We start from the raw sequence: 57,007 nt of genomic DNA on the forward strand, positions 1-57,007 counted from the left end.
CTGCTGCTCGAACTGCTGGGTTTCGACGAGGCCGTGCGTGGGGCACGCCTCGTCGTCACCGGCGAGGGCTGCCTGGACGCGCAGACGCTCCACGGCAAGGCCCCCGCCGGAGTCGCCGCGGCGGCTGCTCGGGCGGGGGTTCGGGTGGCCGCCGTGGCGGGTCGGCTGGAGCTGTCCGAGCCCGAGTGGCGGGCGGCCGGCTTCACCGCCGCGATCGCGCTCACCGACCTGGCCGAGCAGCCGGGGGACAGCATGACCAGGGCCGGTGAGCTGGCCGAGGTGGCGGGGGAGCGGCTGGCCGAAGCGCTTCTGCCGGTCTGATCCCTCGTACGTTCCTCCATTGACGTTTTGTTGAAGGCGGGCCTAGGCTCCCGGCAATCCTTCGCTTCCCTCCCACTCCGACCACCCCGCGAGCGCCTCCCCAGGCCGCGTGGCCCGGTGTGCCCCTGCCTACCCCCATCCCCCAGTTCCAGGTTTCGGAGGTCCCCATGTCGTTCAGCCAGCCAGCGGTGATCCGCTCCCGCCGGGCCGTGCTGCCCGCCGGTGAGCGCCCCGCGGACGTGCTGATCCGGGACGGGAGGATCGAGCAGGTCGCCGCCCACGGATCGCTGGTGGTCGGTGACAGCGAGCTGGTCGACCTCGGCGACACCGCCCTGCTGCCCGGCCTGGTCGACACCCACGTGCACGTCAACGAGCCGGGCCGCACCGAGTGGGAGGGCTTCGCCACCGCCACCCGGGCCGCCGCGGCCGGCGGCGTCACCACGATCATCGACATGCCGCTCAACTCGATCCCGCCCACCACCACGGTCGACGGGCTGGCCGTCAAGCGGAAGACCGCCGAGGGCCAGGCCTGGGTCGACCTCGGCTTCTGGGGCGGGGCCGTCCCCGGCAACGTCGCCGACCTCGAACCCCTGCACCGGGCAGGCGTGTTCGGCTTCAAGAGCTTCCTCGCCCCGTCCGGCGTCGACGAGTTCCCGCACGTCGAGGCCGCCGACCTGGAGGCCGCCCTGGCCGAGCAGGCCCGGATCGGGGCACTGGCGATCATCCACGCCGAGGACCCGGCCGTGCTGGCCGCCGCACCGCAGCAACCCGGCGTCCACTACCGGGACTTCCTGGCCTCCCGCCCCTCCGGCGCGGAGACCGCGGCGGTCGCCCACCTGCTGCACACGGCCCGGCGCACCGGCGCCCGGGTGCACATCCTGCACGTCTCCTCGGCGGCCGTGCTGCCGCTGCTGCGCCAGGCGCGCGAGGACGGCGTGCGGGTGACCGCGGAGACCTGCCCGCACTACCTCACCCTCGCGGCCGAGCAGGTGCCGGACGGCGACACCGCCTTCAAGTGCTGTCCACCGATCCGCGACGAGGCCAACCGGGACGCGCTCTGGGAGGCCCTGGCGAACGGCGAGTTCATCGCCGTCGTCTCCGACCACTCGCCGTCCACCCCCGACCTCAAGCTGCTGCCCGAGTACGGCGGCAGCGGCGACTTCGCGGCCGCCTGGGGCGGCATCGCCTCGCTGCAGCTGGGCCTGCCGGCCATCTGGACCGAGGCCCGCCGTCGCGGCCACACCCTGGCCGACGTGGTGCGCTGGATGTCCGCCGGACCGGCCGAACTGGTCGGCCTCACCGGCACCAAGGGCGCCATCGCGGCGGGCTGCGACGCCGACCTGGTCGCCTTCGACCCCGACGGCGAATTCGCCGTCCACGCCGGTGAGTTGCACCACCGCAACCCGGTGACCCCGTACGCGGGACGGACGTTGACCGGCGCCGTCCGGACCACCTGGCTGCGCGGCCGCGCGGTGGACACCGGCGCCGAGCCCTTCGGTCGGCAGCTCACCCGGCCGGCCAACTCCCTTACCGACACCGCCTTCTGAGGAGAGTCAGTGACCACAGCCGACACCCCGAGCGCTCCCTTCACCGAGCTGGTCAACCTGGCCTCCCGACTGCTCGGCGCGGGCGTCGTCGCCACCAATGAGGACACCTTCGCGGACGCCGAGAACCTGCTGGTGGCCAAGCCGGCCGAGTTCCGCCCGCACACCTTCGGCCACAAGGGCCAGATCATGGACGGCTGGGAGTCCAAGCGCCGCCGCGGCGTCTCCGCCGAGCAGCCGCACCCCACCGACCAGGACCACGACTGGACGATCGTGCGGCTCGGCGTCGGCGGCGTGATCCGCGGCGTGATCGTCGACACCGCCCACTTCACCGGCAACTACCCGGAGAGCGCCTCGGTCGAGGCCGCCTCCGTCCCCGGGCACCCCTCGCCCGCGGAACTGCAGGACGCCGAGTGGACCGTCATCGTGCCGCGCACCCCGCTCCGGGGCGACACCGCGCACGAGTTCGCCGTCCAGGACGACGCCCGCTACACCCACGTGCGGCTCAGCATCTTCCCGGACGGCGGCGTCGCCCGGCTGCGGGTGCACGGCGAGGTGCTGCCCGACCCGCGCGAACTGGACGGCCTCACCTTCGACCTGGCCGCCCAGGAGTACGGCGGCGTGGCTGAGGCGGCGTCCGACCGCTACTTCTCCTCCCCGCACAACCTGAACGCTCCCGGTCGCGCCTCCGTCATGGGCGAGGGCTGGGAGACCCGGCGTCGGCGCGACAAGGCCAACGACTGGGTGCAGATCGCCCTGGCCGGGGGCGGCGAGGTCCTGGCCGCCGAGGTGGACACCACCCACTTCGTCGCCAACGCCCCCGGCTGGGCCGACCTGATCGGCTTCGACGCCTCGACCGGGCAGGACCCGGGCGACGGCGAATGGTTCGAGATCCTGCCCCGCACCCGCCTGCAGCCCGACACCCGGCACCGCTTCCGGCTGGACGTCGGCCGCCCGGTGACCCACGTGCGGATCAACGTCTACCCGGACGGCGGGCTCGCCCGCCTCCGACTCACCGGCCGTCTCACCGAGGCCGGCCGCGCGGCCCTCGCGCTGCGCTGGTTCAACGCGATCCCGGCCGCCGAGGCCGCGGCCGCCCTCGCCGACGCCGGTCTGACCTCCGAGGAGGCCGCCGCGCTGGCCGCCGCCCGCCCGCTGGCGGACCCGGCCGCGGCCACCGCCGCCGTGGCAGGCCTCCAGCCGGCCGACGGCCCGGACGGCGAGCACTCCGCCCGCCGCCGCTCGGCGCTGTGGCGCCTGCTGGGCCTCTGACACCCCGCGCGCCCGCTCCACCTCTCCACGCACCGCCTTATCGACACCTGAAGGACCCTCCATGTCCAAGATCCTGACCACGGAGTCCGGCGCCCCGGTCGCCGACAACCAGAACTCGGCCTCGGCCGGCGAGTACGGCCCGCTGCTGCTCCAGGACCAGCACCTGCTGGAGAAGCTCGCCCGGTTCAACCGCGAGCGCATCCCGGAGCGCGTCGTGCACGCCCGCGGCTCCGGCGCGTACGGCTACTTCGAGGTCACCGACGAGGTGTCGAAGTACACCCGGGCGGCCTTCCTGTCCGAGGTCGGCAAGCGCACCGAGGTCTTCCTGCGCTTCTCCACCGTGGCCGGCAACCTGGGCGCCAGCGACGCGGTGCGCGACCCGCGCGGCTTCGCGCTGAAGTTCTACACCGAGGACGGCAACTACGACCTCGTCGGCAACAACACCCCGGTGTTCTTCATCAAGGACCCGATCAAGTTCCCCGACTTCATCCACTCGCAGAAGCGCGACCCGTACACCGGCGTGCAGGAGGCGGACAACGTCTGGGACTTCTGGGCCCACTCGCCGGCCTCGACCCACCAGATCACCTGGCTGTTCGGCGACCGCGGCATCCCGGCCTCCTACCGCCACATGAACGGCTACGGCTCGCACACCTACCAGTGGGTCAACGCCGAGGGCGAGGCCTACTGGGTGAAGTACCACTTCAAGACCAACCAGGGCATCCGCAGCCTGGACGGCGACCAGGCCGCCGAGGTGCTCGGCGCCGACGCCGACTCGCACCAGCGCGACCTCCACCAGGCCATCGAGCGCGGGGTGTTCCCGTCCTGGACCCTTTACGTCCAGCTGATGCCGGTCGCCGAGGCCGCGGACTACCGCTTCAACCCCTTCGACCTCACCAAGGTGTGGCCGCACGCCGACTACCCGCTGGTCAAGGTCGGCCGCCTGGTGCTCAACCGGAACCCGGAGAACGTCTTCGCCGACGTCGAGCAGTCCGCGTTCTCGCCGAACAACTTCGTGCCCGGCATCGGCCCGTCCCCGGACAAGATGCTCCAGGGCCGCCTGTTCGCCTACGCCGACGCCCAGCGCTACCGCCTCGGCGTCAACCACACCCAGCTGCCGGTGAACGCCCCGCGCGCCACCGAGGCCAGCAACTACGGGCGCGACGGCTACAACGCGCTCAACGCGGCCGGCCGCGGCAAGAACTACGAGCCCAACTCGTACGACGGCCCGGCCCAGACCGACGACGCGCTCGCCGCGCCGCTCAAGCTCGACGGCCACACCGGCACCTACACCACGCCGGCCCACACCAAGGACGACGACTTCTTCCAGGCCGGCGAGCTCTACCGGCTGATGTCGGAGGGCGAGCGGACCCGCCTGATCAACAACATCGCGGGCTTCCTGTCGCAGGTCACCCGGGACGACGTGGTCGAGAAGAACCTCGCCCACTTCCACGCCGCCGACGAGGAGTACGGCGCCCGGCTTGAGGCCGCTGTCGCCAAGCTCCGTGCGGGCGACGAGGGCTGACGCTTCGAAGCCCATCCGCCGGACTACCTGTCCGCACCCTCACGGCCGCCGGGGCCCGCATCCCGGCGGCCGTACGACGGGCCTCTCCCCCCTGGGCAGTGGGGGAGGGGCCCGTCGGGCGTTCGGGGCGCACCGGCCGGCGCGGGCGCGCGGGTCGGTGCGCCCCTTCTACCAGGCGACCGGCCGTTGCTCCACGGAATGTTCACGGATATTTACGGACGGCAGTCGACCGAGCCCCGGGGTGGATAGGCTGGAGACTGCCCGCGGTCGCTCCGTGGGGGGACATCGGAAGGGGACGACATGTCGACACCAGCCCCGGGTCGTCACGCCGCGCTGGACCAGGGCCTGGCGGGCCCGTTCACCTCCCTGCAGCACGCCCTCAGACTGCTGGAGGCCGTCGACCGGCACCCCGACGGGACCACTCTGGTCGCCCTCGCGCGGGAGACCTCGCTGGGTCTGCCGACCGTCCGGCGGCTCGCGGAGATCCTCGAGATCGAGGGCTATCTCCAGTGCCAGGACGGCGGTTGGGTGCTCGGCGGCACCTTCGCCCTGCTCGGGCAGCACAACCGGGAACAGCTCGTCAAGGCCCGGCTGAACCGCAAACTCGCCGAACTCCGGGACGAGTTGGGTGCCGCGGTGTACTTCAGCCGTTACCACGACGGGGAGTTGACGGTCGAGGCGGTCTCGGCGGCCGACTACGCGCCCGCCGTGCAGGAGTGGGTGGACTTCCGCGCCACCGCGCACGCCAGCGCGATCGGCAAGTGCCTGCTCAGCCAGCTCGACGCGGACGGCCGGCGGGACCACCTCTCCCGGCACCCGGTCGCCCGGCTCACCTCCCGTACGGTCACCGACGCCGACCAGCTGATGCACCGGCTGGAGCGGCAGCCCGCCACGGTGCCGGTGCTGGACATCCAGGAGTACGCGCTCGGCACGGTCTGCGCGGCGGTGCCGATCACGGCGGGCAGCACGGTCGGCTGCCTGGCCACATCGATGCCGGTGGACAACATCCACAAGCTGAAGGCCGCCGCCGAGCTGCTGGCGGCCCGGGCGGCGCCGCTGATGCTGGCGATGGCGGTCTGAGGGCGTCGAGCCCGAGGGTTCCGAGGCCGAGGCCGCCCCCGACGGGCCCCGCCGGACGTGTCGCGTCCGGCGGGGCCCGGGTGTTTTCCGGGGGAGTGTTTCCGGGGCCCTCCTCCGGGCAGCACTTATTAGACTCGATGTCGATAAGAGTTGTCCAAACCCTTGTCGCGGTCGCTACCGGCGAGTACGTTTCCCGGAGTCGAGCCGCCGCCGCCAGGTCAGGAGGGCCTGCCATGCCCCGCCCCACCCCCGTCCCCGCCCTCGCCGCCCCCGCCGTGCGCGTCCACGAGAGCCTCGTCCTGGAGCCCCGGGACGTCCGCTTCGACTGGGCCCGGCTGCCGCTGCACTGGATCCCGGACGAGCCGATGGCCACCCACGTGATCAACGTGCTCCACCTGCTGCTGCCCGAGGGCGAGCGCTGGTTCGTCAAGGTGTTCAAGGAGGCGCTGCCGCTCATCCGGGACGAGCAGCTGCGCGAGGAGGTGCTCGGCTTCGTCGGGCAGGAGGCCATCCACGCCGAGGCCCACCAGGAGGTGCTCGACCACCTGCTCGGCCAGGGGCTCGACCCGCGCCCGTACGTCCGGCAGGTCTCCTGGCTCTTCCAGCGCGTCCTGGGCGACAAGCCCGGGCTGACGCCGGCCCAGCGGCGCGAGAACATCATCGAGCGGGTCGCCTTCGTCGCGGCGATCGAGCACTTCACCGCCTTCCTCGGCAACTGGGCGCTCAACTCCCCGGGCCTGGACCGGGCCAAGGCCGACCCGACGATGCTGGACCTGCTGCGCTGGCACGGCGCCGAGGAGGTCGAGCACCGCAGCGTCGCCTTCGACCTGATGGTCCACCTGGACCCGGGCTACCTGCGCCGGGTCCGCGGGATGGCACTGTCCGGGCCGCTGCTGGTGCACCTCTGGGTGCGCGGCGCCCGCTTCCTGCTCGCCGCCGACCCGACGCTGGAGGGGCGGCTCAAGCCGACCTGGCGGGAGGCGGGCCGGATCGCCAAGCGCGGACTGCTGCCCGACCCGGTCCGCTCCATCCGCTCCGGGCTGCGCTACCTGCGGCCGGGCTACCACCCGACCCAGGAAGGGTCCTCCAGCCAGGCGCTGGGCTATCTCGCCACCTCCCCGGCCGCCCGCGCGGCGGCCGCGCACGGCTGACAACTGACGGCTGACAGATTTCAGCGAACAGCTTTCAGCGAACGGACTTCAGCGAACAGCTTTCAGTGAACAGATTTCAGATGACGTTATCTGTTCGCTGAAATCTGACATCTGAAATCCGAAGCCTGAAACCCGCCAGCCGCCGCCCGCCCGCCAGCCGCCGCCCGCCCCCTCTCCCACGCCAAGGACCCCGCCGGATGGACCTGTTCGCCCCACCCCCCGACCTCTACGGCCGCCCCCGCGCCGACACCTTCATCCGCCGGCTCACCGCCTTCGGCGACCGCTACTCCCCGGCCCTCGGCGGCCCCCTGCTGCGCCGCAACCCGCGCCGCCCCCACAGCCGCCCCACCCCGCCGCTGCAGCTGGTCGTCGCCGCCCGTCGCCAACTCGCCGCCGACGTCATCGAATTGACCTTCGCCGACCCCTCCGGCGGCCCGCTGCCGCCCTGGCAGCCCGGCGCCCACCTGCGCTTCGCCCTGCCCTCCGGCCGCGAGCGCCACTACTCGCTCAGCGGCGACCCCGCCGACCGCCACCGCTACCGGATCGCCGTCCGGCGGCTGCCCGAGGGCGGCGGCGGATCCGTCGAGGTCCACGACACCCTGCACCCGGGCGCCCGCCTCACCGCCCGCCGCCCGCGCAACGGCTTCGCCTTCTGCGCCGAGCCCGCCGTCCTCCTGCTCGCCGGCGGCATCGGCATTACCCCACTCCTCCCGATGGCCCGCGAGGCGCAGCGCCACGGCCTTGACTGGCGCCTGGTCCACGTCGGCCGCAGCGCCGACACCCTCCCGTACGCGGACGAGCTGCGCGCCCTCGACCCGCACCGCGTCGTGCTTCGCACCGACGACGAGCACGGCGGCGTCCCCACCGGTGCCGAGCTGCTCGCCCACGCCCCGCGCGGCGCCGCCGTCTACTGCTGCGGCCCCGCCCCGATGCTCGCCGCCGTCCAGCGGGCCCTGGACGGATCCCCCGCCGCCGCCCTGCACTTCGAACGCTTCGGTGCCGCCCCGATCACCGACGGCGAGCCCTTCGCCGTCCGGCTCGGCACCGACGGTCCGACCCTGGACGTCCCCGCCGACCGCTCCGCCCTGGACGTGCTGCGCGAGGCCCGCCCGGACCTCCCGTACTCGTGCCACCAGGGCTTCTGCGGCACCTGCGAGGTGCGCCTGCTCGCCGGCCGGCCCGACCACCGGGACCGCCGCCTCACCCCCGAGCAGCGCGCCGCCGGCGCCCTGCTGCCCTGCGTCTCCCGCGCCGCCGAGGGTGAGACCCTCGTGCTCGACGTCTAGAAGGAGCCCCCCGATGCCCCCGACGGCGAATGCGATGCCGACCTTCTCCTACACCGAGCGCGACCTCGCCCGCTTCCGCGAGACCCAGCAACTCGCCTACCACTGCGCCGAACAGGTCGCCGCCTGGATCGAACCGGGCGTCACCGAGCGGCAGACCACCGCCGAGCTGCGCCGCCGCCTGGTCGCCGCCGGGGTGCAGGACTTCTTCCACGTCCCCTTCGCCTGGTTCGGCGACCGCACGGCCTTCCGGCACTTCCACACCCCGCTGCAGTTCTTCGCCGGCAACCGCCGACTGGAGGAGGGCATGCCGTACGTGCTGGACTGCGCGCCCGTCGTGGACGGCTACACCGCCGACATCGGCTACGGCGGCAAGATCGGCGAGAACCGGGTGTGGGACCGCCTGGCCGCCGACCTCAAGGTCTACCGCGAGCTGATCCTCGCCGAGGTGCGCGCCCGCAGGCCGCTCGACGAGGTGTACGCGGCGGTGGACGCGCAGATCGCCGCGCACGGCTACGACAACCGCCACCAGGTCTACCCGGGCCGGGTGATCGGCCACCAGGTCACCCGCACCACCGTGCGCGGCCCGGCCGGGGTGAACGTCTTCGGCTTCGGCGTGCGCACCCTGCAGACGCTCGGTCGTGAGCTGATCTCCGAGCGCCTGCACGGCCGTTCACCGCTGTGGGCGGACGGGCGGTCGTCCCGGCACGCCCCCACCCCCGGCCTGTGGGCGGTCGAGCCGCACATCGGATTTCGCGGCGTGGGCATCAAGTTCGAGGAGCTGCTGATGGTGACCGAGGACGACGCCTACTGGCTCGACGACGACCTCCCGCACGTCCGCCGCTGGACCACCGCGACCGACGAGCCGACCGACGAGCCGACCGACGAGCGGACCAACGAGCCGAGCACCGAGCCGAGCGACAAGCCGACCGCCCTGGAGGCCACCCGATGACGACCCTGCCGACGCCCCCGGTCCGCCGCCGGACCGTCCACTCCGACGGCCTCCCGCTCGCCGTCTTCGAGCAGGGCGACCCGCAGGCCCCCACCGTCCTCCTGGTGCACGGCTACCCGGACACCCACACCGTCTGGGACGACATCGCCGCCGACCTCGCCCGCGACCACCACGTGGTCCGCTACGACGTGCGCGGCGCCGGCGAATCGGCCGCCCCGGCGGACCGCGACGGCTACCGCCTGGAGCGGCTCGCCGACGACCTGTTCGCCGTCGCCGAAGCCGTCAGCCCCGACCGCCCGGTGCACCTGGTCGCCCACGACTGGGGCTCGATCCAGTCCTGGGAGGCCGTCACCGCCCCCGAAGCCCGGCACCGGATCGCCTCCTACACCACCCTGTCCGGCCCCAGCCTGGACCACATGGGCCACTGGCTGCGCCACCGGCTGCGCCGCCCCACCCCGCGCCACCTCAAGCAACTGCTCCACCAGGGCCTGCACTCCTGGTACATCACCGCCTTCCACCTGCCCTACCTCGCCCCGGCCGCCTGGCGCCTCGGCCTCGCCCGGGCCTGGCCGCGGGTGCTGCGCGACCTGGAGCACGTCACCCCGCGCGCCGACCACCCGCAGCGCACCCTGCGCCGCGACGCGGTCCGCGGCATCGAGCTGTACCGAGCCAACTTCCGCCCCACGATGGGCAGTCCGCGCGAGCGGCCGACCGAGGTCCCGGTCCAGCTGATCACCCTCACCCGGGACCGCTACGTCGGCACCTACCTCTCCGAGGGCCTGGAGCGCTGGGTGCCCGATCTGACCCGACGCACGCTGCACGCCGGCCACTGGTCGGCGCTGCTGGAGAAGGGAGCCACCGTGGCCGGCATGGTCCGTGAGTTCACCGCCCGGATCGAGGCGGGCCGGTCCCGGGAGACCGACGGCGACGGCCGCCTGGTCGTCGTCACCGGCGGCGGCAGCGGCATCGGACGGGCCACCGCGCTCGCCTTCGCCGAGGACGGCGCCAGGGTGGTGGTCTGCGACCTCGACCTCGCGGCCGCCGAGCGCACCGCCGAACTCGCCTCGCTGATCGGCCCGAAGGCGCACGCCTACCGGGTGGACGTCTCCGACGGCGCCGAGATGGACGCCTTCGCCCAGAGCGTCGCCGCCGCGCACGGCGTGCCGGACGTGATGGTCAACAACGCCGGCATCGGCCACTCCGGGACCTTCCTGCAGACCACCGAGAAGGAGTGGCAGCGCGTCCTGGACGTCAACCTCTGGGGCGTGATCCACGGCTGCCGCGCCTTCGGCACCCTGATGGCCGACCGCGGCCAGGGCGGCCACATCGTCAACGTCTCCTCGGCCGCCGCCTACCTCCCCTCGAAGGCGCTCACCGCCTACGCCACCAGCAAGGCCGCCGTCTTCATGCTCTCCGACTGCCTGCGCGCCGAGTTCGTCGCCCACGGCATCGGCGTCTCCACCATCTGCCCGGGCATCGTCAACACCAACATCACCCGCACCTCCACCTTCTCCGCCAGCACCGCCGCCGAGCAGTCCGCCAAGCAGGCCCGCGCCGCCAAGCTCTACGCTCGCCGCGGTTTCCCGCCGGAGAAGGTCGCCACCGCCATCCTCACCGCCGTCCGCACTGGCAAGCCCGTCGTCCCGGTCACCCCCGAGGCCAAGGCCGCCCGCCTCCTCTCCCGTCTCAGCCCCGGCCTCCTCCGCCTCGCCGCCCGCCTCAACGTCACCTGATCGGGTGGATGTCACCCGATCGGCCCGGTTCAGGCCTGCGATATCGATTAGAGTTGAGTCTGATATCGCAGGCCCATAGACCTTCAGGAGGCCGGCCATGGCTCGCACCGTGATAGACGTCAACGACGAACTCCTGGCCGAGGCCGCCGAAATCTTCGGCACCACGACCAAGGTCGCCACCGTCAATGCCGCCCTCGAAGACGCGGTGAAGCGCCGTAAGGGCAAGGAGTTCCTTGCGTGGCTGGCGGATGGCGGGCTGCCTGACCTGACTGGACCGGTGGACAAAGGTGAGTGAGCGCTTCCTCATCGACAAATCCGCCTTCGCTCGCTACCCCAAGCCCGCGGTCGGGGAGGTCATCGATAGGTTGTTCAGTCAAGGGCGGCTCGCGATCTGCGGCGCTGTCGAGCTGGAGATCATGTACAGCGCCCGGTCCAAGGTCGATGCCGACCGAATCCGAGACGGCCTGCGTGGCTTCGGCTGGCTGCCCACACCTGATGAGGTGTGGGACCGGGCAATTGAGGTACAGGCACTCCTCACCGCCGCCGGCAACTGGCGGGCGCTGTCCGTGGCGGACCTCGTCATCGCCGCCACCGCCGAGCGCCACGGTGCCACCGTCCTGCACTACGACGGCGACTACGACATGATCGCCGCCGTCACCGGCCAGCCGACCGCGTGGGTCGTTCCGCAGGGGACGACGGCGGACTGAGCAACTCATCGGGCCTGCGCCGACTGATCAGTCGGCGCAGGCCCGTCACCGGCTGTGTCGCCTCAGGCCGCGTGGGTCCGCCGTGCGGTCTGCGGCTCCTCCGCGGTCGCCGCCACGTCGTGGTGGATCGGTCCGTCCCCGGCGCTCAGCGGCAGGCAGCTGCCGCCGCGCCGGTGGGCGATGATCTCGGCGGCGACCGAGACGGCGGTCTCCTCCGGGGTGCGGGAGCCGAGGTCCAGGCCGATGGGGGAGCGCAGCCGGGCGAGTTCGGTGTCCGTGAGCCCGGCTTCGCGCAGCTTGGCCAGCCGGTCGCGGTGGGTGCGCCGGGAGCCCATCGCGCCGACGTAGCCGACCGGCAGCCGCAGGGCGCGTTCCAGCAGCGGGACGTCGAACTTGGCGTCGTGGGTGAGCACGCACAGCACGGTGCGTCCGTCGATCCGGCCGAGCTGGGAGTCCAGGTAGCGGTGCGGCCAGTCGACGACCACCTCGTCGGCCTCGGGGAAGCGCCGGGTGGTGGCGAAGACGGGCCGGGCGTCGCAGACGGTGACGTGGTAGCCGAGGAACTTGCCGATCCGCACCACGGCGGCGGCGAAGTCGATGGCGCCGAAGACCAGCATCCGCGGCGCGGGCACGTAGGACTCGACGAAGCAGGTGACCGTGCCCTGCTCGTGTTCGTCGCAGGGCCGCCCGTCGAGGCCGAGCACGATCCGCCCGGTGCGTCCGGCGTCCAGCATGGCCCGGGCCTCCGCGACGACGGAGCGCTCCAGGGCGCCCACCGTGGACGGTCCGACGGAGAGCGCCCCGTGCTGTCCGGTGGCGGTGACGGCGATGGTGGCGCCGAGCATTCCGGCTGGTCCGGCGATCACCCGGGCGAGGGCGACGGGCGTGCCGTCGGCGATGCGGGCGAGGCCGGCGTCCATTCCGGGGTCGGCCCCCGGGACGACCGGCTGGACGAACACGTCGAGGATCCCGCCGCAGGTCAGGCCGACCGCGAAGGCGTCCTCGTCGCTGTAGCCGAAGCGCTCCAGCACCGGTTCGCCGGATTCGACGGCGGCCTGGCAGAGCTCGTACACCGCACCCTCGACGCACCCGCCGGAGACGCTGCCGACCGCCTCGCCGGTGGCGTCGACGGCCAGGGCCGCGCCCGGGTCGCGCGGGGCGCTGCCGGAGACGCCGACCACGGTGGCCACGGCGAAGGAGCGCCCGGACGCGTGCCAGGCCTGCAACTGCTCGGCGATGTCCTGCATGTCGGAGGCTCCTTACACGGTTTCGACAGTAGCGGGAGACGCCGCCGTACGGGAAACGATCCCGTACGGCGGCGGTGGTGCCAAAGGGGCGGTGACGCCGAAAGGACCGGCTAGTGCACGCCGAGCCAGGACTTGATCGGGCTGAGTGCGAAGTACACGACGAACACCGCGGTGAGGATCCACATCAGCAGCCCGGGCTCGCGCCACTTGCCCTGCCCGGCCTTGATCACCGAGTAGGAGATGACGCCGGCGGCGACGCCCGCCGTGATGCTGTAGGTGAACGGCATCAGCACGGAGGTCAGGAAGGCCGGGATGGCGACCTCGCGGTCGGACCAGTCGATGTGCCGGGCCTGGCTCATCATCATCGAGCCGATCACCACCAGGGCGGCGGAGGCGACCTCGACCGGGACGATGCCGGCCAGCGGCGAGAAGAACAGCATCAGCGCGAACAGGGCGCCGGTGACGGTCGAGGCGAGGCCGGTCCGGGCGCCGTCGCCGACGCCGGTCGCGGACTCGACGAAGACGGTCTGGCCGGAGGCGCCCGCCAGGCCGCCGACCGCGCCGCCGGCGCCGTCGATGAACAGGGCCTTGGACAGGCCGGGCATCCGGCCCTGCTTGTCGGCCAGTCCGGCCTCGGTGCCGACGCCGATGATGGTGGCCATGGCGTCGAAGAAGCCGGCCAGGACCAGGGTGAACACCGCGACCGAGGCGCTGATCGCGCCCATGCCCTTGCCGCCGAAGGCGCCGAACAGGTCGACGTGTCCGAACAGGCTGAAGTCGGGCGCGGCGACGGGGCTGCCGGGCCACACCGGGACGGAGTTCGCCCAGGCCTTGGCGGGCACGTGGGCGAGCTGGTTGACGACGATCGCGACCACGGTGCCGCCGGCGATGCCGATCAGGATGGCGCCGCGCACGCCGCGCGCCATCAGCACGAAGATCGTCAGCAGGGTGAGGCAGAAGATCAGGACGGGCCAGCCGGAGAGTTCGCCGAACGGGCCGAGCGAGAGCGGGGTGGGGCCGCCGGTGTGCACGAAGCCGGCCTTATAGAGGCCGATGACCGTGACGAACAGGCCGATGCCGATGGTGATCGCGTGTTTGAGCGGCAGCGGGATGCCGTTCATGATCTTCTCGCGCAGTCCGGAGACCACCAGCAGCACGATCAGCAGGCCGTAGATCACGCACAGGCCCATGGCCTGCGACCAGGTGGTGTGCGGTACGACGAGCGCGGAGACCGCGCCGGAGACCGAGAGTCCGGCGGCCAGGGCCAGCGGCACGTTGCCGACCAGGCCCATCAGGATGGTGGTGACGGCGGCCGCGAGGGCGGTGGCGGTGGTCAGTGCGGCGTGGTCGAGCTTGACGCCGGTGGTGTCCGCGCCGCTGAGGATCAGCGGGTTGAGCAGGATGATGTACGCCATCGCCATGAACGTCGTGAGGCCACCACGCAGTTCGTTGGCGAGGGTCGAGCCGCGGGCAGAGATCTTGAAGTACGCGTCGAGTGCGCCCTTCGGCCCTGGAACCGGGGGCGAGGGGTGGGTCTCGTCCTCGGTGGGTCTGTCTGCTTCGGTGGTGCCGGGCTCCGTGGGGATCCTGGTCATGTCCACTCCCAAGTGTCAATGGGGGTTGGGGTGGGCGAGCCGACCTGACTGCCAGTCAACGAAGTTGGCAAAGGGGGACGGTATCGACTCACTGGGGGCACTCGTCGGGGGGAGTGCCAGCGGTGCAGATGAGGGTGGTGCGCACTGCGGAACCCCGGCGTGGGAGGGCAGCGGGTGGGGGGTCCCGGGGCGGCGGGGAAGACTCGTCGCCGCCCCGGGAAGCACTGCTCGGAACTCCCGGGATCAGCCGGGCTGTTCGGTGGTCAGGTGCTCGGGCCGGACCGGGATCCGGTTGAGCGCGAGACCGGTCGCGTTGCGGATGGCCGCCACGATGGAGGGGGTCGCCGAAACGGTCGGCGCCTCGCCGACGCCGCGCAGCCCGTACGGAGCGTGCGGGTCGGGCAGTTCGAGGACGTCCACCGGGATCGGCGGGGTGTCCAGGATGGTGGGGATCAGGTAGTCGGTGAAGGAGGCGTTGCGCACCTTCCCGTCGCGGACGATGATCTCCTCCATCACCGCGAGTCCGAGCGCCTGGGTGCAGCCGCCCTGGATCTGGCCGACCACGGAGAGCGGGTTGAGCGCCTTGCCGACGTCCTGGACGGCGGTGAGCTCGACCACCTTGACCAGGCCCAGTTCCACGTCCACGTCCACCACCGCGCGGTTGGCGCAGAAGGTGTACTGGACGTGGCCGAAGCCCTGGCCGGTCTCCTTGTCGAAGGCCTGGGTGGGCCGGTGGTGGTGCTCGCGGGTGAGGTCGATGGCCTCGTCACCGAGCAGGTCCACGATGGGCACCAGCACGCCGGCGCTCTCCGAGACGACCTTGCCGCCGGCCAGCGTGATGTCCTGGTGGGTCCAGCCGTAGCGGCGCCGGCCCTTCTCGACCAGCGCCCGCCGGACGGCCTCGGCGGCCAGCTTCACCGCGCCGCCGGTCATGTACGTCTGGCGCGAGGCGGAGGTCGAACCGGCCGATCCCACCTCGGTGTTGGCCGGGTGGATGGTGACCTGCTCGACGCCCAGCTCGGTGCGGGCGATCTGGGCGTGCACGGTGACGCCGCCCTGGCCGACCTCGGCCATCGCGGTGTGCACCATGGCGACCGGCTCGCCGCCGATCACCTCCAGCCGCACCCGGGCGGTGGAGTAGTCGTCGAAGCCCTCGGAGAAGCCGACGTTCTTGATGCCGACCGAGTAGCCGACCCCGCGCACGATGCCCTCGCCGTGCGAGGTGTTGGACAGCGCGCCGGGCAGCGCGCGGACGTCCAGGTGCTCGGTGTCCAGCGGCGGCGGCAGCGGCATCTCCTTGGCGCGGCGCAGCAGTTCGGCCACCGGCGCGGGGGAGTCGATCTGCTGGCCGGTGGGCATGAAGTCGCCCTCCGACATGGCGTTCAGCTGCCGCAGCTCCACCGGGTCCATGCCGAGTTCGACGGCCAGCTTGTCCATCTGCGACTCGTAGCCGAACGCCGCCTGCACCGCGCCGAAGCCGCGCATCGCCCCGCAGGACGGGTTGTTGCTGTACAGCGCGATGGCGTGCATCTTCACGTTCGGGATCACGTACGGGCCGTGCCCGAGCGAGGCCGCGTTGCCGACCACGGCGGGGGAGGCGGAGGCGTACGCGCCGCCGTCCAGCACGATCCGGCAGTCGGCGAAGACCAGCTTGCCGTCGCGGGTGGCGCCGTGCTCGTAGTGCATCCTCGCCGGGTGGCGGTGGACGTGGCCGTAGAAGGACTCGTCCCGGGAGTAGACGATCTTGACCGGCTTGTTGGTGTGCTGGGCCAGCAGGCAGGCGTGGATCTGCATCGAGATGTCCTCGCGGCCGCCGAAGGCGCCGCCGACGCCGGCCAGCGTCAGCCGGACCTTCTCCTCGGGCAGGTCCAGCACCGGGGCCATCTGCTCCCGGTCCACGTGCAGCCACTGGGTGGCGATGTAGAGGTCGATGCCGCCGTCCTCGGCGGGCACGGCCAGACCGGACTCCGGGCCGAGGAAGGCCTGGTCCTGCATGCCGACCTCGTAGTCGCCGCTGACGATGACGTCCGCCATCGCCCGCACCTCGTCGGTCACGCCGAGGCCGGAGACCAGCTTCTGCTCGTGGCAGATGTTGCCGTACGCGTGCGACTTGTACTCGTGCGGCTCGTGGACGTACCCGTGGGTCTCCGGGTCCAGGCACTGCTCCTCGGTGACGATCGGGGTGAGCACCTCGTACTCGACCTTGATCTTCTTCACCGCGCGCCGGGCCGTCTCCGGGTGGTCGGCGGCGACCAGCGCGATCGCCTCGCCGTGGTAGCGGATCTTGTCGATCGCCAGGGCCGGCTGGTCCTGGATCTCCAGGCCGTAGTACTTGGAGCCGGGGATGTCCTCGTGGGTCAGCACGGCGTAGACGCCGGGCACCTTGAGCGCCTCGGAGATGTCCACCGAGAGGATGTTCGCCCGGGGGTGCGGCGAGCGCAGCGCCATGCCCCAGAGCATGTCCTCGTGCCACATGTCGGACGAGTACGCGAACTCGCCCTTGACCTTCAGGTTGCCGTCCGGGCGCAGCGGCGAGCCGCCGATGCCGTCCTTGGAGGCCTGGTTGATGTTCTGCAGGTTCTTCTGGCCCTGGATGGTGCGGGTGCTCATGCCGATCCCTCCCCGGCGCACTTGCGGGCCGAGGCGAGCCGCACCGCGTCCATGATCTTCTCGTAGCCGGTGCAACGGCACAGGTTGCCCGACAGCGCCTCGCGGATGTCGTTGTCGCTCGGCTGGGCGTCCTTCTCCAGCAGGGCGTCGGTCTGCACCAGCAGCCCCGGAGTGCAGAAGCCGCACTGGACGGCCCCGGCGTCGATGAACGCCTGCTGGACCAGGCCCAGCTCGCCGGTCTCCTCGGCCAGGCCCTCGACCGTGCGCACCTCGCGGTCCTGCACCTGGCCGGCCGCGACCAGACAGGAGCAGACCGGCACGCCGTCCAGGTAGACGGTGCAGGAACCGCACTCGCCCTGCTCGCAGGCGTTCTTCGAACCGGGCAGGCCGACGCGTTCGCGCAGCACGTAGAGCAGGCTCTCGCCCTCCCACACGTCGTCGGCCTCGACCGGCTTGCCGTTGGCGGTGAACGTGACCCTCATGCCGCGCTCCTGATCTGCTTGCTGTAGTCGTTCCAACACCAGGTGAGGGTGCGGCGGGCCATCACGGCCAGCGCGTGCCGCCGGTAGTCGGCGGTGCCCCGGACGTCGTCGATCGGGGAGGCGGCGGCCTTCACCAACTCGCCGAAGCGCTGGACCACCTCGGTGCCCAGCAGCTCCCCGGTCTCCCAGAGCCCGCGCTCGGCGAGCACACCCTGCAGGTACTCCTCGGCCTCGACGGCGCGGCGCGGCGTGGGGGCAGCCGAACCGATCCCGGTGCCGACGGTTCCGTTCTTGGGGTGCAGGGCGAAGCCGAAGGCGCACACCGCGATCACCATCGCGTTGCGGGTGCCGATCTTCGAGAACTGCTGCGGGCCGTCCGCGACCGGCACGTGCACGGCCCGGATCAGCTCGTCGGCCTCCAGGCAGTTGCGCTTGACCCCGACGTAGAACTCGTCGATCGGGATCAGCCGGGTGCCGCGCACCGAGGCCGCCTCGACGTACACGTCCCGCCCGGCCGCCAGCAGCGCCGGGTGGGAGTCACCGGCCGGGGAGGCCGCGCCCAGGTTGCCGCCGACGCCGCCGCGGTTGCGGATCTGCGGTGAGCCGACGGTGTGGGCCGCCAGCGCCAGCCCGGGCAGCGGCCCGGACAGCTCCGAGATGATCCGGGCGTACGGGACGGAGGCGCCGAGCCGGACGACGCTGCCGTCGTTCGTCCATTCGGTGAGCTCGGTGACGCGGTTCAGGTCGAGAATCGCGGATGGCCGGTGCACGTCGAAGTTCAGCTCGACCATGACGTCCGTGCCGCCCGCGATGGGCAACGCGGTCGGGTACTCAGCCTTCGCCGCGAGAGCCTCGTCCCAGGTGGCGGGCCGAAGGAACTCCATGCGGGTGTCTCCTCAAGTCTTCGCCGACCGGGTGTCCGGTGGCGTGTCGCCCAGTGAACTCCTGTGACCGGGGCCACTGGCAGTCACCGATGGCATGAAGCCCCGGCTGTGAGCCCGCCCGGCATCCTGTACGTTCCTCTAAGCAGGAGAATCCCGCAGCCCAGGTGTTCGCCGGGTGCTACCTACGACCGTAATCCGGCCGTGATTCGCGGGCTACGGCCCCGTGACCCGGTGACCCGCTGGTACGTAACGCCGAGCACGGATGTTCGGGCACACTGTCACCCCCGGACCACGCGTCCGGCCACCCCCACCCCCTCGATCCGGCCCCCGGATCCCCGTTCCAGCCCCCCGATCCCCGTTCCAGCCCCCGTAAGGAGTCCGCGGATGCGTGTCCGTGACCTGCTCGCCCCCGGCGCCCCACGACTGCGCCTGCTCGCGGCCGAGGAGGAGCTGGACCGGCAGGTCAGCGGTGTGATGACCACGGACCTGCACGACCCCGGCCGCTACCTGCACGGCGGTGAGCTGGTGCTCACCGGCATGCTCTGGCGCGGCGGCCCGGCCGACTCCGAGCGGTTCGTGCGGACCATCGCGGCCGGCGGCGCGGTCGCCCTGGCGGCCGGCGAGGCCGAGGTCGGCCCGGTGCCCGAGGACCTGGTCGAGGCCTGCCGCCGGCACCGGATGCCGCTGCTGGCCGTCCCCGACGACATCGCCTTCGGCACCGTCACCGAGTTCATCGGCCGTCAGGTCTCCGCCGACCGCGCCGCCGACCTCGCCGCCCTGGTCGACCGCCACCGGCTGCTGGTCTCGGCGGCCGGCGGCGGCGGACTGGACGCCGTGCTGGACCTGCTCGGCGGCGACCTCGACCTGGACTGCTGGGTGCTCGCCCCGACCGGCGCGGTGATCGCCGGCCCGGCCGACCGGCTCACCGCCGAGGACCGCGACCAACTGGTCCGCGCCCACCTCGCCGCCCAGCGCCAGCGCCGCCGGCCCCCGCACCGGGCCCGGCTGGCCGGCGGCGCCTACTCGCTGCTGCCCGCCGGGGCCTCCGCCGGGCCCGAGGCGCCGCAGACGGGTTCGCTGCTGGCCGACTGGGTGCTCGCGGTGGCCGGCGACGTCACCGAGTGGACCACCAAGCGCCAGCAGCTCGCCGAGAACCTGGCCCGCCTCGTCGCCGCCGAGCGCCACCGCCGGGACGAGGGCCGCCGGCTGCGCCGCCGACTGGCCGACGAACTGCTCGCCCTGCTGCGCCGCGACGCCGACCCGGCCGAGATCAGCCGCACCCTGTACGCCTCCACGGCGATGGCCGCCCGCTACGAGAGCCCCGAGCCCAAGTCCCAGGCCCGGGACACCTCCTGGCTGGTGCTCAGCGCCGAGGGCACCGGCCTGCCGGAGGGCACGGTGCGGGCCGTCCTGGAGGAGGCGCTCGGCGGCACCACCGACCGCGCCCTGGTCGCCGGGGCGGGCAACGGCGCCGTGGTGGTGCTGCCCGCGCTGGACACCCCGGTGCCGGCCGACACCTTGCGCGAACTCCTCGCCCCGCTGGAGGCCGGACTCGGCTCGGAGGGCCGGATCACCCTCGGCGTCTCCGCCCCCGCCTCCGAGGCCGGCGGCCTGCGCGGCGCCCTGGAGGAGGCCCGGCACGCCCGCCGGATCGCCGCCGCCAGAGTCGGCCGGGTCTGCGTGGCCGGCCCCGAGGAGCTGGCCTCGCACGTGCTGCTGCTGGCGGCCGTCCCGGACGAGGTCCGCCGTGCCTTCCGCAGCCGGCTGCTGGACAAGGTGATCGCGTACGACATCGAGCACCAGGCGGACCTGGTCCGCACCCTGGAGGCCTTCCTGCGCTCGGACGGCTCCTGGACCCGCTGCGCCGGGCAGCTGCACGTCCACGTCAACACCCTGCGCTACCGGATCGGCCGGATCGAGGAGCTGACCGGGCGGGACCTCTCCCGGCTGGAGGACCGGGTGGACTTCTACCTGGCGCTGGAACTGGCCTGATCGGCGGCCTGGTGGGAGGCCGGATCGGCGGTCCGGCCGGTGGTCTGATCGGTGGTCTGGTGGGAGGCCTGACCGGTTCCTGGCAGTGTCGGTCGGTGTGCGGTCGATCCTGATCGTGTCCGGTCGGTTCCTGGGAAAAGGCTGGCAAAGCCGGAAACGGCCGAGGGCCCGCCGCGAACGCTCGCGGCGGGCCCTCAGTCGTGATGGTCAGTCGTGACAACCGGTCGGTCGTGACGGTCGGTCACTGCACCGGGATGACCCCGGTCAGCCACTCGAAGGCGCTCGGGACCATCTTCTTCCACATGTCGGTGGTGTGCGGGCCGGTGCTCTCCTCGACCTGGACCTTGGTCGGCTCCTTGGCCGCGGTGGCCAGCGCCTGGCCGTCCTCGTAGCCGTCGCCCTTGGCGCCGCTGACGAGCAGGGCGACCTTCGGCGGCTGCTGGGCGGACTTGAGGATGTTGACCGGGTTGTTGGCCTCGCGCAGCTTCGCGTCCTTGCCGACCAGCGAGTCGGGCTCGACCGCGGGGTCGTTGTAGCCGGACATCGCGATGCCGGCCCGGTAGCGGTTGGGGTGGGCCAGCGACAGCTTGGCCGCGCAGTGGGCACCGGCCGAGTAGCCGGCGATCGCCCAGCGGTCCGAGGACGGGTCGGCGCGGAAGTTGTCCATCACCATCTGCGGGACGTCGCGGGTGATCCAGGCGTCCGCGTTGATCTTGCCGGGGATGTCGGTGCAGCCCGCGTCCTGGTGGCTGCCCAGCAGCAGGGTGCGCGGCGAGACCAGGATGAACGGCGCGACCTTGCCCTGCTGCATCAGCGGCTTGAGCTGCTCGGAGACCTTCAGGGTGCCGTACCAGGTGGAGGAGGAGCCCGGGTAGCCGGGGATCAGCTCGACGACCGGGAACTTCTTGTCCTTGAACGCCGGGTCGTTGTACTGCGGCGGCAGCCAGACCAGCACCTCGCCGTCGACGCCGGACACCTGGCCCTTGAGCTCGGTCTTCTGGACGTCGCCGGGCACCGCCGGGTCGTTCACGCCGCCGAACTTCTGCAGCACCTTCGGGGGCTGCTTGCCGGCGTCGCCGGACTGGCCGTTGCCCGCCGGGTCCGCCGGCGGCACCGAGGGCACCGCGCGGACGTGGTCACCGGTGCCGAGCAGGTCGTCCCAGTTGCCGTAGATCAGGTTCGCGTTGTTCACCATCACGAAGACCATCAGCACGGCCGTGACCTGGCAGAACATGATCATGACGATCCGGGACAGGGTGCGCACCGGCTGGGGGCCGCGCACCTTCCCCCAGAACAGCAGCGCCACCGTGATGGACACCGGCACAAGGATGACGGTGAGGATGAAGAATGGCGTACCTGTCAGTTCCATCAAGTTCTCGTATCCGGGTCGCTCGCCGCCCGGGCCCCAGTCGCCCGAACGCACGTCAATGGCATCAGACGGCAGAGAACCGATGATCGGTTGCCGTCCGAATCTGTGCGGAACCTGAGAGGAACATCACGTTTCCGAGGTGTTCCCGCTTCGGGTCGGCGCCTAGTCTGTCACCCGGACGGCGGTGCTCCGGACCAGATGTTCAGCGAACTTCCAGGAAGGTCCCCCGGGGCACCTTACCTTCCGGGCCGTTCGCGCCGCCGGGCGAGGCGGTGCGATCCCGCGCGGCGGGGCCAGAGAGACTATGGGGATGAGCACTACCCGCTTTCGCCCGTCCCGCCGCTTCTGGCCCGTGTGCGCCGTCCTGGCCCTCGCGGTCACCGCGGCCGGTTGCAGCAGTACCGGAGGCAGACGCGCCGAGGAGGCCCGCGCCAAGGCCGCGGCCGCCGGTGGCAGCGCCGTCACCACCCCGCGCTGGAAGGTCGCCATGGTGACCCACGCCGGCGCCGGGGACGCCTTCTGGGACAGCGTGCGCAAGGGCGCCGAGCAGGCCGCCGCCAAGGACAACATCACCTTCCTGTACTCCAACGACGCGCAGACCCAGAACCAGGTCCAGCTGGTCCAGGCCGCCATCGACCAGAAGGTCGACGGCCTGCTGGTCACCCTCGCCAAGGGCGACGCGATGGCCGACGTCCTGGGCAAGGCCAAGGCGGCCGGCATCCCGGTGATCACGATCAATTCCGGGCAGGAGTTCTCCGCGAAGTTCGGGGCGCTGACCCACATCGGTCAGGACGAGTCCTCGGCCGGTCAGGCGGCCGGAACGGAGCTGGCCTCGCGCGGCCGCAAGAACGTGCTCTGCGTGATCCACGAGCAGGGCAACGTCGGCCAGGAGGAGCGCTGCTCGGGCGCCCAGTCCAAGGCCGGCGGCGGCTTCCAGGTGCTCTACGTGAACGGCGTCGACATGCCCGACGCCCGGGCCGCGATCTCCGCCAAGCTCCAGGCCGACCCCTCCATCGACACCGTGCTCACCCTCTCCGGCCCGATGGCCGCCACCGGGCTGCAGGCCGTCCAGGACGCCCACCGCAGCGTCGAGCTGGACACCTTCGACCTGGGATCGCAGGTGGTGGCCGGGCTGAAGTCCGGCAGCGTCGGCTTCGCCGTCGACCAGCAGCCCTACCTCCAGGGCTACGAGGGCGTCGACCTGCTGTGGCTGTACAAGTCCAACCTGGACATGCTCGGCGGCGGCAAGCCCGTCGCGACCGGCCCGCAGATCCTGACCAAGGACAACGCCGACGCGCTCGCCGAGTACGTCGCGAGGGGGACCAGGTGAGCGCCTCGACCACCCCCGACCTGCTCGTCCAGGACCGCCCGGCGGCCCTGCGGCGGCTCCTCGCCCGACCCGAGCTCGGCTCGCTGATCGCCGCCGTCGCGGTGTTCGCGGTCTTCGCCGCCGCCTCCGAGCCCTTCCTGCGGGTCTCCTCGCTGGGCACCGTCCTCTACGCGGCCTCCACCATCGGCATCATGGCCGTGCCGGTCTCGCTGCTGATGATCGGCGGCGAGTTCGACCTGTCGGCCGGCGTGCTGGTCACCACCGCCGCGCTGACCTCCTCGATGGTCTCGTACCAGTTCACCGCCGTCACCTGGGTCGGCGTCCTGGTCTCGCTGGCGACCACGCTGGCGGTCGGCTGGTTCAACGGCTGGATGCTCGGCCGCACCAAGCTGCCCAGCTTCATCGTCACCCTGGGCACCTTCCTGATGCTGACCGGCGCCAACCTCGGCGTCACCAAGGCGGTCTCCGGGACGGTCTCCACCAAGTCGATCGCGGACATGCAGGGCTTCGAGACCTGCCGCTGGCTGTTCGCCTCCGAGCTGAACATCGGCGGGCTGGCGATCAAGGCCACCGTCTGGTGGTGGCTCGGCCTGCTCGTGGTCGGCAGCTGGGTGCTGCTGCGCACCCGCTTCGGCAACTGGATCTTCGCCGTCGGCGGCGACGCGGCAGCCGCCCGCGCGGTGGGCGTGCCGGTCGCCCGGACCAAGACGGTGCTCTACCTGGGCGTCGGCTTCGGCGCCTGGGTGCTCGGGCAGCACCTGCTGTTCTCCTTCGACACCGTGCAGTCCGGCGAGGGCGTCGGCAACGAGCTGATCTACATCGTCGCGGCCGTCATCGGCGGCTGCCTGATCACCGGCGGCTACGGCTCGGTGGTCGGCTCCGCGCTCGGCGCGCTGATCTTCGGCATGGCCAGCAAGGGGATCATCTACGCCCAGTGGAACCCGGACTGGTTCAAGTTCTTCCTCGGCGCGATGCTGCTGCTGGCCGCGCTGCTCAACGCCTACGTCAAGCGCCGGGCCGAACGGGGGCCGCGATGAACGACGAACTCTCCCCGGGTGGCGAGCTCCTCTCCCTGGTCGGCGTCGGCAAGACGTACGGCTCGGTCCGGGCCCTGCAGGACGTCTCGCTGACCCTGCGGGCCGGCGAGATCAGCTGTGTGCTCGGCGACAACGGGGCCGGCAAGTCCACCCTGATCAAGATCATCGCTGGGCTGCACCGGCACGACGAGGGCACCTACACCGTCGGCGGCGAGGAGGTCCGGCTCGACTCCCCGCGCCAGGCCCTGGACCTCGGCATCGCCACCGTCTACCAGGACCTCGCCGTCGTCCCGCTGATGCCGGTGTGGCGCAACTTCTTCCTCGGCTCCGAACGGGGCATGCGCCGCTGGGGCGGCCTGCGGCTGGACGCCGACGGCATGCGCGCCACCACCCGCGAGGCGCTCGCGAACATGGGCATCGACCTCCACGACGTCGACCGGCCGATCGGCACCCTCTCCGGCGGGCAGCGCCAGTGCGTGGCGATCGCCCGTGCCGTGCACTTCGGGGCCAAGGTGCTGATCCTGGACGAGCCCACCGCGGCGCTCGGCGTCAAGCAGTCCGGGGTGGTGCTCAAGTACGTCACCGCGGCCCGCGACGCCGGGCTCGGGGTCGTCCTGATCACCCACAACCCGCACCACGCGTACCTCGTCGGCGACCACTTCACCCTGCTCAAGCGGGGGCGAATGGCCGGCAGCCACCCGCGCGCCGAGATCAGCCTGGAACAGCTCACCACCGAGATGGCCGGCGGCTCCGACCTCGCCGAGCTCTCGCACGAGCTGGCCCGGCCGTCGGTCGCCGGTTCCGCCGAGTTCGCCGGTCCCGCCGACTCCCTTGAATCCCGTGAGACCCGTGAGACCCGTGAGGAGCGTCCGCAGCCGTGACCAGCCCCCAAGGCACCACCCGGCCGGCCGTCCTGCCCACCCTGCTCGGCCTCGGCCCGCGCGCCGAGCGCCGGCGCCGCGCCCTGCCCGCCGGGATACTGCGGCTGCCCACCATCGGCGTCGACATCGGCGGCACCAAGGTGGTCGCGGGGGTGGTCGACGGTGAGGGCAAGGTGCTGGAGAAGCTGCGCACCGACACCCCGCACAAGAGCAAGAGCGCCAAGGTCGTGGAGGACGTCATCGTCGAGCTGGTGCTCCAGCTCGCCGACCGGCACGACGTCCACGCGGTCGGCATCGGCGCGGCGGGCTGGGTCGACGCCGACCGCTCCCGGGTGCTCTTCGCCCCGCACCTCAACTGGCGCAACGAGCCGCTCCAGCAGGCACTCAGCGAGCGGCTGCGCTTCCCGGTGATCGTGGAGAACGACGCCAACGCGGCCGCCTGGGCCGAGTGGCGCTTCGGCGCGGGGCGCGGTGAGGACCACATGGTGATGCTCACCCTGGGCACCGGCATCGGCGGCGCGGTCGTCCGGGACGGCTACGTCGACCGCGGCAAGTACGGCCTGGCGGGCGAGTTCGGGCACATGCAGGTGGTGCCCGGCGGGCACCGCTGCCCGTGCGGCAACCGCGGCTGCTGGGAGCAGTACTCCTCCGGCAACGCGCTGGTGCGGGACGCCCGCGAACTGGTCGCCGAGGAGTCCCCGGTGGTGCAGCCGCTGCTCGCCCGCGCCGGCGGGGCGGTCGAGGGCATCACCGGCCCGCTGGTCACCGAGGCCGCCCAGGACGGCGACCCGACCGCCATCGAGCTGCTCTACGAGGTCGGCACCTGGCTCGGCGTCGGCATCGCCAACCTCGCCGCGGGCCTCGACCCGGGACGCTTCGTCATCGGCGGTGGCGTCTCCGAGGCCGGCGACCTGCTCCTCGGCCCGGCCCGGGACACCTTCCGCCGCACCCTGACCGGCCGCGGCTTCCGGCCCGAGGCCAGCATCGTCCACGCCGCGCTCGGCAACGAGGCCGGCCTCGTCGGCGCCGCCGACCTGGCCCGCCAGGTGGCGCGGCGGTTCCGCACCATCAAGCGGCGGCGGGTGGAGCGCAGCGCGCTGTAGCGGCGGACGCGGCGCGGGGCGGCTGACGGCGGACAAGGTTCAGCTGACAGATTTCAGCGAACAGATAACGTCATCTGTTCGCTGAAATCTGAACCCTGAAACCTGTCAGCCGTCAATCGTCGCCCGTCAGCCGGCCGACTTCCAGCGGTCCCGGCCGTCACTGCCGGGGCCGCAGACCATCGCGGTGCCCTTCGTGGTGACGCCGGTCGCGCCGGCCGGGGAGCAGAAGGCTCCCGGGTGCACGGTTCCGGCGGAGCCGCCTGCCGAGCCGGACCCGCCGGAGTCGGACCCGCCGGAGGTCGACCCTCCCGAGCCGGACCCTCCTGTGCCGGACCCTCCCGAGCCGGACCCTCCTGTGCCGGATCCGCCCGAGCTGCTCCCGCCGCCACCACTCGACGAGCTACTCCCGCCACCCGTGCTTCCACCAGTGCCCGGCCCGGCCGGCTGGGCGGTGGGGTGCGGGGTGGGCTTGGGTGCGGCCGGGGCCGGGGCCGGGGCCGGGGCCGGGGGCTCGGTGTGGTTCTGCGGGGCCTGGGTCGGCGCGGGCGGTTCCGGGGCGGTCGTGGCCGTCGGGGTCTCGACCGGGGCCGGCGTTGCCGTCGGCGTCGGGTCCGGTGTGGGCGTCGGCGTGGCGGACGGCGTCGGGGCGGCGGACGGGCTGGCCGTCGCCGCGACCGGCGCAGGGGCGGGTGCGGGGGTGGTCGGCTGGGGGCCGAGCAGCGCGCCGAGCCACACCAGGCTGCAGAACGCCGCGACCACCGTACTGGTGAGCTTGCGCCAGAGCGGTCGGGGCCAGGTCCAGGCGATCGCGAAGGCCGCGACCGGGAACACCAGGAAGCTGGCGGCGTGCACCCCGCGGTGCTGCCACCAGGGGCGGTGCGGCGGAACTGCCGGTGGCTGGGAGGGCGGGGACGCGGGTGGTGGCGGATACACGGAGGAGCCGGGTCCTTCTGGTGGTGGGGACGTGGCGAACCCTCACACCGTATATAGATCACATAAAGAGAGGTTCCGGATTGCGCGGAACCGAATCCGGAACGTGACCTCCGATTGGCCGGGTCCATCGGCACGTCAACTACCCATCGGTAGCGGTGCGGTGTGGTTGTCGGATTACCGCTCCTGTGGAACAACTGGTGAGTTGACGTCGACCCAGGAGGACTCGGATGAGGGCTCTGACCCGTCTCGCGCCATCACTGCTGCTCGCCACCGCACTGGTCTGGGCCACCACCGGGCCCGCCGGGGCCGCGGCGCCGCCGCCGAAGGTGCCGGAGGCGGTGGGGTGGGGCGGGGCGGTGGCGTCCGTGGACGCCGATGCCACCGCCGCCGGGATCGAGGTGCTGCGCAAGGGCGGGAACGCGGTGGACGCGGCGGTGGCCGTCGCCGCGGCGCTCGGGGTGACCGAGCCGTACTCGTCCGGGATCGGCGGCGGTGGGTACTTCGTCTACTACGACCACGCCACCGGACGGGTGCACACCATCGACGGCCGGGAGGTGGCCGGCCACACCGCCGACAGCGGGCTGTTCCTGGAGGACGGCAAGCCGCTCGCCTTCGCCGACGCCGTCACCAGCGGCCTGTCCGTCGGCGTCCCCGGCACCCCCGCCACCTGGGACTCCGCACTGCGCCAGTGGGGCACCCGCTCGCTCGCGCAGAGCCTGGAACCCGCCGAGCGGATCGCCGAGAACGGCTTCGTCGTCGACGACACCTTCCGCGGCCAGACCGCCGACAACTACGACCGGTTCAAGGACTTCCCGGCCACCGCCAAGCTCTACCTGCCGAACGGCAAGCCCCCGGAGGTCGGCTCCGTCCTGCGCAACCCCGACCTCGCCGCGACCTACAAGCTGCTCGCCAAGGACGGCGTGAAGGCCTTCTACCAGGGCGAGTTGGGCCAGGACATCGTCAACACCCTGCAGCACCCGCCGGTCGACCCGGCCTCCGGCCGCAACGCCCGCCCCGGGAAGGTCGACACCGCCGACCTGGCCGCCTACCAGGTCCGCCGGCAGGCACCCACCCACGTCGCCTACCGCGACTACGACGTCTACTCGATGGCCCCCTCCAGCTCCGGCGGCACCACCGTCGGCGAGGCGCTGAACATCCTGGAGGACGGCGACCTCTCGGACTACAGCAGCACGCAGTACTACCACCACTTCCTGGAGGCCTCGCGGATCGCCTTCGCCGACCGCAACCGCTGGGTCGGCGACCCGGCCTTCAATGACGTCCCCACCAAGCAGCTGCTCTCCGAGCGCTACGCCGCCTCCCGAGCCTGCCTGATCAGCCCCGACCACGCCCTCACCAGCCCGCTCGCCCCCGGCGACCCGCGCCACCCGGCCGACTGCGCCGACACCGGCCAGGCCGTCGCCGAGCCGTACGAGGGCCCCAACACCACCCACCTCACGGTGGCGGACCGCTGGGGCAACATCGTCTCGTACACCCTCACCATCGAGCAGACCGGCGGCAGCGGCATCACCGTCCCGGGCCGGGGCTTCCTGCTCAACAACGAGCTGACCGACTTCGACTTCGCCCCGCTCACCGCCGGCGTCCCCGACCCCAACCTGCCCGGCCCGGGCAAGCGGCCGCGCTCCTCGATGTCCCCGACCATCGTGCTGCGCGACGGCGAGCCGCTGCTGGCCACCGGCAGCCCCGGCGGCGCGACCATCATCACCACCACCCTGCAGGTGCTGCTCGGGCGGCTCGACCGGGGGCTGAGCCTGGAGCAGGCCATCGCCGCGCCGCGCGCCAGCCAGCGCAACTCCGCCGTCACCCAGGCCGAGCCGGGCTTCCTGGCACTGCCGGAACGGGCCGAGCTGGAGAGCCTGGGGCACCGGTTCGGCAACGGTGGCGAGATCGGCGCCGCCACCGGCGTGGAACGGCTGCCGGACGGCCGCTGGGTGGCCGCCGCCGAACCGGTGCGGCGCGGCGGCGGCTCGGCCGCGGTGGTCCGGCCCGCGGGCTGAGCGGACCGGCCGGCGTACGGCCCTGGGGCCGATCCGGCCGGGTTGTCAGTGCCGGGCGGTATGTTCGGGGTGGGCCTCCCTCCGGGGCGGGCCCACCCCCGTCCGTACCGACCGAACCACCGGGAAGGCCGCCCGCCGTGACCGTCCGCATCGCCACCTGGAACATCAACTCCGTCACCGCGCGGCTGCCCAAGCTCCTGGAGTGGCTGGAGAGCGCCAAGCCCGACGTGCTCTGCCTCCAGGAGCTCAAGTGCGCGGCCGACGCCTTCCCGTTCGAGCAGGTCCGCGAACTCGGCTACGAGACGGCCGCGCACGGCACCGGCCGGTGGAACGGCGTCGCGATCGTCTCCCGGCTCGGCTTGGACGACGTCGTGCGCGGCCTGCCCGGCCAGCCCGGCTACCTGGCCGACGGCGCCCTGTTGCCCGACGTCGAGCCGCGCGCCATCGCCGCCACCTGCGGCCCGGTCCGGGTCTGGTCGGTCTACGTGCCCAACGGCCGCGAGGTCGATCACGCCCACTACCGCTACAAGCTGGAGTGGCTGGAGGCGCTGCGCAAGGCCGCCGCCGAGGATGCGGCCGGCCCGCGCCCCTTCGCCGTCCTCGGCGACTTCAACATCGCCCCCACCGACGAGGACGTCTTCGACATCGCCGCCTTCGAGGGCCTCACCCACGTCACCCCGGTCGAGCGTGCCGCGCTGGAGGCCCTCGGCGAGATCGGCCTGCACGACGTGGTGCCGCGCCCGCTGAAGTACGACCGCCCCTACACCTACTGGGACTACCGCCAGCTGGCCTTCCCGAAGAACCGGGGCATGCGGATCGACCTCACCTACGCCAACAAGCCCTTCGTCGACGCCGTCACCGACAGTTACGTGGACCGCGAGGCCCGCAAGGGCAAGGGCACCTCGGACCACGCCCCGGTCGTGGTGGACCTGGACCTCTGAGGTTTCGGGGGATCCGAGCGAAGTCACACTGCGTGACGGGCCGTCGCTCGAACGGCCCTGAGCGGTGGCCGGGCTCGGAGCCCCTGCCTACCGTCGGTGAATGACCGGGTGCAGTTGAAACACCACGTGGACATGGGAGTCCCCGGCTGCGCCCGAGAATCCCGGAGGTTTCGGCATGCGCCCCATGCGTACGGCCGCCGCCGCCCTGATCGGCGCGACGGTGCTGACCGGTCTGACGGCCCCCCTCGCAGCAGCCAGGGACGGCGCGGCCTCGGTCAGCCCGTCCCGGGCCGCACCGGGCCAGACCGTGACGGTCACGGTCTCCTGCGAGAGGTCGGACAAGCCCGACGCCAAGACCATCACCGCCCACTCCGCGGCCTTCGAGGGCGGCCCCGCGACCCTCACCCTCGGCACCGACGGCAAGCACACCGGCTCCGCCCGGCTGGCCTCTCAGCACAACGGGGACAGCAAGGTCGACGGCACCTGCCCGGACGGCGGCGCCTTCTCCACCAGCGTCACCGTCACCACCGTCGCCGCCACCAGCCCCGACAAGGGCCTCGGCGACTGGGGCAAGGCGGCCGGGGAGTGGGCCGGCTCGCTCGGCCAGTCCGGCGCCGGCAGCCAGCAGGTCGCCCCGCACGGCGCGGTGAAGACCGGCCTCGGCGGCTCGGTCGCGGCGAACCCCGCGGAGCTGGCCGGAGGGCTGGCCCTGGTCGCGGGCGGCCTCGGCGGTTTTTGGTTGCTCCGGAGGCGCAGTGCCTGACGGCCCCACCCCCTCCGCACCCGCGCGCGCCGCCGGACCCTGACGGGACCGGCGGCGCCTCGACGCGTCAGACGGCCGCCCGCTCCCGCTGCTCCTCGTGCCGGAGGATGCCGCTGGCCAGCAGGTACTGGGCCAGCACGTACGTCGCCATGATCCAGAACTGGTGCCCCGGCAGCTCGCGCCACTTCGCCAGCTGGGTGGCGATCAGCGTGTCGGACAGCAGGAACAGCGCCCCGCCCAGCCCGGTCCGCCAGCCCAGCCCGGCCGAGGTGACGGCCGTCGAGGTGAGCAGCAGGCTGTACCCGGCCACCGGGACCTTCAGCTCCCCGAGGTCCGGCCACAGCTGACCGACCAGTCCCACCCAGGCCGTCGCGTACGCGGCCGCGACCACCAGGGCGCGGCGGCGGTCGGTGAACGCCCCGCGCTGGACGAACATCGTGACGTAGCAGACGTGCGCGGCCGCGAACGAGCCCATGCCGGCCAGGAACGCGGTGTCGTCCTTCAGCTGCAGAAGCACGTCCCCGCCCGCGCTCGCCAGCAGCGCCGGGGCCAGCAGCTTCGGCGCCTCGCGCCCGGCGGAGCCCGCCGCCGACACGCTGTGCGCGGCCAGCAGCGGCATCAGGGCCGGCTTGGTGGCGTTCTGCAGCACCGAGGCCCCGGACAGGATCGAACCCAGGTGCGCCGCCGAGGTGGCCGCGAAGCCGCCGAGCAGGCCGGTGGCCGAAAGCAGGCGCCCGCCGAGGCCGGTGGCACGGGTGGTCATACGGATGTTCATGCTGCCTCCGGGGTCGCTCGGCTGGGGAGATCCACCGACCCTACGGGGGCCGGCCAGGTGGGGGAAGACCAGGTTACCGGCGCGTAACCCCTCCAGGGAGCGGGCGGTGACGGCCCGGCCGGAGAGCGGAGGGCCGGCGGCCGATTCGACGGCTCCTGCGGAGACTTCCTCAGGAGGACGGTTGCTGCCACCGGGTGACCCGGTCACCGTCTAGTCTTGACTCCGACATGGAGCAGCAGGAGTACGCGGTCGGCGCCACCCGGGTGGCCGCCGGCAGGCCGGACGGACGCACGGGCGGGGCAGGACGGGGAACCGCCGACGCCTTCCTCGCCGTACGCGAAGCCGAACGCGAGTCCGACTGCGAGCCCGAATATGCGTCCGAACGCGCGTCCGACTGCGAGTCCGGCCCCGTTGATGCGGTGGCCGCGAGCGGAGCTGACGGCTCGCAGACCTCCGCCGAAGGGCTCTCGCCCGACCCGGGACTGCTGCGGCTCGCCCACTGGTTCGCCGCGGCCACCCCCGGCACCGCGGACGACCTGTGCACCGCCTCCTTCGGCCTCTACCCCGCCCGCCACCTCGGCGCCGCCGCCGCACCCGCCGACCCCGTCGTCAGCTGGTGGCACGGCCCGACCGCCCACGCCGCCGCCGTCCCGCGCGCCCGCGAGGCCCGGACCGACGGCGGCCTGCGCCGCGCCCGCCGCGACGCGGCCGCACTGCCCGTCGTCCGGTCAGGCGCGAAGCAGGGCAGGCCCGGCAGGCACCGCAGGCCGGAGCGCAGCCGTGCGCTCCCGGAGGCGCCCTGTGACGTGCAGGATCGTTCCGGTGAGGGACTCCCGGACGCCGAACGCCGCATCGCCGCCCGGCTGTTGCTCGCCCACCCGCTGGTCACCGCCTCCGGCCCGCACGCCGATGGTTTCCCGCTGATCAGGCGTCACCGCGACTGGCTCACCGAGCGCTTCGACACCCTGCTCGGCTACCGCCTCGTCGTCGGCCCCTGGCACGCCCGGCTCTGCAAGGCCGGCCTCGGCCCCGGTGCCGCCCGCCGCCTCGAACACCCCGCCACCGGCGCCCCGTTCACCCCGGCCGGCTACGCGCGGCTCACCCTCGCCCTCGCCCTGCTCGTCGACGCCCCCGAGCAACTCCCCTACGGGCGACTGCTCCAGGCGATGCGGGCGGCCGCGCCCGACCTCGCGGCCGAGGCGCCGGACCCGGCGGACCCGACGGGCACGGCGGCCCTCGACATGGCGCTCGCCGCACTGGCCGACTGGCAGGTGCTGGGCGAACTGCCGGCCGACCCGGGCGACACCGCCTTCGTGCTGACCGTCGACCGCGAACTCGCCCGCGCCGTCCCGGCCGGCCCGCCCGCGCTCGCCGACGACGCCGCCGACCTCATCCGCCGCGCCGCCGAGGCCGAACCCGCCACCGCCGTGCGCCGCCTCCTCGCCGAGACGCCCGTCGTGCTCGCCGCCGACCTCCCCGAGGACCAGCGGGAGTGGCTGCGCGAGCACCGGCTCAGCGGCCCGGCCGCGCTCGCGGAGTTCCTCGGACTGGAGGCCGAACCGCGTGCCGAGGGCGTCGCCCTGCTCGACCCGGCCGCCGAACTCACCGACCTCGCACTCCCCGGCGCCGGCACCCTCGCCCAGGCCACCCTGCTGCTGGTCGAACGCCTGGTCGAGGAGGTCCGCCCGCTGCCCGGCGAGGCCACCGACGGCGACGTCCCGATCCCCGACGCGCTGATAGACGGCGTCCTCGGCGACATCGCCGACGACCACGACCTCCCCGCCCGGTACCTCGCCGACCGCACCGCCCTGCGCCGCGACGCCCTCGACCTCCTCCACCGCCTCGGCCTGATCACCCCCACCCCCCGCACCACCTGGCTCCTCCGCCCCCCGGCCGCCCGCTACGCCCCGGCCCCGGATCTCCACCCCACCCCCGGCACCGGCCGCCACTCCCGCCCCACCATCCCGCCCCCGGCTCGCGAGGGCCTGCGCACGCAGTAACCCGCTGGGCCACTGGCGTTGTTGCTCCTGGTCGGCCTCGGCGTCCTGACCGAGCCCGAACCCGGCCTGTTCGCCAAGCGCCGTCCGTAGCTGCTTCTGATCGCCGTGCTCCTGGCCACGGTAGAAGCTGTCGAGTGAGGACCCGGCTCGGCTCGGGGCCGGGCCGAGTGGCGGGGGTCACGCAGGGATCAGGGCGTCCCACTGGTCGCGGGTCGGGCCGTCGTGGTGGGGGGTGAAGTCGGGGTGGGCGGCGAGCCAGGTGGTGATGGCGCGCTCGACCTCCTCGGTGGCGTAGGCGACGTCGGGGGTCTGCACGAGGTGGCGTACGTGGGCGCGGGCTCGCATGACGACCGGGTCCTCGAAGGCGCAGGCGGCGAGGGCGGCGGCCCGGCGGTCGGGGAGGGCCGAACTGTCGCTGAGGCGTTTCTCGTTGGCGCGGTCGGCGGTGACCTGGGCGTCGAACCAGGGGCGGAGGGTCTCGGTGGTCCAGGTGTGGTAGCCGGTGGGGTCCACGGCGACCTGGTCGGCGTGGTGGGCGAGGTACTGGGCGGCGCGCAGGCCGAGGGCCACGCCGTGGCCGAGGGTGGGGTTGGTGTGGACGAGGCTGTCCCCGGCGTTGACCAGGCCGGTGACGACGGGGCCGGTGTCGTCGGTGAGGGAGGTCCAGCGGTTGTCCAGGCCGGCCATCGCGAGGACGGGCGACCGGGGTTCGGGGTCGAGGTCGAGCCAGGCGGCGCAGGCGGGGAAGTGCCGGGAGACGGCCTCGAACACGGCCGGGTCGGTGAGGGCGCCGCGGGTCGGATCGCTTGTCGAGATCACCATGCTCAGCGCGAAGGTGTCGTTGTCGGAAGGGAAGACGCCGGCGAGCGCGAACCCGGCGGCGGATCCGGTCTTCACCCGCCCGGGGTCGCGCGGGCCGTCAGCGCGCAGGCGGTACCAGCGGCACACGTAGGTGATCCCGGTGCGGTGGCTGTCGACCACGGGCGGGCGGCAGCCGGCCGCGACCAGCCAGGCGGGGACCGGCGAGCGGCGGCCGGCCGTGTCGACCACGAGGTCCGCCGGGTGGGTTTCCGCGCCCGACCGCACGCCGGTGACCCGGGGCGGGTCGCCGTCCTCGGCGGTGAGGCCGCTCACCCGGAAGCCTTGCCGCACCTCGACGGTGGGTTCGCGCCGTACGGCTGCGGTGAGGGCGGCTTCCAGCACGATGCGGCGGGTGCGCAGGGTCACCAGTTCCTCGTCGCCGGCCCGGTGCGGGGGGTGCTCGTCGAACCAGTCGAAGTCGTGGTACTCCCGGGCGCCGCGGGCCAGCAGGTCCGCGTGGACGTCGGGGGCCTCGGTGCGCAGTACGGTGCGTACGGGTGCGAGGAACGAGTGGGGCTGGTTGGCCTGCGGGACCCGGGGCCGGTTCCACTGGTAGAAGTCCTGGTCCAGGTCCTCCTCGGCCTGCCGGGTGTCCTGTTCGAACAACGTGACCGTGTGGCCCCGTCGGCCGAGCATGAGTGCTGTCCCCAGCCCGCTGATACCGCCACCGATGATCGCAACCCGCGCCACTGCATCCCCTTCGCGTCGTGTTGCGGGACGATCGTAGTGCGTGATGATCTTCAGTCAGGAACCGGCCCCCGGGTCCGGCGCCGGAAGGCGGCGGCTACTTGCTCGCGGTGGTGGTGGCGAGCGGGCCGTGCTGGACGGTCTCCACGGTGGCGCCGACGCCGAAAGCGCCCAGGGCGATGGAGGCGAGGACGGCGGTGCAGGCGAGGAGGCGACGGTGGCGCTGGGGGAGCGGGAAGCGCGGTTCCTGGTAGGGCGCCTGAGGGCTGGCGTTCATGACAGGGAGGGTTCCAGGGCGGTGTGAACGGTCGGTACGCGCGGGTGAAGTCCCGACGGGGGTTGGGCGTCGGTTGGCCGCATACGCCCCACCCGACCCGCGGGTGGGGTGTATGCGCTGGTCAGTGGGGCCGTCCGCGCTCGGCGAGGGCCTCGCCCACGGCGACCCGTACGGCGTCCCGCAGGCCGTGGGCGGGGTGGAAGCGGGGAGGGGCTGAAGGTCAGCAGCACGGCACAGTGAGGGCGAGGAAGACGTCGGCGGCCACCACGAACAGCCAGCCGAAGTTGTGCAGGACCCGGCCGAGTGCGGTGCTGGAGGTCCGGGCTCGCTCGCGCGCCCGCCCCGGCCGGTCAGGCCGCCTGCTCCTCGATCGGCGCGTGCGCGGTCGCCAGGTAGTGGGAGAGCACCCGGCGGCTGCGGGTGAGTTCGTCGATCCGGGAGTCCAGATCGGCGAGTTCGCCGCGCAGGGTGGCGAGCAGGCTCGGACAGGCCGTCAGGGCGGGCGCCGGGCCGGTGGCGCAGGGCAGGATCCCGGCGATGATCCGGGTCGGCAGGCCGGCCGCGAGCAGGCTGCGGATCTGCCACACCCGTACGGTGTCCTCCTCGCCGTACTCGCGGTAGCCGGCCGTGGTTCGGGCGGGCCGGAGCAGGCCCTGCTCCTCGTAGTAGCGGAGCAGGCGGGCGGACACCCCGGTCAGGCGGGCGAGTTCTCCGATGCGCATGACCGGGCCAACGCGGGCCGCCGCCGGGGTGTTCCCGGCCGTACCGGCCCCCGATTCGGATCGCTGGTTCAGCTCTTCACGAACTCCAGCACCACTTCGCGCAGTTGGGGCAGCGCCTCGACCATCGGCAGGTGTCCGCAGGGGAGTTCGACGAAGCGGGCGCCGGGGATTCCGTCGGCCAGCAGGCGGTGCTGGGACGGCTGGACGAGCATGTCCTCGGCGGCGCCGACGACCAGCGCGGGCACGGCGATCGAGGCCAGCTCGGCGCGGACGTCGGTTCGGGCGGCGAGCCGGAACTGCTGCGGGAAACCGGCCGGCAGCGGGGACCTGAGCCCCTCGCGCAGCGCCGCGAGCTGGTCGGCGGACAGCGCGTCCACCCAGCTGTGGCCGAGGACGACGGTGAGCATCAGGTCGGCCAGCTCGGCCGGACGGTCGCGGAGCCTGACCATGACCTCGGACAGGGCGCTCTGCCGCGCCGAACCGCCGGCCACGCCCGCGATCAGCAGCAGCGAGCGGACCCGTCCGGGGTGGCGGTTGGCGATCCGGACGGCGACGGCGGCGCCCAGCGAGAAGCCGGCCAGGTCGAAGGTGTCGAGGCCTTCCTCGTCGGCGGCGGCGACCAGCCGGTCGGCGTACTCGTCGAGGGTGGGCTCGCCGGGCTCGTACGGGCTGTCGCCGGAGCCGGGGTAGTCGGGGGCGACGACGGTGCGGTGCGCGGCGAGGTCGGGCAGCAGTGGGCCCCAGTTGTCCCGGGCGCTGCCCGCGGCGCCGTGGGCGAGCAGCAGGCCGGGGCCGGAGCCCTGGACGATCCGGGCGAAGGCGGGGGCGGTGGACGGCACGGGTGCTCCTCGGTGCTTGCTTGGCTGGACGGGTGCATGGTCGTAGGGGCCGCCTGGTCGAGCGGTGCCCGTTCCGACACCGGGAACGCTAGGTATTCACACCGGTGAGAAGGTCAAGCGGAAAGCCCGGCCGTCCGCGCCCCGGTCACGGAACGCGCCGGAGCGCCTACGCTGGGGCGTGGAGCGCCATCCGGACAGTGCCGTCCGGATGCCGCTGCGCTCCGCCGCCGGGGCGCTCACCGTGCCCGCGTTGGCCGCTCCGGTGTTCGCCCCGGGCCGGGCGGTCGCCGAGGAGGTGCCCAGGCCCGTGCCCGGAAGCGTCAACGTGCCCGGAATCGTCAAGCCGCTGCCTGCCCAGTGGTTCGTCCAGCGCGACACCAACGCCGAGATGCGGTGGGAGGCGCTGCGCGACGCCGACGGCGAGGCCGTCGTCGGCCGTCATGTTCCGGTGGAACGGTTCTTCGTCCGCAACCACACCAGCACCCCGCTGATCGACCCGGCCGGCTGGCGGCTGAAGCTGTTCGGCAGCGGCCTGCGCGGCGCCCCGGCGCCGGAGCGGGCGGTCGAGTTCGCCCTGGACGATCTGCGGGCGCTGCCGGCCACCGCGATCCACGCGCTGATCGAGTGCGCCGGCAACGGCCGCAGCTACTTCCACCGTCAGCAGGGCCGGCTCACCCCCGGCACGCCGTGGACGCTCGGCAGCATCGGCTCGGCGAGCTGGCGGGGCGTCCGGCTGGCCGAGGTGCTGCGGGCCGCCGGGCTGACCGACGCGGCGGTGGACGTAATGCCGACCGGGCTGGACCCGGACTACGTCGTCGACGGCACCAACTACGGTCCGGTGCGCCGCCCGTTGCCGATCGCCAAGGCGCTGGACGACACGCTGCTCGCGTACGAGATGAACGAGGAGCCGCTGACCCCGGACCACGGCGCGCCGGTGCGGCTGGTGGTGCCCGGCTGGGTCGGCATCGCCTCGATCAAGTGGGTCGGCAGCATCGAGGTCGCCGACCACCCGCTCCATTCGCCCTGGAACACCGACTTCTACCGGATGTTCGGCCCGGGCCACCCGCCCGGCGGCGGGGCCGCGCTGACCACCCAGGTGGTCAAGTCCGCCTTCGAACTGGCCGAGGGCGCGCGGCTGGAGGCCGGGCGCGAGCACCGGCTGCACGGGCGGTCCTGGTCCGGCACGGCACCGGTGCGGCAGGTGGAGGTGAGCACCGACGGCGGCCTGAGCTGGCGGACCGCCGAGCTGGCGGAGGAGCCGTGCGCCGGCGACTGGACGCGCTGGAGCACCGTCTGGCGCCCCGAAAGGCCCGGCCGCTACGAGCTGCGCGCCCGCGCGACGGACCGCCGGGGCGCCACCCAGCCCGAACGGGAGGCCTTCAACCGCGAGGGCTACCTGTTCGGCGCGGTGGTGGCGCACCCGGTGACGGTGGTCTGAGCCGTACCGGACGGTGATCCGGGCCGCCTCGGACGGTGGTCCGAGTCGACTCGGGCCCGGGCTCAGCCGGTGGACTGGACCTCGTACGGGGCCGGGTAGTGGGTCTCGTACGGGGTCAGCACCAGCCGCACCACGTCCTCCAGCCGCCGTCGGGCGTCCCCGAGCGTGGTGCGGCCGGTCACCCAGGCGGTCAGCTCGCCCTGCCAGGCGTGCGCGACGATGTGCCGCACCAGGTCGCTGGCCGCGGCCGGCACCTCGGCGGTCACCGCCTGGAGGGCGGCACTGTCGGCCCGGGCCATGCCCTGCAGGGCCTCGCTGGCGAAGGGATCGGTGGAGGCGGCGACGGCCACCCGTAGCCGGGCCAGTTCGGGCTGGCGCTGGTAGGCCCGCATCCCGCCCCGGACGAACCGCACCGCCCGGTCCGTGGCTCCCAGCCCGGCGCGCGGCCCCCGCAGTTCGGCCACCAGGTCCGCCAGCAGCTGGCGGTGCCACTCGGCGATCGCCGCCGCCAGGAGGTGGTCCTTGGAGGAGAAGTAGCGGTACGCCGTCCCCAGGGCGACTCCGGACCGCTCGCAGACTTGCTTCATCTGCAGCCGCTCGACGCCGATCTCGTTCACCAGGGCGAGCGCGGCCGCGATCAGGCTTTCGCGGCGTTCGAGCTGACGCGGAGACATCGCCTCCACCGGCCGTGGTGACAGGTCAACCTTGGTCACCCGCACCATGATACGGGCCGGGGCCGCTCAGGAGTATGACGCCGACCGGCCCCCTTCCGTTCGCCCGGCGGCAACCGGGCTTCCTCCGGGGACGCGCCGGGGCATCCGGCGGCTCCCCGGGCGGCCGTCGGAGCGCCGGAGCGCTACGGCAGCCTGCGGATCAGCGCCTCCTGGACGGCCGAGGCGACCAGCCGGCCGTCCAGGTCGTAGAACTCGCCGAGCGACAGACCGCGGCCGTCCGAGGCGGACGGGCTGCGCTGGGCGAACAGCAGCCACTCGTCGGCCCGGAACGGGCGGTGGAACCACATCGCGTGGTCCAGCGAGGTCATCAGCAGCCGGGGCGGCTCGGTGCGCTGGAAGAAGTTCGGCTGTTCGTGCAGTCCGGCGGTGGAGGCCAGGGTGAGGTCGGACAGGTAGGTGAGCGCGCAGGTGTGCAGCAGCGGCTCGGTGTCCGGCAGCGGGGTGGCGATGCGCAGCCAGACGAACTGCTGCGGCATCCCGGGGACGGCCGGCGGCATGCCCGGGGCGTCCGGCGGCACGAAGCGCAGTTCGAGGTCGCGGAAGCCGTCAAAGCTCCTGATCGCGGTGCTCAGCTCCTCGTCCCGGTGGGAGAAGGCGTCGGGCAGGGTCTCCGGGGCGGGCAGCGGGGGCATTGCGCGGTGGCGGTCGCCGGCGGCCGGCTCGGGGAGCTTGAAGGAGGCGGTGAGGTTGAAGATCTCCTTCCGCTCCTGCACCGCCCGGACCCGGCGGGTGCTGTAGGTGAAACCCTCGCGCAGGCGCTCGACCTGGTAGTCGATGGGCTGGGTCGGGTCGCCCGGCAGCATGAAGTAGCCGTGCAGCGAGTGCACCGCGCGCTTGCCCGCGCAGGTGCGTCCGGCGGCGGCGAGGGCCTGGGCGGCGACGTGGCCGCCGAAGGCGCGCATCGGGGCGCCGGCGTGGCAGTGGCCCCGGAACGTGTTCTCGTCCAGCTGCTCGATCTCCAGCAGTTCGGCGAACGGGGCGGCGGGGCCGGGCGCCTGCTCGGTCGGTCTCTGCTGTTCTGTCAGGTCGGTCACGGGCCCATAGTGGCAGAAGCCAACCGCGCGGCGGTGTGACCTGGGTAACGCTTCAGCCTTGTAGAACGTGTTGCACTGCTGCGCCGGTCCGATGACCGGAGGTGCCGCTGTCGGAGGGACAGAATTCAGCTGGCAGAATTCAGCTGACAGAGTTTGAAATCTGTTCGCTGACATCCGTCACCTGTTCGCGCGCCTCCGCCCGCTCGGCGACCAGCGGCTCGATGCCGCGCGGCTTGGCCGCGACGGCGCGCCACCACAGCCGCAGGGCCGGCGGGTCGGCGGGCTCGAAGGGCTTGCCCGGGCGGGGGACGGCCAGGTGGGCGCCGAGCGCCTGGGCGGCGGTGACCACGCGTTCGGCGGGCTCCTCCCAGGGGTGGATCGCCAGGTTGAAGGTGCACCAGTGGATCGGCAGCATCAGCTGCCCGCCCAGGTCCAGGTGCGCCTGTACGCCCTCCTCGGGGGTCATGTGCACCTCGGGCCAGAACTCGCTGTACGCGCCGACCTGCACCATCGTCGCGTCGAACGGGCCGAGCCGGCGCCCGATCTCCGCGAAGCCGGGGAAGTACCCGGTGTCCCCGCTGTGGAAGATCCGGTGCCCGCCGCCCGCCACCACCCAGGACGCCCACAGGAACAGCGCGCTGGTGCGCGGACCGCGGCTGCAGTAGTGCCGGGCGGGCGTGGCGGTCAGCGTCAGCCCGGCGACCTCGGCCGACTCCCACCAGTCCAGCTCCACGATCCGCCTGGCCGGCACCCCCCAGTGCTCCAGGTGCGCCCCGACCCCGAGCGGTACCGCGAACACCGCGGCGCTGCCGATCAGGGCCCGCACGGTGCGCATGTCGAGGTGGTCGTAGTGGTCGTGCGAGATCACCACCACGTCCACCGGCCCGAGTTCGGACAGCGGCAGCGGCGCCGGGTGCAGCCGCTTGGGCCCGGTCCAGCCGAACGGGGAGCAGCGCTCGCCCCAGACCGGGTCGAGCAGGACGCGCCGTCCGCCGATCTCGGCGAGCACGGTGGCGTGCCCGAGCCAGGTGAGCCGCAGTCCGGAGGCCGGAGGGCTGGCCAGGTCGACCGGGAGCAGCCGGTGCACCGGCACGGCGGCGGCCGGCGCCCGGCGGGTCTTGTCCCCGCTCAGCTGGGCGCGGGTGATCTCCAGCGGGGTCCGCTCGTAGACCAGGCGGCGGGTCGGCACCGGGTTGCGGAAGGCGCCGTCGGCGAACTGGGGCGAGCGGCGGATCCGGGCCAGCCGCTCGCCCTTGGGCTCGGCCCCGAAGGCGTCGGTGCGGACCCGGTGCCAGGCGGCGCGGGGGAGCCCGGCCAGGCCGGGGACGGCCCGCTCCGGCACGGCCCGGACCGGGACGGCGGGTTTCCCGGCGGGCGGCGGGGCGAACTGCGAGGTCAGACCGGCGAGACGGGAGAACCAGGGGACTGGGCGGGGCACGGCTCCTCCAGGGACGGTCACGGCTACCGGGCAGGCCGGGGCGCGTACCCCGGGGGCTCATGAGGCCACACGACAACCATCTCGTCGGACGTTACTCGCCGTGGGCCGTTCGGACTCGGTGGAGGGCCCGGCACGGTCCAATCGGCGTACCCGGCGCCTGCCTCGGGCGGACACTCGGAGCCGGCCCGGCCGGCCGCCTGGTGCCTGCCCGGCCGCCCGCCCGAGGCCTACCGGCCCCCGTCGCCGCTACGCCGCTACTCGTAGAAGCGGGTGATCGCCTCGGCGACGCAGTGCGGCTTGGCGCTCTGCTCGCTGGTGATGGTGAAGCGCACCACCGCCTGCACCCCGCCCGGGACCTCGGTCGCCGAGAGCAGCTCGGCCGTGGCCCGGATCGCCGTACCCACCGGTACCGGGGCGGGGAAGCGCACCTTGTCGGAGCCGTAGTTCAGCGCCATCCGCACGCCCTCGACGCCGTAGCACTCCTTGGCCAGCACCGGAATCATCGACTGGGTCAGGTAGCCGTGCGCGATGGTCGAGCCGAACTGGCTCTCCTTCGCCCGCTCCGGGTCCACGTGGATCCACTGGTGGTCCCCGGTGGCCTCGGCGAAGAGGTCGATCTTCCGCTGGTCGATGGTGTGCCACTCGCTGGTGCCCAGTTCGGTGCCGACGGCGGCGGTCAGGTCGGCGAGGGAGGCGAAGGTCGTCACGGTGCGCTCCTGGAGGGGGACGGGCCCCGGGGAGGGGTCAGGACGCCGGAAGCGTATGCCTACCCACCGGTACCTGTCAGGAGCGGAACGCGAAACGCCAGTTCAGGGCCGCAGCAGTGGCCGCCCGGCGGAGCCCTGCCCCAGCGCGCCTTGGTCCAACGCGCCCTGGCCCAACACCCCCTGCCCCAGCGCGCCCTGCCCCAACGTGCCCTGCCCGGTCGGGAACAGCCGACGGCCGCTGACCAGCTCCGGCAACAGCGCGATGAACAGCGGCTCCGGGTCCCCCACCCACGGCCGCAGCCCGGATCGCAGTGCCCGGCGCACCTGCTCGGGGTCCCTGACCGCGTCCGCCCGCCCGTGCACCAGCACGCTCCATCCGGTGCGGGTGACCGGGTCCAGCAGGTCCGCCTGGAAGGCCACCACCGTGCCGTCGAGCCCGCGCGCGGTGGCACTTCCCCGGCGCACGGCGAGCACCAGCCGCCCGTCCAGGACCTCGAAGGAGACCGGCAGGACGGCCGGCAGCGCGTGCTCGGTGTACACCACGCGCCCGACGGGCACGGTGCTGAGCAGTCGCAGGCACTCGGCCTCGCTCAGGGTCTCCACGCGGTCCTCACGCTCCATGCGTCCGATCGTCCTCGGTCGGCGCGTGCGTCGATAGGGCCCATGGTCCCTGGGCGGACGGGTCGGGAGCCCCGTCGGCGCCCGCCCGGAGCGGTAGCCTGCCCGGCGGCGGGATCGGTGGAGGGGCGGGCGGAGGAGGGGGCGGACGGATGGCCGGCGGAGTCGATCTGGTGGTGATCGGGGCGGACGGCGGGCCCGACCGGGCCTTCGGCGGTTCGGCGCACGCGCCGGGGGGCGCCGGGCTGCTGGCCGAGGTGCTGCCCGGGATGTGCTTCGACACCGGGGCGGCGGGCTGCCGGGTCAGCGCCGTCGCACCGGACGCGGACGCCAACGCGATGCTCACCGCCGTCCGGGACGCCGCCCAGCACCCCGGCCGCTGGCTGGTGGTCTGCCTGGTCGGCCAGCTGGTGGCCGACCCGCGCGGGCGCCGGCTCGCCCTGGTCACCGGCGGCAGCACCCCCGACAACGCCTACCGGCGCGGGCTGGCCTGGGACTGGGTGGTCAGCGCGATGGTGCACGGCGACCAGGAGGAGGCGCTGCTGCTGGTCGACGCGGTGGCCGACCGGGACACCTGGACGGCGCTGGAGCGCACCGGCGAGGACAGCGCGGGCGAGCTGCTCAGCTACTCCAGGGTCCCGCTGTGGGGCCGGATCGGCCGCTACACCCCGGGCAGACGCGGCCGGGACGCCGTACTGCCGGGCGACGAGGGCTCGTTCAGCCGGGCGCTCACCACCGTCCTGCGGCAGGGCGTCCCGGGTGCCCCCGCGGCCGTCGCCCCGCTGGACCTCCAGCCTGCCGTGGCCGGGCTGCTCGACGGGGCCGATCCGTCCGGTAGTTCGGGTGCGCCGGGCGCGCGCCTGCTCGTTCCGCCGCACGGCGGGCGCCTGTTGATGCGCAATCGGGCCGCGGTTCGGGGCGCATTGGCCGGATTGTCGCTTTCCGAAGAACTGTTGGCCGTCCTGTGGCGGGAAAGTGCCCCGACGGAACCGCCTTCCGCGTAAGGTCAGGGGGCCTGAGGTGTTGCCGTGATGGGGTGGGCTGGCGAAGAATCGATCCCCAGCGGAAACATCGGCGGGACGGCGGAATTCTCCTGGCGGCCGTGGATCACGGATCGGCTCGGTCGCGACGAGGTGGGGCGATGCGGCAGCGCGGAAATGTGTTGCGCCCTGGGGCGGTTGGGACTGGCGGGGCGGTTCTGGTGTTACTGCTCGGCGCGTGTGCGAGCGGTGGTGCGAGTGGTTCCGTCGATCGCCTCGGTTCGCCTGCGCCCACGGTTGCGGGAGTGGGTCCGTTAACTCCTTCGGGTGGTTCGGTAAACGCCACGATCGCGCCGACCGACGGCCCGGACGGGGCCATGGGGCGGCTGGCCGTGAAGACCTATCAGGACTGGTGGCAGGCCCAGGCCGAGGCGTTCGGGCGTACGGATTCGGACGGATCGGCACTGGCGCAGTACTCCTCCGGGCGCGCCCTGTCCGACACCCTGGTCGGGCTGCGGCAACTCCACGACGCCAAAGTGGTGATGACCGGAACGCCGCGCAATTCCGCGGTGGTGAAGGCGATTGATCTGAAAGCCGATCCGCAGACCGCCGTGATCGAGGACTGCGTCGATCTCTCGGACTGGCACCGGGTCGACGCCGTCACCGGGGCGGCGAAGGATCCGGGCGGGCGCTTGAACCGGTACGTCGCGACCGCTTCCCTGCGCAGGTTCCAAGCACATTGGCTGATCTACGAGTTCACACGGGAGGTGGACCGGACATGCTGAACGCGCGGAAACCGGCCGGACGATTCGCGGCCGTCGCATCCTTGTCGGCCGGCTTGCTGCTGTCCTCGGCGGTGACGGCGACGGCGGACGAACCGCCGAGCGGCGGGGCCGAACAGTGTTTCCCCAACGTGATCTGCGCGCACGCCAATTCCGGCGGGACGACTCCCACCGCGAATCCGGGTGGAAACAGCGGACGGTCGGACGGCGGCCCGGAACTGTGCGGCTACCACGGTGTGCAGTGGGCGTGCTACGACCCGCAGTGGGGCTCCTTCGACAGCGGCGAGGGCTGCTACTACCGCGAGCTGGACAAGCAGCCCCCGGCGGACGACCCGGCCTGGGGCACGAACAAGCCCGCGGACGGCTCGATCTACTCGAAGGTCTGCCCGCAGACCAATGGGGGCCAGGACGGCGCCCAGTTCGTCTTCGTGCCCACCGGGCAGCGGGCGAAGAGCGTGGCGGAGCTCAAGCGGGAGGCGAAGGACCGGGTCCACCTCCCGGCGCCGGTGGGCCGGGTCGCGCCCGGTGGCACGGCGGTGGTCAACGCGCCGGTCTGGCTCTGGGCGGAGAACGCGGCGCCGCCCAAGCCGGGGAACGCGGCGTCCGGGGGCGTCACCGTCACCGTCACGGCCCGACTGACCGGCGCCACCTGGGACTTCGGCGACGGCCGCACCAAGGAGTGCGCGACGGCCGGGACGCCGTACGACCCCAAGTACGGCGGCAGCAAGTCCCCGGACTGCGGCTACGAGTTCACGGTCGGCTCGGGTACGAAGCAGAACGGCGTCTTCACCGCCACCGTGTCCACCCACTGGGTGGCCGACGTGGTCGTGACGGGGCCGAACCCGGAGAAGTACACGATTTCGATGCCCCCGCAGGACAGCGACCCCTTCACGGTCGAGGTCGCCGAGGTGCAGGTCCTCAACTGACCGCGCCACGGCGGCGATTCGGCCACTGACGATCCGGAAAGCGAACGAGGGAAGGGCGGAACCCGGTGGAGAACCGTACATTCGCGACGCCGGGATCCGGCACACCCGCCGGCGCCGCGGTCTCCGTGGCGCTGCCGGAGCAGCAGGAGCAGGGCGGCGGAGGCGGCCGGGGCCGGGCGGTGCCGCACGCGCCCGGCCGCACCATGCGGGCCCGGCGGCGGCGCCCCGCCGTGCTGGCCATGGCGGTCGCACTGATCGCGGCCGGCGGGCTCGGCGGCGCCGCCCTCTACAACAGCACCGGCCAGCGGGTCGCGGTGCTGGCGCTGGCCCGGGACGTGCCCTGGGGACAGGTGATCACCGAGGACGACCTGGTGGTGGCCCGGATCGCGGGCGACCCGGCGCTGCGGCCGGTCTCCGCCCAGGACCGGTCCAAGGCCGTCGGCATGCGGGCCGCCACCGACCTCAAGCGCGGCTCCATGCTGACCGGTTCGGACCTGGCGCAGGGCCTGACCGTGCAGCCCGGGCAGATCGTGGTCGGCGTGTCCGCCAAGCGCACCCAGCTGCCCGCCAGCCGGCTCCAGCCCGGGGTGCAGATCGTCGTGGTCAACACCCCCGACAACGGCCGGCCCGACTCGCTGGCCGCGACGGTCATCACGGTCGGCCGAGTGGACACCGACGGCAGCCAGGTGATCGACGTGGCCGTCGGCACGGCGGACGGGCCCCGGCTGGCGCAGTGGGTGGCCGGCGGGCGGATCCAGGTGCTGCTGGCCCCGCGCGGGGCCGCCGCGGGCGGATCCGGTCCGTCCGGGGCCGGCACCCCGGCCTCCCCGTCGGCCGCCCCCACCGGCGCGACGCCCTCCGGCGGGGCCGGCGCGCCGACGGCCCCGGCCGGAACGGGTGGCGCCTGATGGCGGTGATCGCGGTGGTCGGCGGCCCGGGCGCGCCCGGTGCCACCACCACCGCCCTGGCACTGCTGCTGGCCTGGCCGCTCCAGCCCGGCCGGCGGATCCTGCTGGTCGAGGCCGATCCGGACGGCGGCGCGGTGCTCGCCGGCGCCCTGGAAGGCCGGGTCGAGGCGGTGTACGGGCTGCGCAACCTGGCCGTCGCCGACCGGCGCGGACTGCTCGCCCAGACCATCTGGGAGCAGCTGATCGACCTCTCGCCCGAGGGCAACGCCGAACGGCTGCTGCTGCCCGGCCTCACCGACCCGGCCCAGGCATCCGGCCTCGCCTACACCTGGGAGCCGCTCGCCGAACTGCTGCACGGCATCGAGCAGCAGGGCTACGACGTCATCGTCGACCTCGGCCGCTCCGGCGCTACCGGGACGAGCGCGGTGCTGGCCCGCCGCGCGGACGTGGTCGCCGTGACCGTCCGCAGCACGCTGCGCGGACTGAGCGCGGCCCGCCCCCGGCTCGCCGCGCTCGGCGAGGACCTCGCCGCCGCCGGAACCGGGACGGACGCGCTCGGACTGCTGCTGGTCGCGGAGGGGCCGTACTCGGGGGCGGAGGTGTCGCGGGAGTTCGGCCTGCCGCTGCTCGGGGTGCTGCCGCACGCCACCCGCACCGCGCGGGTGCTCTCCGACGGCGGGGACACCACCGACCGGCGGTTCATCCGCTCGGAGCTGATGCGCACCGCGCGGTCGGCGGCGGACGAGGTGCAGCTGCTGGTCCGCCGTCGGCGGCAGCGGCTCGCGCCGAACGCGGCGCCGGCGGCCGCGCCCGCGCCCGCGGCCGCGCCCGCCGCCCGGCTTTCCGCGCCGGGCGGGCCGGGGCCGGTGGCGGCGCCGACCGTTCCGGTGCCGCAGGCGTCGCCGGTGCCCGGGCCGGCGCCGTACGGGCAGCCCGCCTACGGACAGTCGACCTACGGGCAAGCGGCCCATGCCCAGCCGGGCTACGGTCAAGCGGGCTACGGACAGTCCACCCACGGACAGCCCACCCACGGGCGGTCCGTCCACGGTTCGTCCGTCCACGGTTCGTCCGTCCACGGTCGGTCCGCCCACGCGCCGTCGGCCTACGGCCAAGGCGAGGTCGAGCCACCCTCGTACGCCCCGCCGGTGATCACCACCGGCCCGGTCGCACCACTCGCCGGACTGGCGCCGCAGCCCGCCGCCCCGGCGCCGTTCCCGGCGCACGTCCAGGCAGCGGGACCGGCCGACGAGGACGGCCAGTACCGATTGCAGCAACCGATGGTGACGGACAGTCAGGAAGACGACCAGTACCCGTACAACCCCGGGGAGGTGCTCCGTGCGCGGTAGCCCCCTGCACCAGCACCCGACGGCCGACCCGGCCGCCCTGCCCTGGGCCGCGCCCGTACCGGCCGCCGCGCCACCGCAGCCGCAGGCGTACCGGCCCGGCCCGGTCGCGCCGCAGCCCGTTGTGCCGCAGTCCGCCCCGCCGGGCGGCGAGGCCGCCGGGCCCAGCGCCGTGCCCTCCCAGCTGCCCTCGCTGGACCTGCGCGGCGCCGCCACCCGCCCGGCCGTCGACCCGCAGGTCGCGCGCGAGCTCAAGCGCCAGGTCGCGGCCGAACTGCACCAGCGGATCACCCGGTTGACCACCGCCTCCGGTTCCGAACCGGACCGCGCCACCCGCCGCCAGCGAGGCCGTGCGCTGATCGAGGAGTCGGTCGCCCGCTGGTCCGACGCCTACGCGCAGACCCACGGCATCCCGCCCACCCGGGAGCAGGACCGCGCCCTCGCCGAGGCCGTCTTCGACCTGCTGTTCCGGGCCGGCCGGCTCCAGCCCTACCTGGACGACCCGGATATCGAGAACATCCTGATCAACGGCTGCGACGACGTCTGGGTCTCCAAGGTGCACCAGCCCCTGCGCCAGGTCCCGCCGGTGGCCGACAGCGATGCCGAACTCGTCGAACTGCTCCAGGACTTGGCCCGCCAGCACGGCGGCGGCGAACGCAGCCTGTCCACCGCCAGCCCGACCCTCGCGCTGCGCCTGGAGGGCGGCATGCGCCTGCAGGCGCTCACCGAGGTGACGCCCCGCCCGTACGTGGCGATCCGCCGGCACCGGGTGGCCTCGGCGACGCTGCCCGAGATGGTCGAACTCGGCACCCTGGACGCCACCCTGGCCGCCTTCCTGGCCGCCGCGATCCGGGCCCGGAAAAACGTGATGATCACCGGCACCCAGGGCGTCGGCAAGACCAGCCTGCTGCGCGCGATGGCCGCCGAGATCCCGCCGGACGAGCGGATCGGCACCCTGGAGTCGGAGTTCGAGCTCTGGCTGCACACCCTCGGCCACCTGCGCCAGGTCGTCCCGATGGAGGCCCGTGAGGGCAACGGCGAGCGCGTCGAGGGCCGTCTGGCCGGGGAGTTGAGCATCGGCGACCTCATCCCGGCCGCGCTGCGGATGACGCTCTCGCGCATCATCGTCGGCGAGGTCCGCTCCGGCGAGGTCGTCCCGATGCTGCGGGTCATGACCAACGGCGAGGGCGGCTCGATGTGCACCCTGCACGCCCGCGGCCCGCACATGGTGGTCGACCGGATCGCCGAACTCTGCCTCGAGTACGGCTCGCACATGACCGATGCGCTCGCCTACCGGCTCACCGCCAACGCCCTGGACCTCATCGTGCACGTCAGCATGGTCGACGAGACCGCCGTCGGCGGCCGTCGGCACCGCTTCGTCTCCCACGTCCTGGAGGTCACCGGCCTCGGCGAGAGCGGCCGGCCCGCGCTGAACACCGTCTTCGGCCCCCGGCCGGACCTCGGCGAGCCGCGCGCAGTCCCGCACACCCCGCCGCAGTGCCTGGACGACCTGCGCCGGGCCGGCTTCGACGCCTCGCTGCTCGGCTCCCGGTACGGGAGTTGGGCCGCCCCGCTGCAACTGCGGATCGGCGGTGGCGCCCGGTGATGCTGCTCTTCGCCCTGTGCGGGCTGGCGGTCGCGGCCGGGCTGGTCGCCCTGGTGGCCTGGGCCCGCGGCAGCGAGCCCGCCGACGAGGACGGGCCCGCCCGCCGGGAGAACCCGCTGGCCGGCCGCGCCCACGTCTTCTGGTACGGCGCCCCGGGCACGGCCTCGCTGCGGATGGTGCGGCTGCGCCGGATCCAGCTGCCGCTCGCGCTCGTCGGCGCCCCGCTGGCCTGGCTGTTCACCGGCATCCCGCTGACCGCGCTGCTGGTGCCGCTGGCCGTCTTCGGCCTGCCCTGGCTGTTCGACACCACCCGCCCGGACACCCACAGGATCGAGCGGCTGGAGGCGCTGTCCGAGTGGACCCAGCGGATCGCCGACGTGCTGCTGCTCGGCGTCGGCCTCAACCAGGCGATCGTCACCAGCCGCCGCACCGCCCCCGCCGCCCTGGAGGACGAGATCGGCGAACTGGCCGCCCGGCTGCAGGCCCGCTGGCGGCCCGAGGAGGCGCTGCACGCCTTCGCCGACAGCCTGGCCGACGCCACCGCCGACAAGGTGCTCGCCGCCCTGGTGCTGCGGGCCGGGGACAGCGGCCCGGGCCTGGCCCGGACGCTCTCCGACATGGCCGACTCGGTGCGCGAGGAGGTGCGCCAGCGCCGCGCCATCGAGGCCGACCGGGCCAAGCACCGCACCACCATCCGCTGGCTGGTCGGCATCATCGTGCTGGTCGTCACGGTCGGCTCCTTCAACACCGAGTACACCCGCCCGTACGGGACCTTCCTCGGTCAGGTCGTGCTCGCCGTGGTCGCCGCGTTGTTCGTCGCGATCATCGCCTGGATGCGGGCCCTGGCCTCGCACCCGCCGGTGCCCCGGTTGCTCACCCCGGACCGGCGCAGCAAGGGCGGTCGCCGCGGAACTTCGCAGGAGCCGGCCGAGCAGCTCGGGGAGGTCCGGTGATCTCCCCCTGGCCCGTGCTGGCCGGCGCCGTCGCGGCCGGCGGCCTCGCCCTGCTGATCGCCGAGCTGCGGCCCGCGCCACCGGACCTCGGCCAGGCCCTGGACCGGCTGCACCGCGCCCCGGCGGACCGCGAGCAGGACCCGGACGAGCGGCCGCGCTGGTACGACCGGATCGGCGAACGCTCACTCACCCTGCGCGGGGTGTCGATCCCGCGCCGCGAACTCGCCCTGATCGGCCGCACCCCGGCCCGGTTCATGGTGCACAAGCTGCTGTTCGCCGCGCTCGGCCTGGTGCTGCCCGCCTACCTGGGCGCGATGGCCGTGCTGATGGACGTCGGCCTGCCCTTCGCCCTGCCGCTGGTGGTCGGTCCGCTGTTGGCCGCCCTGCTGTGGTTCGTCCCGGACGCCGTGGTGCGGGGCGAGGCCAAGGAGGCCCGTACCGAGTACCTGCACGGCATCGCCGCCTACCTGGAACTCGTCGCGCTGGAGCGGGCGGCCGACTGCGGCCCCGCCGAGGCCCTGCGCCGCGCCGCGTCGGTCGGGCAGGGCGCGGTGTTCCGGCGGATTCGCGACGCGCTGGAGCGCGCCGCCACCGACCGGCTCCCGCCCTGGGCCGGACTCGACGCGCTGGCCGAGGAGTTGGGCCTCAGCCCGCTCCAGGACGTGGCCGACATCATGCGGCTGTCCGGCACCGACGGCGCCGCCGTGTACGACACCCTGCGGGCCCGCGCCAAGGGCCTGCGCGGCGAACTCCTCGCCGAGGACCTGGCGCGCGCCAACGCCGACAGCGAGCGGATGGTCGCTCCGGGCGCCGCGCTGACCCTGCTGATGACCGTCCTGATCGTCTTCCCGGCGCTCCACCAGATGCTCAACTGACCCGTGTCGCAGAGCAGCTGACACCACACCACACCACCGGAGATCCCGATGACCGTACGACTTGCCCAGCTGGCAGGACGGGTGCTGCGGCCCGTGCTGCTGCCCGTGCAGTTCGCCCTGCTGCTGTTCACGCTGCGGCTGGGCCGCCTGCGCGCCGCCCGGGCGCGCGGCGACCGCGGTGCCATCAGCATCGAACTCGCCCTCGCCATCATCGCGTTGGTGTTCGTCGCGGGTGCCGTCGCGACCGCGCTGTACCTGCTGAAGGACAAGGTGGTCACCAAGGTCGAGCAGGATCCGAACCTGCCCGGCGGTGGCGCCGCGGGTGGCGCGGGTGGCGCCTCCAAGTGATCAGCCTGCTTCGCCGCCGCGGCGACCGGGGGTCGATGAGCATCAGTCTGGCCATCGTCTTCCCGGTCGTCCTGCTGCTCCTGCTGCTCGTCGTCCAGGCCGCGCTGATCTGGTACGACCGGCAGGTCGCGCTCACCGCCGCCCGCGAGGGCGCGGACGCCGGGCGGGTGCAGGGGCACGCGAAGGAGTCGGAGGCGGAAGAGGCCGCCCGGCGGCAGGCCCGGGACTTCCTGGACCGGCAGGGCGTGCACGCGTACCAGGTGGGGACCGGCGACAGCACGGCCGAGACGATCAAGGTCACGGTGGAACTGACGCCCCCGCTGCTGATACCCGGGCTCACCGGGCCCAGCATCCGGCAGTACGCCGAGGCGCCGCGCGAGCGCTTCGTCCCGCCGGCGGTGACGCCGTGAGACCGGGGAGAGGGCCGGCCGGCGGGCGGCGACGGCGGCTGCGCCGGCCGGACCGGGGCGGGATCGCGATCGAGGCGGCGATCGTCGTCCCGGGCGTGGTCGGGCTGGTCCTGCTGGCGATCGCCGCCGGGCGGGTGCAGACCGCGGCCGGCACGGTGGAGGCCGCGGCCCGCGCCGGGGCCCGGACCGGCTCGCTGCAGCGCAGTGTCGCCGGGGTGGACAAGCCCGCCAAGGACTCCGCCCTCGCGACGCTGCACCAACAGGGCGTCTCCTGCCGCCACGAGGACGTCCGGGTCACCACGGACGAGTTGAAGCTGGACGGCGGGCCGGTGGTGACCGTCAAGGTCACCGTGGATTGCGACGTCGAACTCGCCGACCTGCTCGGCGGGCCGTCCGGGCTGCCCGTGACGAAGCACCTCAGCGGGGAGTTCACCTCGGTGATGGACCGCTACCGCGGCACATGACGGCGGCCCGGGGCGGCACCCGGGCCGCAACGGGCGCGGCCGGGGGATTGGGGACGGCCCGCGCGGGGGAGACGCAAGCGGAGAGCGCTCGGGGGATGACGCAACGGTACCGAGTGGCGCCCGGTGGGGGCCGGTGGGGAGACATCGTGCGGATTGGGGGGAGGGGATGAGGGTGCTGAGCCGGCTGCGACGCCCGGGCCCGCATCCGCTCGGGCGCCGGTCCGACCGGGGCGCGGTCGCCCTCTTCGTGGCGATCTGCGCGGCCTACCTGGTGCTCGTCATCGCGCTGGTGATCGACGCGGGCGGCCGACTGCGGGTCGCCGAGCGCACCGACGCCTACGCCCAGGAGGCCGCACGGGTCGGCGGACAGCAGCTCGACCAGGCGGCCGTGCTGCAGGGGACGGGCTTCAAGGTCCAGCAGGACTACGTCCGGCAGGCCGCCGGGGCCTACCTGAACCTGTACGGCCTGCAGGTCGACGACGTCACGTTCTCCGACGACGGCAAGGTCGTCACCGTCACCGTGCGGGCCGACTACCGGCCGGTCCTGTTGGGCGCCCTCGGGCAGCGGAAGGTAACGGGCAGGGGCAGTGCGACCCTCGTCCACGGAGTCAAGAAAGCGGAGACCGACTGATGGCCGCGCCACGTGCCAAGGACCAGGCCCGTACCGCCCAGGCCCGTACCGGTGGGGCCCCTGCCGGTCGGGCCGCCGCCGGCCCGGGTGGAACCGGGAAGGACGCGATGCGAACCGTGAGGGGGCGCGCCCGCAGCGGGCGCCGGGCCGGACGCGGCCGCGGCGGCGCGCTGATCACCGCGCTCGCCGCGCTGGTCACCCTGCTCGCCCTGCTGTTCGGCGTCCCCGCGCTGCTGCTGTACGGCACCCAGGCGGTGGCCTCGATGGGCGAGGTCGCGTCCGGCGGGGTGGGGGAGGCGCTCACCAGTCCGGACGACGGGCGGCTGTTCCTCTGGCTGCTGGTGGTGGTCGGCTGGCTGGCCTGGGGGTGCTTCGCGCTCTCCGTCCTGCTGGAGGTCCCCGCCCAGCTGCGCGGCCGGATCGCCCGCCGGATCCCGGCGTTCGGCTGGAGCCAGCGGCTCGCGGCCGGGCTGGTCGGCTCGGTGCTCGCGCTGCTGCCGGTGGCCGGCTCGGCCTTCGCGGCGGTGCCCGAATCGGCCCACGCCCCCTCCGCCCAGGCTCAGTTGACCCCGGGCGTGCAGCGTGCCGCGCTGCCCGCCGCCCAGCCCGCGGCCGCGCCGGCGTCGGCGGCGGACCAGCACCCCACGTACACCGTGCGGGACAGCCGCCCGGCGGACAGCCTGTGGTCCATCGCGGAGCGCCAACTGGGCTCCGGGGAGCGGTGGGAGGAGATCGCCAAGCTCAACAACGGCCGGGTGATGGACGATTCGGGCATCCGCTTCGACGCGGAGCGGCCGATCCAGCCCGGGTGGGAGCTGCTGATGCCCGCGGACGCCAAGCCGGACGAGGCGAAGGCGCCCGCCCCCGCGCCGGCTCCGACGCCTGCCCCCGCGCCCGCCCAGGCGCAGACACCGGCTCCGGCGCAGGCGCCGCAGTCCGGGACGGAGCTGGCCGCGGGCGGGCAGAAGACGGTGACCGTGCAGTCCGGGGACAGCCTGTCGGCCATCGCCCAGCGGGAATTGGGGGACGCCGAGGCCTGGCCGAAGCTGTTCGAGGCGAACAAGGGTGTGCAGGCACCGGGCGGGGAGCGGCTGACCGATCCGGACGTGCTGGAGCCGGGGATGGTGCTGACCGTACCGGGGGCGGCGGCGCCGGCCGCGCAGACTCCCGCTCCCGCGGCCGGTTCCGAGCAGACCCCGGCCACCCAGGCCCCGGCCACCCAGGCCCCGGCCGACCAGGCCCCGGCCACCCAGGCCCCGGCCACCCAGGCTCCGGCTCCCACGCCGACCCAGGCCGCTCCCGCGCCGGGTGCCCCCAGTCAGGGCGCCCCCAGCCAGGGTGCGCCGCAGGCGACTCCGGCGCCGACCCACGGGCCCGCCCACACGCCCGCTCCCGCCCCGGCCGCGCACGCCGACCCGGCGCCCAGCGACGACTACGGCATCGCCCTGGGCGCCTCCACCGTCGGCGTGCTGCTCGCCGCCATCATGGTCGGCACCGTCGCCTACAAGCGCGGCACCCAGCTGCGCGCCCGCCGCCCCCGGCACCGCATCGCGATGCCCGACGCCGAGGCCGCGGCCTTCGAGAACGAGCTGATGGTCCGTCAGGACCAGGCCGGGCTTGAGCTGCTGGACCGCGCCCTGCGCACCCTGGCCCGCAACACCGTGCGCGGCGGCAAGCGGCTGCCCGCGATCGTCGCGGCCCGGATCACCCCCGACCACACCATCGAGCTGCACCTGTCCGGCCCGGCCACCCCGATCGCGCCCTTCCGCGCCGCCCACGCCGCCAACGTCTGGTGGTGCAGCGACGAATCCGGCGACCTGCTGAGCCCGGCCCACGCCCGCAAGACCGCCGCGCCCTACCCGGCGCTGGTCACCCTCGGCACCTCGCCGGACGGCTCGGTGGTCCTCGCCGATCTGGAGGCCGTCCGGCTGCTCCACCTGTCCGGGCACCCCGACGACGCCCGCGACGTGCTGCGCACCCTCGCCATCGAGCTCGCCCACAGCCCGCTGGCCGACCGGCTCCACCTGCACCTGGTGGACCTCGCCGAGGAGGTGCCGATCAGCGGACCGGCCGCCGAGCGGATCCACCGGCACCCCACCCTGGAGGCCGCGCTGGCCGCCCTCGGCCCGCGCACCGCCAAGGCCCGCGCCACCCTGATCGCGGCCGAGGCCGCCAGCCCGCGCGAGGCCCGCAGCCGGGGCCAGGCGGACGAGTCCTGGGTGCCGGAGATCGTGCTCTGCGCCCAGCAGCCCAGCGGCGACGTGCCCGCCGAGCTCGGCCGACTGCTGGACGCCCGCCCGCGCACCTGTGTCGCCGTGATCACCCTCGCCCCCGAGCGCGGCACCGGACCGGTGGCGCGCTGGACCCTGCCGGCCACCGGCCAGGCCGCCGTACCCGGCCTGCACCTGACCGTTGAGCTCCAGCGGCTGGACGACCACCAGTACGACCAGGTCGCCGAACTGCTGCGGGCCGCCGACGACACCACCCAGCACCCGGCGCCGGCCTGGACCCTGGACGGTCCCGGCCTCGACCCGGACCCGGACGAGGACACCGACACCACCGAACTGCCCGTCGCCGTACCGGTGCTGGCCGTCGTCGGCGCCCCGGGCGCGACGGCCGAGGAGGAGGCGGACGCGGCCGCCGGGCCCCGACTGCTGACCCGGGTCATCGGGACCGGCGCCAGCCCCTTCGCGGGCACCGACCCGGTGGCGCCCGCGCCCGCCCCCGTGCCGGTTCCCGCGTCGGCGGGTCCGACACGGTTCGCGGTCAACGGGCAGGGGCGGCAGGCGGCCACCGGGACGGAGCAGCCCGCTGACGAGGCCACCCGCGACCTGCGACTGCCGGGCGGGCCCGCCGAGGGGGACCAGCCGACCGGGACGGGTGCGGAGGACGCGGCCGGAACGGCCGAGGCGGCACCGGCCGATGCCACGGTGACGGTGCTTCCCGTGCAGCCCGTTCAGCCTGTGCAGTCCGTGCAGCCCGTGCAGCCCTCCGAGCCCGTAAGGCCCGCTGAGCCCGCGCCGACGCACCAGAGCGCGCCCGCGCCCACTGGCGTCGACCCGCGCGTCCCGGCCCGATCGGAGCCCGGCCCCGGCCCGTCCGGCCCGAGCGAACCGGACGGCTCGTCCGGAGCCGGGGCCGGGGCCACGGTCGAGCCCGGCCCGGCCGCCGCGGCCCCGGTCGCCCGGACCACCCCCGGCCGCAGCGACAGCGACGACCTGCTCGCCATCCTCCGCTCCCCGGAGGCGCACACCCCGCGCAACGCCCCCCGGATCCGGCTGCTCGGCCCGGTCGACGTGGCCGGCACCCCCGGCGCCGTCGAACCCGGAGCGCTGCCCCGGCTCACCGAGCTCGCCGTCTACCTGGCGCTGCGCCCGGGCGCCGACCACCATGCGCTCGACCACGACCTGCACCCCGGTGCCGCCCACCTCGACCCGCACCCCACCGCGTCCGACGCCAAGAGCCCGCTCCCGGCCAAACTCGCCGATCTGGCGGCCTGGTTCGGCACCTCGCCCGACGGCCGCGCCTACCTGCCCACCGAGACCACCGACGGCTACGCCTTCACCCCGGCCGTCACCTGCGACTGGGACGAGTTCCGCAGCCTCTACCGGCGCGGCATGCGCAGCACCAGCGCGACCGCCGACGCCGCTCTCGCCCACGCCCTGGCCCTGGTGCGCGGCGCCCCGTTCGCCGAGGCCCCGCCCGCCTCCTACGGCTGGGCCGAGTCCGAGCGCCAGGACATGATCGCCGCGATCGTCGACACCGCCCACGAACTCGCCGCCCGCCGCCTCCAGTACGGCGACCACCGCAGCGCCGAGGCGGCCGTCTTCCGGGGCCTCGCCGTCGCCCCGGACGTCGAACTGCTGCACCGGGACCTCTTCTACGCCTACGCCTCGGCCGGCGC

51 protein-coding genes (2 of these 51 only partly in view) are annotated in these 57,007 nt (G+C 73.7%); 34 read left to right on the top strand and 17 right to left on the bottom strand.

Features of this window, described 5'->3' with window-relative positions:
- The 11 genes from ACIG5E_RS01795 to ACIG5E_RS01845 all read left to right on the top strand — a co-directional run.
- A protein-coding gene (locus ACIG5E_RS01795; RefSeq protein WP_396530814.1) for a glycerate kinase crosses the window boundary here: on the top strand, positions 1 to 321 show its end. 822 nt of this gene lie to the left of the window's left edge; only the last 321 of its 1,143 coding nucleotides appear in the window; its start codon lies beyond the left edge, outside the window; it ends in the stop codon at positions 319 to 321.
- Between the two features lie 167 nt (positions 322 to 488).
- Positions 489 to 1,868, top strand: a complete 1,380-nt coding sequence (allB, locus tag ACIG5E_RS01800; RefSeq protein WP_396530815.1) for an allantoinase AllB — start codon at positions 489 to 491, stop codon at positions 1,866 to 1,868.
- A 9-nt stretch (positions 1,869 to 1,877) separates the two neighbouring features.
- Positions 1,878 to 3,137, top strand: a complete 1,260-nt coding sequence (gene alc / locus ACIG5E_RS01805; RefSeq protein ID WP_396530816.1) for an allantoicase — start codon at positions 1,878 to 1,880, stop codon at positions 3,135 to 3,137.
- A 61-nt stretch (positions 3,138 to 3,198) separates the two neighbouring features.
- Complete coding sequence (locus tag ACIG5E_RS01810; protein WP_396530817.1) at positions 3,199 to 4,659, top strand: catalase; 1,461 nt, start codon at positions 3,199 to 3,201, stop codon at positions 4,657 to 4,659.
- Between the two features lie 300 nt (positions 4,660 to 4,959).
- Positions 4,960 to 5,739: an IclR family transcriptional regulator gene (locus tag ACIG5E_RS01815; protein ID WP_396530819.1), complete on the top strand. Its 780-nt coding sequence runs from the start codon at positions 4,960 to 4,962 to the stop codon at positions 5,737 to 5,739.
- A gap of 233 nt (positions 5,740 to 5,972) precedes the next feature.
- Entirely contained in the window at positions 5,973 to 6,890 is a 918-nt protein-coding gene (locus ACIG5E_RS01820; protein ID WP_396530821.1) for a metal-dependent hydrolase, read from the top strand.
- A gap of 197 nt (positions 6,891 to 7,087) precedes the next feature.
- A complete protein-coding gene (locus ACIG5E_RS01825) occupies positions 7,088 to 8,176 on the top strand; it encodes a PDR/VanB family oxidoreductase (RefSeq protein WP_396530823.1) in 1,089 nt (362 codons plus the stop codon).
- Positions 8,177 to 8,189: 13 nt separating this feature from the next.
- Entirely contained in the window at positions 8,190 to 9,125 is a 936-nt protein-coding gene (locus ACIG5E_RS01830; protein ID WP_396530825.1) for a M24 family metallopeptidase, read from the top strand.
- On the top strand, positions 9,122 to 10,858 hold the full coding sequence (locus tag ACIG5E_RS01835) for an SDR family oxidoreductase (protein WP_396530826.1): 1,737 nt from the start codon (positions 9,122 to 9,124) through the stop codon (positions 10,856 to 10,858). Before ACIG5E_RS01830 ends, ACIG5E_RS01835 begins: the two co-directional genes overlap by 4 nt.
- A gap of 97 nt (positions 10,859 to 10,955) precedes the next feature.
- The gene (locus ACIG5E_RS01840) at positions 10,956 to 11,153 is read left to right on the top strand and encodes a type II toxin-antitoxin system VapB family antitoxin (RefSeq protein WP_396530827.1); all 198 of its coding nucleotides are present in this window, start codon (positions 10,956 to 10,958) and stop codon (positions 11,151 to 11,153) included.
- Positions 11,146 to 11,565: a PIN domain nuclease gene (locus ACIG5E_RS01845; protein ID WP_396530828.1), complete on the top strand. Its 420-nt coding sequence runs from the start codon at positions 11,146 to 11,148 to the stop codon at positions 11,563 to 11,565. Before ACIG5E_RS01840 ends, ACIG5E_RS01845 begins: the two co-directional genes overlap by 8 nt.
- A 62-nt stretch (positions 11,566 to 11,627) precedes the next feature.
- On the opposite strand, the gene ACIG5E_RS01850 is transcribed toward ACIG5E_RS01845, so the two are convergent.
- From ACIG5E_RS01850 to ACIG5E_RS01870, 5 genes are all read right to left on the bottom strand, one after another.
- A complete protein-coding gene (locus tag ACIG5E_RS01850; protein WP_396530829.1) occupies positions 11,628 to 12,812 on the bottom strand; it encodes an XdhC family protein in 1,185 nt (394 codons plus the stop codon).
- Positions 12,813 to 12,922: 110 nt separating this feature from the next.
- The gene (locus ACIG5E_RS01855) at positions 12,923 to 14,407 is read right to left on the bottom strand and encodes an NCS2 family permease (RefSeq protein ID WP_396530830.1); all 1,485 of its coding nucleotides are present in this window, start codon (positions 14,405 to 14,407) and stop codon (positions 12,923 to 12,925) included.
- Positions 14,408 to 14,650: 243 nt separating this feature from the next.
- Entirely contained in the window at positions 14,651 to 17,017 is a 2,367-nt protein-coding gene (pucD, locus tag ACIG5E_RS01860) for a xanthine dehydrogenase subunit D (protein ID WP_396530831.1), read from the bottom strand.
- The gene (locus ACIG5E_RS01865) at positions 17,014 to 17,499 is read right to left on the bottom strand and encodes a (2Fe-2S)-binding protein (protein ID WP_396530832.1); all 486 of its coding nucleotides are present in this window, start codon (positions 17,497 to 17,499) and stop codon (positions 17,014 to 17,016) included. The genes pucD and ACIG5E_RS01865 overlap by 4 nt, the downstream gene beginning before the upstream one ends.
- Positions 17,496 to 18,383: an FAD binding domain-containing protein gene (locus tag ACIG5E_RS01870; RefSeq protein WP_396530833.1), complete on the bottom strand. Its 888-nt coding sequence runs from the start codon at positions 18,381 to 18,383 to the stop codon at positions 17,496 to 17,498. Before ACIG5E_RS01870 ends, ACIG5E_RS01865 begins: the two co-directional genes overlap by 4 nt.
- A 384-nt stretch (positions 18,384 to 18,767) precedes the next feature.
- Between ACIG5E_RS01870 and ACIG5E_RS01875 the strand changes: the two genes are divergently transcribed.
- Complete coding sequence (locus ACIG5E_RS01875) at positions 18,768 to 20,375, top strand: PucR family transcriptional regulator (protein WP_396530834.1); 1,608 nt, start codon at positions 18,768 to 18,770, stop codon at positions 20,373 to 20,375.
- Between the two features lie 241 nt (positions 20,376 to 20,616).
- Here ACIG5E_RS01875 and ACIG5E_RS01880 read toward each other — a convergent pair whose 3' ends face one another.
- The gene (locus tag ACIG5E_RS01880) at positions 20,617 to 21,693 is read right to left on the bottom strand and encodes an alpha/beta hydrolase (RefSeq protein ID WP_396530835.1); all 1,077 of its coding nucleotides are present in this window, start codon (positions 21,691 to 21,693) and stop codon (positions 20,617 to 20,619) included.
- A 361-nt stretch (positions 21,694 to 22,054) separates the two neighbouring features.
- Between ACIG5E_RS01880 and ACIG5E_RS01885 the strand changes: the two genes are divergently transcribed.
- The 4 genes from ACIG5E_RS01885 to ACIG5E_RS01900 are packed head-to-tail and all read left to right on the top strand — an operon-like array spanning position 22,055 to position 26,095.
- The gene (locus ACIG5E_RS01885) at positions 22,055 to 23,074 is read left to right on the top strand and encodes a substrate-binding domain-containing protein (RefSeq protein ID WP_396530836.1); all 1,020 of its coding nucleotides are present in this window, start codon (positions 22,055 to 22,057) and stop codon (positions 23,072 to 23,074) included.
- Positions 23,071 to 24,111 (top strand): ABC transporter permease, encoded by a 1,041-nt coding sequence (locus ACIG5E_RS01890; protein WP_396530837.1) that lies wholly within the window; start codon positions 23,071 to 23,073, stop codon positions 24,109 to 24,111. Before ACIG5E_RS01885 ends, ACIG5E_RS01890 begins: the two co-directional genes overlap by 4 nt.
- Positions 24,108 to 24,992, top strand: a complete 885-nt coding sequence (locus tag ACIG5E_RS01895; protein WP_396530838.1) for an ATP-binding cassette domain-containing protein — start codon at positions 24,108 to 24,110, stop codon at positions 24,990 to 24,992. The genes ACIG5E_RS01890 and ACIG5E_RS01895 overlap by 4 nt, the downstream gene beginning before the upstream one ends.
- The gene (locus ACIG5E_RS01900; protein WP_396530839.1) at positions 24,989 to 26,095 is read left to right on the top strand and encodes an ROK family glucokinase; all 1,107 of its coding nucleotides are present in this window, start codon (positions 24,989 to 24,991) and stop codon (positions 26,093 to 26,095) included. Before ACIG5E_RS01895 ends, ACIG5E_RS01900 begins: the two co-directional genes overlap by 4 nt.
- Positions 26,096 to 26,221: 126 nt before the next feature.
- On the opposite strand, the gene ACIG5E_RS01905 is transcribed toward ACIG5E_RS01900, so the two are convergent.
- On the bottom strand, positions 26,222 to 26,947 hold the full coding sequence (locus ACIG5E_RS01905; protein ID WP_396530841.1) for a hypothetical protein: 726 nt from the start codon (positions 26,945 to 26,947) through the stop codon (positions 26,222 to 26,224).
- Positions 26,948 to 27,255: 308 nt separating this feature from the next.
- Here ACIG5E_RS01905 and ggt point away from each other — a divergent pair, with 308 nt between their 5' ends.
- The 3 genes from ggt to ACIG5E_RS01920 all read left to right on the top strand — a co-directional run bounded on the left by ggt (position 27,256) and on the right by ACIG5E_RS01920 (position 30,747).
- Complete coding sequence (gene ggt, locus ACIG5E_RS01910) at positions 27,256 to 29,043, top strand: gamma-glutamyltransferase (protein WP_396530842.1); 1,788 nt, start codon at positions 27,256 to 27,258, stop codon at positions 29,041 to 29,043.
- A gap of 137 nt (positions 29,044 to 29,180) precedes the next feature.
- Positions 29,181 to 29,984: an exodeoxyribonuclease III gene (locus ACIG5E_RS01915; protein WP_396530843.1), complete on the top strand. Its 804-nt coding sequence runs from the start codon at positions 29,181 to 29,183 to the stop codon at positions 29,982 to 29,984.
- 175 nt (positions 29,985 to 30,159) lie between these two features.
- A complete protein-coding gene (locus tag ACIG5E_RS01920) occupies positions 30,160 to 30,747 on the top strand; it encodes a hypothetical protein (protein ID WP_396530844.1) in 588 nt (195 codons plus the stop codon).
- Positions 30,748 to 30,814: 67 nt separating this feature from the next.
- Here the strand turns inward: ACIG5E_RS01920 and ACIG5E_RS01925 are convergent, their stop codons facing one another.
- Positions 30,815 to 31,522, bottom strand: coding sequence for a lysoplasmalogenase (locus ACIG5E_RS01925; RefSeq protein ID WP_396530846.1), 708 nt, complete (start codon positions 31,520 to 31,522; stop codon positions 30,815 to 30,817).
- Positions 31,523 to 31,749: 227 nt separating this feature from the next.
- On the opposite strand from ACIG5E_RS01925, the gene ACIG5E_RS01930 reads away from it, so the two are divergent.
- The gene (locus tag ACIG5E_RS01930) at positions 31,750 to 33,522 is read left to right on the top strand and encodes a DUF2398 family protein (RefSeq protein ID WP_396530848.1); all 1,773 of its coding nucleotides are present in this window, start codon (positions 31,750 to 31,752) and stop codon (positions 33,520 to 33,522) included.
- A gap of 177 nt (positions 33,523 to 33,699) precedes the next feature.
- Here ACIG5E_RS01930 and ACIG5E_RS01935 read toward each other — a convergent pair whose 3' ends face one another.
- The 4 genes from ACIG5E_RS01935 to ACIG5E_RS01950 form a co-directional block, all read right to left on the bottom strand.
- The gene (locus tag ACIG5E_RS01935; RefSeq protein ID WP_396530849.1) at positions 33,700 to 35,019 is read right to left on the bottom strand and encodes an FAD-dependent oxidoreductase; all 1,320 of its coding nucleotides are present in this window, start codon (positions 35,017 to 35,019) and stop codon (positions 33,700 to 33,702) included.
- A gap of 148 nt (positions 35,020 to 35,167) precedes the next feature.
- Positions 35,168 to 35,347, bottom strand: coding sequence for a hypothetical protein (locus ACIG5E_RS01940; protein WP_396530850.1), 180 nt, complete (start codon positions 35,345 to 35,347; stop codon positions 35,168 to 35,170).
- A gap of 350 nt (positions 35,348 to 35,697) precedes the next feature.
- On the bottom strand, positions 35,698 to 36,069 hold the full coding sequence (locus tag ACIG5E_RS01945; protein ID WP_396530851.1) for a MerR family transcriptional regulator: 372 nt from the start codon (positions 36,067 to 36,069) through the stop codon (positions 35,698 to 35,700).
- 68 nt (positions 36,070 to 36,137) lie between these two features.
- Positions 36,138 to 36,908: an alpha/beta fold hydrolase gene (locus ACIG5E_RS01950; RefSeq protein ID WP_396530852.1), complete on the bottom strand. Its 771-nt coding sequence runs from the start codon at positions 36,906 to 36,908 to the stop codon at positions 36,138 to 36,140.
- A 208-nt stretch (positions 36,909 to 37,116) separates the two neighbouring features.
- On the opposite strand from ACIG5E_RS01950, the gene ACIG5E_RS01955 reads away from it, so the two are divergent.
- Complete coding sequence (locus ACIG5E_RS01955) at positions 37,117 to 38,346, top strand: sulfite oxidase (protein ID WP_396531016.1); 1,230 nt, start codon at positions 37,117 to 37,119, stop codon at positions 38,344 to 38,346.
- A 62-nt stretch (positions 38,347 to 38,408) separates the two neighbouring features.
- Here the strand turns inward: ACIG5E_RS01955 and ACIG5E_RS01960 are convergent, their stop codons facing one another.
- From ACIG5E_RS01960 to ACIG5E_RS01980, 5 genes are all read right to left on the bottom strand, one after another.
- Positions 38,409 to 39,059 (bottom strand): TetR/AcrR family transcriptional regulator, encoded by a 651-nt coding sequence (locus ACIG5E_RS01960; protein WP_396530854.1) that lies wholly within the window; start codon positions 39,057 to 39,059, stop codon positions 38,409 to 38,411.
- A 143-nt stretch (positions 39,060 to 39,202) separates the two neighbouring features.
- Positions 39,203 to 40,114, bottom strand: coding sequence for an acyl-CoA thioesterase (locus tag ACIG5E_RS01965; protein WP_396530855.1), 912 nt, complete (start codon positions 40,112 to 40,114; stop codon positions 39,203 to 39,205).
- 139 nt (positions 40,115 to 40,253) lie between these two features.
- Complete coding sequence (locus ACIG5E_RS01970) at positions 40,254 to 41,432, bottom strand: MBL fold metallo-hydrolase (protein WP_396531017.1); 1,179 nt, start codon at positions 41,430 to 41,432, stop codon at positions 40,254 to 40,256.
- 374 nt (positions 41,433 to 41,806) lie between these two features.
- Positions 41,807 to 42,259 (bottom strand): MaoC family dehydratase, encoded by a 453-nt coding sequence (locus ACIG5E_RS01975; RefSeq protein ID WP_396530856.1) that lies wholly within the window; start codon positions 42,257 to 42,259, stop codon positions 41,807 to 41,809.
- 102 nt (positions 42,260 to 42,361) lie between these two features.
- Positions 42,362 to 42,880, bottom strand: coding sequence for a pyridoxamine 5'-phosphate oxidase family protein (locus ACIG5E_RS01980; protein ID WP_396530858.1), 519 nt, complete (start codon positions 42,878 to 42,880; stop codon positions 42,362 to 42,364).
- A 149-nt stretch (positions 42,881 to 43,029) separates the two neighbouring features.
- Between ACIG5E_RS01980 and ACIG5E_RS01985 the strand changes: the two genes are divergently transcribed.
- The 13 genes from ACIG5E_RS01985 to ACIG5E_RS02045 all read left to right on the top strand — a co-directional run.
- A complete protein-coding gene (locus ACIG5E_RS01985) occupies positions 43,030 to 43,881 on the top strand; it encodes a hypothetical protein (protein ID WP_396530860.1) in 852 nt (283 codons plus the stop codon).
- A gap of 368 nt (positions 43,882 to 44,249) precedes the next feature.
- Positions 44,250 to 44,642 (top strand): hypothetical protein, encoded by a 393-nt coding sequence (locus tag ACIG5E_RS01990; protein ID WP_396530861.1) that lies wholly within the window; start codon positions 44,250 to 44,252, stop codon positions 44,640 to 44,642.
- Complete coding sequence (locus tag ACIG5E_RS01995) at positions 44,636 to 45,565, top strand: hypothetical protein (protein WP_396530863.1); 930 nt, start codon at positions 44,636 to 44,638, stop codon at positions 45,563 to 45,565. The genes ACIG5E_RS01990 and ACIG5E_RS01995 overlap by 7 nt, the downstream gene beginning before the upstream one ends.
- Positions 45,566 to 45,630: 65 nt before the next feature.
- Positions 45,631 to 46,473 (top strand): SAF domain-containing protein, encoded by an 843-nt coding sequence (locus tag ACIG5E_RS02000; RefSeq protein ID WP_396530864.1) that lies wholly within the window; start codon positions 45,631 to 45,633, stop codon positions 46,471 to 46,473.
- Complete coding sequence (locus tag ACIG5E_RS02005) at positions 46,473 to 47,819, top strand: hypothetical protein (RefSeq protein ID WP_396530866.1); 1,347 nt, start codon at positions 46,473 to 46,475, stop codon at positions 47,817 to 47,819. Before ACIG5E_RS02000 ends, ACIG5E_RS02005 begins: the two co-directional genes overlap by 1 nt.
- Positions 47,809 to 49,422, top strand: a complete 1,614-nt coding sequence (locus ACIG5E_RS02010; RefSeq protein ID WP_396530868.1) for a CpaF family protein — start codon at positions 47,809 to 47,811, stop codon at positions 49,420 to 49,422. Before ACIG5E_RS02005 ends, ACIG5E_RS02010 begins: the two co-directional genes overlap by 11 nt.
- A complete protein-coding gene (locus tag ACIG5E_RS02015; RefSeq protein WP_396530869.1) occupies positions 49,422 to 50,375 on the top strand; it encodes a type II secretion system F family protein in 954 nt (317 codons plus the stop codon). Before ACIG5E_RS02010 ends, ACIG5E_RS02015 begins: the two co-directional genes overlap by 1 nt.
- Positions 50,372 to 51,250 (top strand): hypothetical protein, encoded by an 879-nt coding sequence (locus ACIG5E_RS02020; protein ID WP_396530871.1) that lies wholly within the window; start codon positions 50,372 to 50,374, stop codon positions 51,248 to 51,250. Before ACIG5E_RS02015 ends, ACIG5E_RS02020 begins: the two co-directional genes overlap by 4 nt.
- Positions 51,251 to 51,298: 48 nt before the next feature.
- Complete coding sequence (locus ACIG5E_RS02025) at positions 51,299 to 51,598, top strand: hypothetical protein (RefSeq protein ID WP_396530872.1); 300 nt, start codon at positions 51,299 to 51,301, stop codon at positions 51,596 to 51,598.
- 35 nt (positions 51,599 to 51,633) lie between these two features.
- Positions 51,634 to 52,008 carry a TadE/TadG family type IV pilus assembly protein gene (locus tag ACIG5E_RS02030; protein WP_396530873.1) on the top strand — a complete coding sequence of 125 codons (375 nt, stop codon included), beginning with the start codon at positions 51,634 to 51,636 and terminating at the stop codon, positions 52,006 to 52,008.
- On the top strand, positions 52,005 to 52,472 hold the full coding sequence (locus ACIG5E_RS02035; RefSeq protein WP_396530874.1) for a TadE/TadG family type IV pilus assembly protein: 468 nt from the start codon (positions 52,005 to 52,007) through the stop codon (positions 52,470 to 52,472). The genes ACIG5E_RS02030 and ACIG5E_RS02035 overlap by 4 nt, the downstream gene beginning before the upstream one ends.
- Positions 52,473 to 52,638: 166 nt before the next feature.
- Entirely contained in the window at positions 52,639 to 53,103 is a 465-nt protein-coding gene (locus ACIG5E_RS02040) for a TadE/TadG family type IV pilus assembly protein (protein ID WP_396530876.1), read from the top strand.
- Between the two features lie 107 nt (positions 53,104 to 53,210).
- Positions 53,211 to 57,007, top strand: partial view of a LysM peptidoglycan-binding domain-containing protein gene (locus tag ACIG5E_RS02045; RefSeq protein ID WP_396530877.1) — the 5' portion only. It continues 115 nt past the right edge of the window; the window shows 3,797 of its 3,912 coding nt (coding positions 1–3,797); it begins with the start codon at positions 53,211 to 53,213; its stop codon lies off the right edge, out of view.

The sequence above is a fragment of the Kitasatospora sp. NPDC053057 genome, from assembly GCF_044546945.1.
GTDB lineage: Bacteria > Actinomycetota > Actinomycetes > Streptomycetales > Streptomycetaceae > Kitasatospora.

Coding starts and splice junctions, on each gene's coding strand:
- allB (WP_396530815.1), top strand. CDS start 489: ATGTCGTTCAGCCAGCCAGCGGTGATCCGCTCCCGCCGGGCCGTGCTG.
- ACIG5E_RS01810 (WP_396530817.1), top strand. CDS start 3,199: ATGTCCAAGATCCTGACCACGGAGTCCGGCGCCCCGGTCGCCGACAAC.
- ACIG5E_RS01815 (WP_396530819.1), top strand. CDS start 4,960: ATGTCGACACCAGCCCCGGGTCGTCACGCCGCGCTGGACCAGGGCCTG.
- ACIG5E_RS01820 (WP_396530821.1), top strand. CDS start 5,973: ATGCCCCGCCCCACCCCCGTCCCCGCCCTCGCCGCCCCCGCCGTGCGC.
- ACIG5E_RS01825 (WP_396530823.1), top strand. CDS start 7,088: ATGGACCTGTTCGCCCCACCCCCCGACCTCTACGGCCGCCCCCGCGCC.
- ACIG5E_RS01830 (WP_396530825.1), top strand. CDS start 8,190: ATGCCCCCGACGGCGAATGCGATGCCGACCTTCTCCTACACCGAGCGC.
- ACIG5E_RS01835 (WP_396530826.1), top strand. CDS start 9,122: ATGACGACCCTGCCGACGCCCCCGGTCCGCCGCCGGACCGTCCACTCC.
- ACIG5E_RS01840 (WP_396530827.1), top strand. CDS start 10,956: ATGGCTCGCACCGTGATAGACGTCAACGACGAACTCCTGGCCGAGGCC.
- ACIG5E_RS01850 (WP_396530829.1), bottom strand. CDS start 12,812: ATGCAGGACATCGCCGAGCAGTTGCAGGCCTGGCACGCGTCCGGGCGC.
- ACIG5E_RS01855 (WP_396530830.1), bottom strand. CDS start 14,407: ATGACCAGGATCCCCACGGAGCCCGGCACCACCGAAGCAGACAGACCC.
- pucD (WP_396530831.1), bottom strand. CDS start 17,017: ATGAGCACCCGCACCATCCAGGGCCAGAAGAACCTGCAGAACATCAAC.
- ACIG5E_RS01865 (WP_396530832.1), bottom strand. CDS start 17,499: ATGAGGGTCACGTTCACCGCCAACGGCAAGCCGGTCGAGGCCGACGAC.
- ACIG5E_RS01870 (WP_396530833.1), bottom strand. CDS start 18,383: ATGGAGTTCCTTCGGCCCGCCACCTGGGACGAGGCTCTCGCGGCGAAG.
- ACIG5E_RS01875 (WP_396530834.1), top strand. CDS start 18,768: ATGCGTGTCCGTGACCTGCTCGCCCCCGGCGCCCCACGACTGCGCCTG.
- ACIG5E_RS01885 (WP_396530836.1), top strand. CDS start 22,055: ATGAGCACTACCCGCTTTCGCCCGTCCCGCCGCTTCTGGCCCGTGTGC.
- ACIG5E_RS01895 (WP_396530838.1), top strand. CDS start 24,108: ATGAACGACGAACTCTCCCCGGGTGGCGAGCTCCTCTCCCTGGTCGGC.
- ggt (WP_396530842.1), top strand. CDS start 27,256: ATGAGGGCTCTGACCCGTCTCGCGCCATCACTGCTGCTCGCCACCGCA.
- ACIG5E_RS01920 (WP_396530844.1), top strand. CDS start 30,160: ATGCGCCCCATGCGTACGGCCGCCGCCGCCCTGATCGGCGCGACGGTG.
- ACIG5E_RS01925 (WP_396530846.1), bottom strand. CDS start 31,522: ATGAACATCCGTATGACCACCCGTGCCACCGGCCTCGGCGGGCGCCTG.
- ACIG5E_RS01930 (WP_396530848.1), top strand. CDS start 31,750: ATGGAGCAGCAGGAGTACGCGGTCGGCGCCACCCGGGTGGCCGCCGGC.
- ACIG5E_RS01935 (WP_396530849.1), bottom strand. CDS start 35,019: ATGCTCGGCCGACGGGGCCACACGGTCACGTTGTTCGAACAGGACACC.
- ACIG5E_RS01940 (WP_396530850.1), bottom strand. CDS start 35,347: ATGAACGCCAGCCCTCAGGCGCCCTACCAGGAACCGCGCTTCCCGCTC.
- ACIG5E_RS01945 (WP_396530851.1), bottom strand. CDS start 36,069: ATGCGCATCGGAGAACTCGCCCGCCTGACCGGGGTGTCCGCCCGCCTG.
- ACIG5E_RS01955 (WP_396531016.1), top strand. CDS start 37,117: ATGCCGCTGCGCTCCGCCGCCGGGGCGCTCACCGTGCCCGCGTTGGCC.
- ACIG5E_RS01980 (WP_396530858.1), bottom strand. CDS start 42,880: ATGGAGCGTGAGGACCGCGTGGAGACCCTGAGCGAGGCCGAGTGCCTG.
- ACIG5E_RS01985 (WP_396530860.1), top strand. CDS start 43,030: ATGGCCGGCGGAGTCGATCTGGTGGTGATCGGGGCGGACGGCGGGCCC.
- ACIG5E_RS01995 (WP_396530863.1), top strand. CDS start 44,636: ATGCTGAACGCGCGGAAACCGGCCGGACGATTCGCGGCCGTCGCATCC.
- ACIG5E_RS02005 (WP_396530866.1), top strand. CDS start 46,473: ATGGCGGTGATCGCGGTGGTCGGCGGCCCGGGCGCGCCCGGTGCCACC.
- ACIG5E_RS02015 (WP_396530869.1), top strand. CDS start 49,422: ATGCTGCTCTTCGCCCTGTGCGGGCTGGCGGTCGCGGCCGGGCTGGTC.
- ACIG5E_RS02025 (WP_396530872.1), top strand. CDS start 51,299: ATGACCGTACGACTTGCCCAGCTGGCAGGACGGGTGCTGCGGCCCGTG.
- ACIG5E_RS02030 (WP_396530873.1), top strand. CDS start 51,634: ATGAGCATCAGTCTGGCCATCGTCTTCCCGGTCGTCCTGCTGCTCCTG.
- ACIG5E_RS02040 (WP_396530876.1), top strand. CDS start 52,639: ATGAGGGTGCTGAGCCGGCTGCGACGCCCGGGCCCGCATCCGCTCGGG.